Here is a 57671-nt window from a genome sequence, read left to right on the forward strand (position 1 = left end):
TTAAGCCCTCCAGCGCCGATGGTACTTGGACCGCAGGGTCCTGGAAGAGTAGGACGTCGCCAGGCATACATAATAAAAGAAGCATTCAGTTAAAAACTGGGTGCTTCTTTTATTATGCGAAATTATACTTGTGAAGAATCGAAGATTTATGATGGCGTTACGAGAAGTTTGTATAGAGTCCCGTCAAAGAGCTATTTGTGCATAAATATCTAAATAATTAGATTTAATCAGACTTTCTCATATATTAAACCGAACGCTTCAAATCAATATTTGATAAATGTTCGTTTTTTATTGACTAACTTTTAACTCCTTGTTACACTGATAACGAATCAAGCTTATGAACCAAATAAATATCTCAAAACGAATATAGAATAAAGTACTTTTCTTCATATAAGTCTGGGAATAGGCCTGGATGTCTCTACAAGGAAACCGTAAATTTCCTTTCTATGGGGAAAGTCTACTTTTAGGCGGGACATAAGACCGAAAATGTAGATTTTTCACATGAAAATATCTGTATTTCGGTCTTTTTGACATTTAAATTAGAGGGAGAGATGAATAGATGAATCGCCCGAAAGTTGGAGTAATCATGGGGAGTACGTCAGATTGGTCCACGATGCAAAAAGCTTGTCAGATTTTGGACGAGTTAGAAGTGTCTTATGAGAGGCAAGTCGTTTCTGCTCACCGTACCCCGGATGAGATGTTTCAATATGCGGAAGAAGCATCCAGGAAGGGGATTAGTGTCATTATTGCCGGAGCAGGTGGCGCGGCTCATCTACCAGGTATGGTTGCTTCTAAGACGACTCTTCCTGTGATTGGAGTTCCGATTAAAAGCTCCACATTAAATGGGATCGATTCTCTCCTATCTATTGTACAGATGCCAGCTGGTGTACCAGTAGCAACCGTTGCTATTGGGGATGCGGGGGCAAGTAATGCAGGCTTATTGGCAGCTCAGATATTAGCCATAACGGATGAAGACTTACAACGAAGATATCAGGAGCGCCGAGAGATGATTCGTGAGCGTGTCTTAAAGGATCGTGATCTGGCATGAGAATACAATTTACTCAGTCGGAGTCCCTACTGAATAGTCTTCCTAAAAAAGAATCCGGTTTTAATTTGAGGCAATCAAATAGTATCCCTTCTGCTCCATTGGTCGTTCCTGGACAGACGATTGGAGTGTTAGGTGGTGGTCAGTTGGGTCGCATGATCATCTTGGAGGGCCGTAGACTAGGATACCGTTTTGTTGTATTAGATCCTGATATCGACTCCCCCGCAGGACAAGTAGCGGATGAACAAATTATCGGAGAGTACGATTCCCCGATGGCAATGGAACGAATGATAGACAAGTCTGATCTGGTTATATATGAATTTGAAAATATAGATCTTGATACGGTTCGCATGGTTGAAGCGATAAAACCCTTACCACAAGGAAGTAATCTGCTTCGATGGACCAAGCATCGAGGAGAAGAGCGGAAGGTGTTACAAGATGCACAAATCCCGATTGCCCCTTATCAGATTGTGACATCGAAAGCACAGATGCTTGAGGCGATTGAGGAACTGCAACTCCCATGTGTATTGAAAACACTGACAGGTGGTTATGATGGTAAGGGCCAATGGGTGGTACGTGCTTTAGAAGATCCACTTCCCCCATTAGAAGTAATAGAAAGGGGAATATTGGTCGAGAAATTTGTTCCTTATGTAAAAGAGATCTCGGTGATTGTGGCTCGGGGTGTTTCAGAAGAGGTGGAGGTTTACCCACCTGTTATGAATATCCATCGAAATCAAATGTTACACATGACGATTTCTCCCGCCCCGATTAAAGAAGGAATCCGCGAGAGAGCGGAAAAAATTGCATATCAATTGGCTAGCCAACTTTGGTTTGTAGGGGTGCTTGCTATTGAAATGTTTGTGTTGGCGGATGGGACTATTTTGGTAAATGAATTGGCTCCTAGGCCACACAATTCAGGACATATCACAATGGATATTACGACCACTTGCCAGTTTGAGCAGTTTATACGTGCGGTAACAGGACTTCCGCTTAGTAAGCCGGCTCGAAAAAATAGTGGAATTATGGTAAATCTATTAGGGGAGCATCAAGATGCCTTTTTTGGTGAATTAACAAAGTTGCCGCCTTGTGCAAAGATACATTGGTATGGGAAAAGTGTTGCCAAAGAAGGAAGAAAGATGGGACACATTAATTTTGTTGGGGATTCGTTACAAGATTTGTTAGAGTTGGTAAATGAGATACCCATTTGGAATCCATTAAGCGGGCAAGAGTGGGGAGCTATTTTTTCCATTGCTAACCATCAGATAGAAAGTAGGAGATTGTATGATTGAACGTTATAGTCGCCCGGAGATGATGGCGATTTGGACAGAAGAGAATAAGTTTCGTGCTTGGTTAGAGGTAGAAATCCTTGCTTGTGAAGCATGGGTCGAGCTGGGTCATATTCCTAAGAAAGAGGTTGCATTGATCCGCAAAAACGCGAGGGTGAATGTCGAGAGAATTGCGGAGATTGAACTGGAAACACGCCATGATGTCGTTGCGTTTACTCGTGCTGTTGCGGAGACGCTTGGCTCGGAATCAAAGTGGGTACATTATGGGCTTACTTCTACGGATGTTGTGGATACAGCGTTATCGTATTTGCTTCTTCAAGCAAATGAAATTTTACTTGCGGATGTGGATCAGTTCATAGGGGTTTTGAAAGAGAAGGCACTCGAACATAAGTATACTGTGATGATGGGACGTACCCACGGTGTACATGCGGAACCGACGACATTTGGCCTGAAAATGGCGCTTTGGTATGCAGAGATGAAGCGGAATCGGGAACGATTGGTACAAGCGATTGAGTCAGTACGTGTAGGGAAAATGTCTGGGGCAGTCGGAACCTATGCTAATATTGATCCGTTTGTAGAGGAGTATGTATGTGAGAAGTTAGGCTTGCAGGCAGCGGAGATCTCCACACAAACATTGCAACGCGACCGACATGCTCATTATTTATCAACTCTTGCTTTGATTGCGACCTCTTTGGATAAGTTTGCGACAGAGATTCGGGGCTTGCAGAAGAGTGAGACACGTGAGGTGGAAGAAGCATTTAAGAAAGGGCAAAAGGGCTCTTCTGCGATGCCTCATAAACGGAATCCAATCGGCTGTGAAAATGTTAGTGGATTGGCACGTGTGATTCGTGGGCATATGGTTTCGGCGTATGAAAATGTTCCTCTCTGGCATGAGCGGGATATTTCCCACTCTTCGGTAGAACGTGTTATTTTACCAGATGCAACGATTTTGCTTGACTATCTGCTAAACCGCTTTGCTCGTATTGTAAAAGAATTAACCGTATTCCCTGAAAATATGAAGCGAAATATGGACCGTACTTTTGGATTGATTTACTCTCAACGTGTTCTGCTTACCTTGATTAATAAGGGTTTGAAACGAGAAGAGGCATACGATCGTGTGCAGAAATTGGCGATGCAGGCATGGGAAGAACAAACACCATTTCGCTCTCTTGTGGAAAAGGATGAACTGATTCGTGAAACGCTTAGTGAGGAAGAGACAGTAGATTGCTTTGATTATCAGTTCCATCTGGCGCAAGTGGATACGATTTTTAAGCGAGTAGGTTTGGAATTGTAAGATAGCCATTCAATAGGTAATTGAGCAGACTCTCTATCCCTCTTAACCTACATTCTAGTTAATCAACAGGGCTATTTAGGTGGATAAAGAGACATGCCCAAGTGTCTGGTTAATCATTTGCGTGACTGTAATAGAGAAATTACCTTAGGAGTGAGAGGAATGTTAACAGTGATGGCCTAGGGTTAATGAAGACAGGAGGAGCTTGCATGAGTACAGATAGCTTGCTGTATGAGGGGAAGGCGAAACAACTATTTCCCACTGATGATCTACAAGTTCTTCGGGTTGTGTATAAGGATTCTGCGACTGCTTTTAACGGGGAGAAAAAGGCAGAGTTAGAAGGGAAAGGGGTTTTAAACAACCAAATTAGTAAGCTATTTTTTGATTACCTTACCAAGCATGGTGTGGAGCATCATTTTATTGAAATGATTTCGGACTATGAACAATTGGTAAAAAGGGTGTCCATTATCCCGTTAGAGGTAGTGGTGCGAAATATAGCGGCTGGATCTTTGGTGAAACGAGTAGGGTTAGCAGAAGGGACTCAGTTAAGTCGTCCAATAGTGGAATTTTATTATAAGAATGATGGGTTAGGCGATCCGCTGATGAATCAAGACCACATCGCGATGTTGGAGCTTGCTACTTCAGATCAAGTGGGGCATATGAGGCAAATCGCTTTGCAGGTAAATGATATTTTACAGCTATATCTGGAACAAAAGGGACTTGTGTTGGTTGATTTTAAGTTAGAGTTTGGAGTCGATCCGTCTGGAACATTATTGCTAGCAGATGAGATATCCCCTGATACGTGCCGTTTTTGGGATAACGTAACGGGAAAGAAGCTAGATAAAGATCGATTTCGCCAAGATCTAGGAAATGTCTTAGAAGCATATCAAGAAATCTACCAACGACTAGGGGGAGCTTCACATGCTTAAAGCGATCATTTTTGTTACGCTAAAAGAGAGTGTACTCGATCCACAAGGTGTGGCTGTAAAGAATTCGTTGCACACGATGGGCTATCAAACGGTTGCAGATGTGAGGATTGGCAAAAGACTTGAGGTTGTGCTGGATACGATGGATCGGCAAAAGGCAGAAGAAGAGATCCGGGTCATGTGTGAAAAGCTACTTTCGAACCCTGTGATGGAGAATTTTACGTTTGAAATCGAGGAGGTAGATGAAAGTGCGATTTGCAGTTCCAATCTTTCCGGGGTCTAATTGTGACTGGGATTGTATCCATGGTGTGGAGGATGTATTAGGAGAAGAGGTACAACCAGTATGGCATCAAACTTCTCATTTAGATGGATTTGACGCGATTATTTTACCAGGTGGCTTCTCTTATGGGGATTATCTGCGCGCAGGTGCGTTGGCCCGCTATTCTCCTGTGATGGAGTCGGTTGTGAATGCTGCAAGTGAAGGAAAACTTGTAATCGGAATATGTAATGGATTCCAAATTTTGCAAGAAGCAGGACTCCTTCCAGGGGCATTGATGCAGAATCATCATCTGCAATTTTGTTGTGATTTCACTACGCTACGTGTCGAAAATAATCAAACTCCTTTTACCAATCAATATAAGCTTGGGGAAACAATTGAAATTCCGATTGCTCACGGGCAAGGTAATTTTACTTGTGATGAGGGCACTCTTATTGAATTACAAGCAAATAACCAGATACTCTTCCGATATGCAGGAACGAATCCAAATGGCTCTCTAGACCAAATCGCAGGAATTACGAACCGAAACGGGAACGTGCTTGGCATGATGCCTCATCCCGAACGAGCGATTGTAAATTGGATGGGGTCAGCTGATGGAACTAGATTATTTACATCAATGTTACAAGCATGGAAGGAGAATCAAGGTGCTGCATGAATCTACTCAAACTGTTGCGCAAGCTGTGAAGACGATGGCGAATGAGCCTACTCCAGAGAATATTCGAGATCAAGAATTGTACCGAAATATGGGTGTTTTGCCTGTTGAGTATGACCAAATCTGTGGACACCTAGGTCGTCTGCCTAGTTGGACAGAAGTAGGCATTTACTCGGTTATGTGGTCAGAACATTGTAGTTATAAGAACTCGAAACCATTGCTTCGCAAGTTTCCAACGTCTGGACCAAGGGTTTTGCAAGGTCCGGGAGAAGGAGCAGGCGTAATTGACATCGGGGATGATCAGGCTGTTGTGTTTAAGATTGAGAGCCATAACCATCCATCAGCTGTTGAGCCGTTTCAAGGGGCGGCAACGGGTGTAGGTGGGATTATCCGGGATGTGTTTTCCATGGGTGCTCGTCCAGTTGCGTTGCTTAATTCATTACGTTTTGGTGAGCTTGAGTCGCCACAGGTTAAGTATCTATTTGATCATGCAGTAGCTGGGATTGCTCATTATGGAAACTGTATTGGAATCCCGACGGTGGGTGGAGAAGTTGTATTTGATCCATCTTATGAGGGGAATCCACTAGTGAATGCGATGTGTGTCGGAGTGCTCGAGCATCAAGAGCTACAAAAAGGGATCGCAACAGGTATAGGTAATCCTATTATCTACGTTGGGGCTAGCACAGGGCGTGATGGGATTCATGGAGCTACATTTGCCTCGGAGGAGTTAAATGAGGAATCAGAGGAGAAGCGGTCTGCGGTTCAAGTGGGTGATCCATTCGTGGAGAAATTGCTTCTCGAAGCTTGTATTGAAATGGTAAAGAAAGAAATGCTTTTGGGAATTCAAGATATGGGAGCAGCAGGGCTTACCTGTTCAAGTGCGGAGATGGCCGCCAAAGGTGGAGTGGGGCTAGAGATGAATTTAGACTTAGTTCCACAACGTGAATCTGGAATGACGCCGTATGAGATTATGCTCTCTGAATCCCAGGAACGAATGCTACTGGTGGTCGAGGCAGGTAGGGAACACGAGGTAAAAGAAGTTTGTGATCGCTGGGGATTGCAGTCTGCTGTAGTGGGACGTGTGACGGAAGGAAATCGTTATCAAATTTTACACGAAGGTGCTTTGATTACCGATATTCCTGTTCATACGTTGGTGGATGATGCACCTATTTATCAAAGAGAAGCGAGGGAGCCTGCTTACTATACCGAATTCGGACAAGTAGATGCATATGACCAAGTGAAAGAAGTAGATCCACAAGCGGCTTTTTATCAGATTTTAGGTTCAAGTAATGTAGCAAGTAAACGTTATGTTTATCAACAATATGATCATATGGTACGTACAAGTACGGCGGTTCGTCCGGGATCGGATGCGGCGGTTGTCGTGATACGAGGGACCGAAAAAGCACTAGCGATGTCAACGGATGGAAATGGTCGTTATGTTTATCTAGATCCAGAGCAGGGTGGCCGGATCGCGGTGGCTGAATCAGCTCGGAATGTAGTTTGCTCTGGTGCTGAGCCACTTGGTGTAACGGATTGTTTAAATTTTGGTAGCCCAGAGAAGCCAGAGGTATACTGGCAGTTATCGAAAGCAATTGATGGCATGAGTGAGGCGTGTTATGCATTATCTACACCTGTCATCGGGGGAAATGTAAGCCTCTATAATGAGACAAATGGACAGCCTATCTTCCCGACTCCGGTTGTGGGGATGGTGGGATTGATTGAGAAGAGAGAGCATATTACAACGCAAGCATTTCAGCAAGCTGGCGACTGTGTATTGTTACTAGGTGATACTCAGATTGAATTAGGTGGGAGTGAGTTGCAATATCTGATCACAGGTAACATCAGTGGACGCCCGCCGGTACTCCATTGTGAAACCGAACAAACCCTTCAAGCGGCACTGCTAAAAGCGATCCGCCAAGGGATGATTCGATCTGCCCATGATTTGGCAGAGGGGGGATTTGCTTTAGCGGTGGCTGAATCAGCGATGAGCGGAAAATGTGGTGTTACGATTGATTTGAAAAATGAATTACCTACGATCGCCGCACTTTATAGTGAGACCCAATCACGTGTTATGGTAAGTGTGCGCTCGGCAGATCGGGCAAAGGTGATCTCCTTTTTCCAAGAAAATGGGGTTCCAGTTCAAGAGGTGGGAGTTGTTGCGGAAGAGCCAACGATCACGATTTCTCACAATGGACAAGTTGTGATATGTGACTCTCTTGCTTCGATTACGCAACTCTATGAGGAGGCGATCCCATGCAAGATGAAAGCATCTTCGACGAACTAAATGAAGAATGTGGCGTGTTTGGCATTGTAGGTCATCCGACAGCCTCCGCTTTGACATATTACGGATTACACGCTTTGCAACATCGTGGACAAGAGAGCGCTGGTATCGTCAGTACAAATGGAGATCACTTTCATATCCATCGCGGTATGGGGCTGGTAACCGAAGTGTTTTCTACCGAAGTGATTGAGCGATGCAAGGGAACGGTGGCCATTGGTCATGTTCGCTACTCTACAACAGGGGCAAGCGAGCTAGCGAATGTGCAACCTCTTGTCTTTACGTATGCTAGAGGGGAAATTGCTATTGCTACGAATGGGAACTTAGTAAACGGGGACCGATTGCGAGCAGAGCTAGAGGCAGAGGGATCGATTTTTCAGACGACTACTGATACAGAAGTGATTGCACATTTAATCGCCCGCTCTCGGGAGGAGACGATTGAAGGTGCGGTAAAAGAAGCATTAAATCGTCTAGTGGGAGCTTATGCGCTTCTCATCCTAACCAATGAACAGTTACTGGTTTGTCAAGATCCACATAGCCTGCGCCCTTTATCAATGGGGATGGTGGAAGGTGCATATGTTTTTTCTTCAGAGACATGTGCGTTTGATATTACTGGTGCGGAATACATTCGTGAAATAGAGCCTGGGGAGATGATTATTCTCGATGATCGAGGGATACGCTGCGAACGGTTCGCACCGCCTGCTCCGCGCTCACTCTGCTCGTTTGAGTATATCTACTTTGCTCGGCCAGATAGTGATATTGGTGGCATTAATGTCCATAGTGCTCGAAAGCGTATGGGAGTCCAGATGGCGCTTGAGGCTCCCGTGGAGGCGGATGTTGTAACGGGTGTGCCTGATTCCAGTATTTCAGCAGCAATCGGTTTTGCGGAAGCAACTGGTATCTCATACGAATTAGGATTGATTAAGAATCGCTATGTAGGACGGACTTTCATCCAGCCTAGTCAGATGATGCGAGAACGCGGTGTCAAGATGAAATTGAGCGCTGTTCGCAAAGTCGTAGAAGGAAAGCGAGTTGTCATGGTGGATGACTCGATTGTGCGTGGGACGACGAGCCGCCGAATTGTTCAGCTACTTCGTGATGCAGGTGCAACCGAAGTTCATGTGCGCATTAGCTCTCCGCCTGTGAAAAATCCTTGTTTCTACGGAATTGATACCGCCGACCGAGAACAATTGATCGCGGCTACTCATTCGCTGGATGAGATACGTTTAACAATCGGAGCAGATAGCTTAGCCTTTTTAAGCCCGGAAGGGATGCTGCGAGGAATCGGGCGAGATTCTCAGGAGAAGAACTGTGGACATTGTTTAGCTTGTTTTAACGGTGATTATCCAACTGTTATCGAACAGGAACTAGTAGGGGAGGGGCGACGATGAGTAAGTCCTATCGTGCGGCAGGAGTGGATATTGACGCAGGAAATGAGGCAGTAGAGAGAATGAAATCGCACGTAAGCCGAACGACTCGGCCGGAAGTGATGGGTGGCTTAGGCGGATTTGGGGGTTTGTTTGCTCTAGGTTCCTACGACGAGCCTGTATTGGTTTCTGCTACAGATGGGATTGGAACGAAGCTGAAAGTGGCTTTTATGCTAGATCGACATGATACCATCGGCATCGATTGTGTCGCTATGTGTGTGAATGATCTAGTTGTCCAAGGAGCGGAGCCATTGTTTTTCCTCGATTATCTAGCGACTGGGAAACTTCTACCTGAGCAGGCAGAGGCAGTTGTAAAAGGGATTGCGGATGGATGTGTTCAGGCAGGCTGTGCGCTTATTGGTGGAGAAACGGCTGAGATGCCGGGGATGTATGCATCTGGCGAATATGACGTAGCCGGTTTTTGTGTAGGGGTTGTGGAGAAACGGAATCTCCTACCAAGTTATGAGATTCAAGCTGGCGATCTCCTCATTGGATTAGCGAGCAATGGACTGCACAGCAATGGGTACTCTCTAGCGAGAAAGGTGTTACTAACAGATCGTGTATTTGATTGGTCAGAGCGTGTACCGGGATCGTCGCAAAACGTAGCGGAAGTGATGCTCACTCCAACTCGAATCTATGTGAAGTCGGTGCTCTCTCTAGTTGAGCATTTTACGATAAAAGGCGCAGCACATATTACAGGTGGTGGGATTGTAGAGAACGTACCACGGATGTTGCCGGAAGGTCTGCAGGCTGTGATTGATCGTAACTCGTGGCAGGTTCCGCCTATTTTTCAATGGATTCAGCAGGTCGGAAGTATTAGTCAATCAGACATGGATCGTACGTTTAACAATGGGATTGGGATGGTGCTCTGTGTCCCGATTAAGGAAGCAGACTCGGTTATGAAAAAAGCCGTCGAACTAGGAGAGACTCCTTTTCTAATCGGTAGGGTAGAAGAGGGAATGGATCTTCTTCGCTTTGACGATGGAGGCTGCCGATGAGTATTGCCATCTTTGCTTCAGGGAATGGCAGCAATTTCGAAGCTGTCGTCCGATATTCGAGGGAGCATCATTGGACAACTCCCGTTTCCTTGTTAGTCGTGGATCGTGAGGACGCGGGCGCGATTGAACGGGCTAAGAGATTAGAAGTACCTTGTTATGTTGTATCTCCGAAGCGGTTTTCTACTAGAGCAGAATATGAAGTGGCGCTATTGGAATTGTTAACGAAGCATGGTGTGCAGTGGATTGTATTAGCTGGTTATTTAAGGATTGTAGGGAGTACATTGCTTGAACCTTTTGAAGGCAGGATGGTTAACATTCATCCATCGTTGCTTCCTTCTTTTCCTGGACTTTATGCGATCGAGCAGGCGTGGGCTTATGGTGTGAGGGTGACGGGTGTGACGGTTCATTTTGTGGATGCTGGATTGGATTCGGGTCCGATTATTGTTCAGCGAGCTGTGGAAGTGGATCCAACTGATACGCTTGATAGGTTGAGAAATAAGATTCATGAGGTTGAGCATCGGATTTATCCAGAAACGGTATGGAAAGTAATTACAGGGGAAGTGTCTTATATTCCGAGGATTAGTGTGGTTGGTAGTTAAGTGCCAATCCATTAAAGATCAGCCCGTCAGATTGAGAATTTAGGTTGTGGGTAAGACACATTAGGCCAAACATGAATATAAAAATACAGCCACTCAAAAGGAGGATCACCACCATGAATCGTATCAAACGTGCTCTTGTTAGTGTCTCTGATAAAACGGGAATTATAGAGTTTGCTCAGCAATTAGTAGCTAAGGAGATCGAGGTGATCTCTACTGGTGGAACGCATCAACTCCTAAAAGCAGCCGGAATTCCTGTAATTGGGATGTCCGAGGTTACAGGCTTTCCCGAAATCATGGATGGTCGTGTGAAGACTCTCCATCCAAAGGTACACGGGGGTTTGCTTGCGGTTCGAGATCTTCCTACTCATAGACAGCAGATGGAGGCAAACGGGATCGAAGAAATTGATTTAGTGGTAGTTAATTTATATCCGTTTGCGCAAACCATTGCGAAACCAAATGTTTCATATGAAGAAGCAATTGAAAATATTGATATTGGTGGCCCGTCGATGGTCCGCTCAGCTGCTAAAAATCATCGATTTGTTACGGTAGTGGTCGATCCTGCAGATTATCAAAACATTGCTGGTGAGATTACGACTCGTGGGGAGACGACTCTGCAAACGAGAGAATATCTGGCAGCAAAGGCATTTTCCCATACTGCGTCTTATGATTCTCTCATTGCCCAGTACCTGAATAATCGCATGGATAATTCATTTCCAGAGCAACTGACTGTCACGTATCAGAAGAAGTCTTCTTTGCGGTATGGGGAAAATCCGCATCAGCAGGCAGCGTTTTACCAAGAGACTCTCGTTACGGACGGACTGATCGCTTCTGCTAAACAACTTCATGGTAAAGAGCTTAGTTATAACAATATCAACGATGCAAATGCTGCTCTCGCTATAGTAAATGAATTTCAAGAGCCGGTTGTAGTTGCCGTGAAGCATATGAACCCATGTGGTGTAGGAATGGGAGAAACGATTGAAGAAGCTTACCAAAAAGCATACGAAGCGGATCCGGTCTCCATTTTTGGTGGAATTGTCGCAACGAATCAGGTTGTAACGAAGGAAGTAGCGCTTCAAATGAAGAAGCTGTTTCTTGAGATTATATTAGCTCCTCATTTTGAAGCGGATGCACTGGAAATACTTCGAGAAAAAAAGAATCTTCGTCTTATGGAATTAGGAAAAGCCACTCAAAGTAAAGGGAATTCGATTATTACCGTAGGTGGAGGTGTTCTTGTTCAGGAAGCAGACCTACACCAAGTAAGCCGAGATGATTGTCAAGTGGTAACGGATCACAAGCCTACTCAGGAGGAGTGGGAGCAACTCTTGTTTGGATTTAAAGTGGTGAAACATGTAAAATCCAATGCCATCGTACTAGTGAAGGAGAATCGTACAGTGGGAGTAGGAGCTGGACAAATGAACCGAATCGGTGCCGCTCGAATCGCGATCGGGCAAGCAGGAGAACTTGTCACTGGGGCCGTATTAGCTTCAGATGCTTTTTTCCCAATGCCAGATACGGTGGAAGAAGCGGCAAAAGCGGGAGTAACAGCTATTATCCAGCCAGGTGGTTCTATTCGAGATCAAGAATCGATTGAAGCAGCTAATCGATTGGGGTTGGCAATGGTGTTTACTGGAGTTCGCCATTTCAAACATTAGACAGATCCAATTTTCTTTTGAGAACAAAGATTTATGAAGTATCGACTTGTATTTTCCTTGCGTATACTAATAAAAAAACGTTAAGGAGGATTCTCTTTTATGTCGTTATTAAAATGGGCTTTGTTCTGGACGATCACGGCTGTCTTATTGATCGGCGTCCTTTCGTATATAGGGTTTGATTCAGGTTTAGCAGTTTGGGGAAGTAATTTGAAATTTGGAGCAGGCTTATTCTTTGCGGTTGCGTTGGTCGTAGGGGGAGTACTCACAACCGATAAAAATTACAAAGCGAAAACGAAAAGCTTTTATCGTGAAGAATGGTCCTTTATTTGTCTTCTTGTTACAATTTCACTTTTCGGTATTAGTCTGGTCTTTTCCTAAATCCTTGGGTGGACGGTAAGGTCGGATGATATGCCGATTTACCTTCTAAAGGGGGATAAATGGATGCGCGTACTAATCATTGGTAGTGGTGGTAGGGAACATGCTTTACTTTGGAAGATCGCACAGAGCCCGAAAGTGAAGGAAATCTTTGTAGCACCTGGAAACGCCGGGATGATGAATGTGGCAAAGCTTGTACCGATCCCTGTAGATGATTTAGGTGGTTTGCGCCAGTTTGCTTTGGAACAACAGATTGATTTAACGATTGTGGGACCGGAAGTCCCTCTGCTACAGGGGATTGTGGACCAGTTTCAAGAAGTCGGCTTATCCGTCTTTGGTCCAAATGGACAAGCTGCACAGATTGAAGGAAGTAAACGTTTTGCGAAGGACTTGATGAAAAAATACGATATCCCAACGGCTGCTTATCAGGTTTTTACTGATGCGGACGAGGCGAAGCAATATGTGCGTCAAGCGGGAGTACCTATTGTGATTAAAGCAGATGGTCTGGCAGCGGGTAAAGGAGTCGTTGTGGCGGCTACTTTACAAGAAGCCGAGCAAGCGATTTCGGAGGCTATGGAACAGAAGGTGTTTGGGTCAGCAGGAGATGTTGTGGTAGTAGAAGAGTTTCTTGTCGGACAAGAGTTATCCTTGATGGCATTTATAGATGGGACAACCGTTGTGCCGATGGTTCCAGCCCAAGATCATAAACCAGTCTTTGATGGGGATCTGGGGCCTAATACAGGTGGAATGGGTACATACTCGCCTGTGCCACAGTTCTCGAATGAAGTCTTGTCTCTCTCTGTTCAAACTATTTTAGAACCGATGGTACAAGCCTTCCAAAAAGAAGGAATCAATTATCGAGGCGTCTTATATGCAGGTTTGATGATAACGAAGGAAGGGCCGAAGGTAATTGAGTTTAACGCTCGCTTTGGAGATCCTGAAACACAGGTGGTGCTTCCGAGACTAACCAGTGATTTAGTTGAAATTCTGATAGCCGTAGTAGAAGGGCGCCTTCATGCAGATCTGGTTACATGGTCAGATGAAGCGGCTGTCTGTGTTATCTTATCAGCAGGTGGATATCCGGGCCCCTACCAGAACGGAGTGCCGATCACTGGCAGGATAGATCAGTTAGACGATAGGGAATCTGTATACCATGCAGGAACAAGGTATGAAGGTAGCCAGTTGGTATCAGCAGGGGGTAGAGTGCTTGGGGTGACTGCACTAGGAGAAAACTTGCAAATTGCTCGCGAAAAAGCATATCGCCTTGTGGAACAGATCCATTTTCCAAACGCACACTATCGAAAAGATATTGCGGAAAAAGCAATTCAATATCTGGCACAAATCCATATATAAAATGTCTTACTAAGGCCGTCTACTGATCGCTCAGCAGACGGCCTTTCTATGTAAATAAAAAAGAGGCAGGTCTGTACTTGCCCCTTCTGCATCTGACTCAATCAGATGTTATTAGCACATGGTTGTTGTTTCTTTATCTCCCTGGATGCACATGGCGTGAACAGGGATTTGAAACCACCAAGCCCCATCTGTCCTTCGAATAGGCTGATAGCCGGCTTTTTTCAAAGTGCGAGCGACAGTCCAACTTGCGGTATAGACGGTGGCTAGGTTGGTGGATTCATCAAATTGGATCACGGTTTCTTTTTCCATTTCACTTAGAGACATGTTACTATTCACTCCCCAACCGGATCAGATTCCTGATCACATATTTTTTGATTTCATGTCTTTGTTCTCAAGTCCACGTTGCCACCTTCAAGTACGAGAAACTGTTTGTACACTATTTTTCGACGTAAACTGACAGATGCCTTCTTTTTTCTGAAAAATTTTTTCTTATCACTTCGAGAAATAATCTTTTTCAGAAGGTAATCAGTATCTTTAATCCCGGGCTAGTGTTCTTCATCGATACAAAGTTGTTTCATTCTGACTTTCGTAAAAAGAATCGTAATAGAAGTGATCTCCAAATGGTGATCGTAGTATATGTGAAAACGCCTCCAAAACCGACGGGATAAATGGGTAATTGACTTAGAGTGTATAGATCTATCTACGACCAGAGAGAAACAGCTAATCTCATCCAATGGATCTGTTCGCTCACTCTATACCTCCTTTTTAGTTCTTGAAAACTATTATACGAAAAAGTCAGAATATAGGCAATAGATAAGACTTGGATTTGAAGTAAATTTCCTATGTTGAGTTAATCAGAACAAATGTTCTGTTTCTAATTTAGATTGTAACATAGTTTGTTAGGTTTGCAAGTAGCAGATCATAAAAAAAAGATCTGGCCGAATAGTGGCCAGATCGACAAATCTGAGGACGAAAGTAAAGTCATTCGTGTGAACTAGATGTGGAGAAGCTTAGGACCATATCTTTGCTAAAAGAGGAACGGATTTTGTTGTAGAGAGCTCTGCAAGGGCAGAATCGAGCAATCCCCTCTGCGATTTTCATAACGGACATCATTGCGATAAAAAGGTAGCGTAGTCGATTTACACGACGACGATTTAAATAGTTCATACTCCAGACTAACCCAAGCAATCCACAAGTGATTCGTACGATGGCATTTGCTGTACTAATATTTTTTTGCATATTTGATCCCCCTAGGTTTGTTGCTATTAGGTTGTTCTAACTTGCCTGCTCTATACTTAAGAGAGCAGAAAAATATGTTGAAGTTGAAATGAAATCGGGTAATTAGAAGCGAGGTGTTATCCACAGTTATCGACTTGGTAGCGTTTGGATTTTTGTATGGTATAATAAGGAATATTTGATTAGGTTCTCTAAATTTCGGCTGTTCAACGACTAATGGTTTGTGGTAATCTTATATTTTCGCGTGGTAAGTGTAACAATGGATGTGATTTGAATCATTCCATACAACTATTTTGGTTTGTTTATTGTAATTTCTTCATATTATTCGGCTTGATATCTTTAAAATAAAGGGAGTTAACATCTTGAATATGGAACGGAACCAGCATGTGATTCATAACCTCACTGCATTTTTGTACCTTTCCATTCTACTCTCCCCATTTTTACCCCCAGTCGCTTTAGGACTACTTAGCTGTGCTACTATTTATTACGTTAGGGGAAATTGGGAGTTTAGAAGCTGGCCAGAGGTTGTTTTTCTCGGCTTTATGCTAGTGACTATCATTAGCTGGTGCTACAATCCAACTTGGTATCACCTAAAAGACCAAGGTATTACGTTCCCGATTGGGATCGTACCACTTGCAACATTCGGTGCTTACTACATGTTATCTATGTGGACGCGGAAGGTATTAAACTATAGTTGGCAAGATTTGCAAAAGGTATATCTCTGCTTTTGGCTTAGTGGACTTTATGTGGCTGTGATCGTATTTCTACAGCAACTAGATTGGTATGGATTACATGCTACGTGGGTAGGAGATTTATTAGACTTTTATCGTACAAACCGGTATCAATCAGAGAGATCGATTCGAAGCATCGGTACAACAGGTAACTCTAATTTAACAGCTGCACTTTTAATTTGTTTTGCATTATTAAGTATCTATGCCTCATCCGTTTTAAAAGGAAAATGGAAGAAAACGCTGGCCTTCTCGATGTTTTTTTTATTTTGTACTGCGATAGCGTATACAGGTTCTAGAGGAGCTTGGATTGGGTTGGTAATTGGCCTGATCGTTCAAGTATGGATGACCGGCCAAAGAAAATGGACTGTGGGTTTGTTTGCCACTTTTGTCGGTATCGTGGCATTTTTTCCATCTATTATTCCTCGAAAAGATACACTTGCTACTACCATTGACGACCGCTTTCAGGTATGGAGCACTTCTTGGGAAATCTTTCAGGATAACTGGCTATTAGGAACATTACCGATTCATTTTGGACAGTTATATAAGCAGATAACCGGCAAAATTATCTACCATGCGCATAATGTGGTACTGGGTATTGCTTCGGAGTATGGAGTGATTGGACTCCTTTTATTTAGTGCTCTCATTTTCATGACGATTCGTCGAGCAAGGGCATGGAGGAAGGCGGCGAATCAGAAGGGAGAAAAACGATTGGCTGGTATGTTGATCTCACAGACAGTCGCTTTACTCGGTCACGGTATGTATGATTACCCGATTATTTCGCCTCAAGTGGGTTTACTGTTTATGTTAAGTGTCGTGATGATTCATACACAATATGAACGAAGGTGTGTAGTACGGCCTAATTGGAGTGAAGAAGAGGAATCAGCAGATAAGTTAAAAGCCGCATCGTATCAGGCAACTCACGTATCAGCAGCCCTTTCTATTCGGAAAACTAATAAAAACGATTCGTAGTGAAATAAAAACTTTGTACTCTAGATGGATGGTGTACAAAGTTTTTTTGTTGTGTCCTTTTATGTTTAACTTTTCAAAATTCTGTCCATGATGTTATTAGAATTGATAAGAAGAAGGTGAACATGAATGAAAAAGTATTTATTAGTCACTCTAGTGATTGTTCTTCTTGCCATAGGTGCTCATATCAAGAATGATGGCTCTCTTCGATTAGATCCAGTACCCGTCGCAGCCAAAGAAATGGAATCATCATCAGCTAATACTTCTTCCTATGTAAAGATAACCATTCAAAAAGGAGACACTCTTTACCGCTTGGCAAAGACGCACGGCACTTCTGTGCAGAAAATCGTGGAATTAAATCAGATTGCGGATCCATCTAAAGTTCGAGTAGGGCAATCGATTCGAATTATGAGGAATGGAAAACAAGTAGTACAAAATTCCGTACCAAGTGAGTCCAAGACGGAGAGTTCGATACAAACATCTTGGCATCGCGGAAAAGTGTTAGGCGAATTTTCTGTTGTCGCGATGACCCCGCCGATACAAAGTAAGAGTAGCCTTAGTGGAGTTACCATTGGCGTGGATCCAAAAGTGATCCCTATAGGATCTAGAGTATATCTTCCCACCATCGGCTACCGCACTGCCCGGGATGCAGAAGGAAGAGTACACAGTAATCAGATTGAATTGTACGTCGAAAGCACTGCAAAAGCAAGACAGATGGGTACAAAGGAAAAAATGTTGCTGGAAGTCGTGAATTAACATGTATAGAAGCTACTAGGCTAATCGAATTCCTAGTAGCTTTCCCTGTATTTCTATGACCATAAAGAAAAAAAGCTATCTCTTCAGATTTTATACTGAAAAAGATAGCGTTTTTGATGTTCGGTTTTATGGAGAATAGGCCGTTATGATCGCCTTGTATAGATGCGTTTAAACCCCCATCAATTGCATGTGTCTATTCCAATACTGCTTATAATAGAGCTCGGTGTTGTATCTAGAATCGCAGCGATTATCGTATTTGTATTACCATCGATAACAGAGACTTGATGATTATTTGGGCCAAGATTATTTTGGCCAACATAAATCGCGTTTGTGGAAGAGTCTACTCCAATTGAGGTTGGGAGTACACCTGCTTCAATTGTAGCAATCACTTCATTCGAGACACCGTCGATGACAGTGACGAAATCGCCAATAGAATAGATCCGATTTGTCGATGGGTTTACTTTTACTTTCAATTGAGGTTCGCTCATTGTGATAGTTGAAATGACTGTATTAGTAGATCCATCGATGACAGAAACCCCAGAGTCACCGCTTACATAGATTCGATTGGTGACATAGTTTGCGGATACTCCACTAGTTGAAGCAACTACTGGAACGATAGAGACAATCCCATAAGTGTTTGTATCGATGACAGAAACGATTGAAGTACCGGGAACATAAAGACGATTCGTGCTAGGGTTTACGTCGATCGATGGACCAGCTGATCCTCCTGCTGATGAAACATCTACAGAGATTGTTGTGATGAGGGTATTGCTATTTCCACTGATTACGGATACATCAGCATCATCAGCTACATAGATCCGATTCGTCAAACAATCTACTGCCATCTGTTTTGGGCCTATACCCACTGGAATAGTGGCAATTATATTATAGGTAGTATTATCGATTGCGATGACAGTATCATTTGCTATATCGGTTGCATAGATCGTCTTTTTGGCAGAGAAGACCCCTACTCCCAATAGTTGACCCTGAGACACTTCAAGAACAGTGTCAGCTAAAGTATTGGTAACGGCATCGATAACAGTGAGCTTTCCGGTGGTATGGACTGCATAGATCGGATTTTCTACGACAATCGGACCTGATGGCGGTTCTGGACAACAACAGCATTCGCATGTGTCTACCCCAATGCCTGATATAAAACCTGCTGCTATATCTGGAATCGTAGTGAGGACCGTATTCGTATTCCCATCGATCACAGAGACTGTATTATTATCTTGCCCCACATAAATGGCGTTAGTGGCACAGTCTACTCCAATCGCAGTCGAGTTTCCGGCTACCCCAATCGTGGTGATTATTGCATGATTGGCGCCATCGATCACAGTGACAAAGCTGCCGATAGAATAGATTCGATTCGTCATTGGATTTACTTTTATTTTCAATTGCGGATCATTTATTGTGATCGTAGCGATGACTAGATTAGTAGAGCCATCGATGACCGAAACGCCAGAGCTACCACTTACATAGACTTGATTGGTGACACAGTTAGCAGATACTCCACTAGTGGCAGCAACTACTGGAACAGTAAGGATAATTGCATATGTGAGGGTGTCGACAACATACACGAAAGAATCGCCGGGAATATAAAGTCGATTCGTACTAGGGTTTATCCCGATTGACGGTCCGGCTGCTCCTCCTGCTGCAGGTGGAATGGTGACGGCTATCGTGTCTATGACCGTATTGCTATTTCCACTAATTACGGATACAGCACTGTCAACTACATAGATGCGATTCGTCAAACAATCTACTGCCATCTGGCGTGGGTCAGCTCCCACTGGAATAGTGGCAATGATATTGTGGGTAGTATCATCAATTGCTAGGACAGAATCATTTTCGATGTCGGTTGCGTAGATCGCGTTTTTCGCAGAAAGAACCTCCGCTCCGACTAGAGTGCCCGCTTCCAGCACTGTACCAACTAAGGTGTTGGTATCACCATCGATCACAGCGATGTCTCCAGAGAAATTGACTACATAGATTGGATTTTCTACGACCATCGGTTCTGGTGGCGGCTCTGATTGTTCCTCTGGGCAACAACAGCAATCGCATGTGTCTACTCCAATACCTGCTATAATACCTGCTACCGTATTTGGAATCGCAGTGACGACTGTATTTGTATTTCCATCGATGACAGAGACTGAACTATTAACCTGACCGACATAAATGGCGTTGGTGGCACAGTCTACACTGATTGATTCCGGCTGTCCATTTAGTCCGATCGTGGTGACAATCGTATGATCGACTCCATCGATGACAGTGACAAAAGTGCCTATTGAGTAGACCTGGTTCGTCATCGGATTTACTTTTACTTTCGATTGCGGATCACTTGTTGTGACAGTAGCAATAACCGTATTAGTATTTCCATCAATGATGGAAACGCCAGAGTCACCACTTACATAGATTTGATTAGTGACACAGTTTGCGGATACTCCAGTAGTTGAAGGAATCACAGGAACGGTAGCGACAATCTCATACGTGAGGGTATCGACGACAAAAACGACCGAATCGCCCGGGACATAGAGTCGATTTGTAGTAGAGTTTATACCCAGTGAAGCCCCGGCTGCGCCTCCTGATGATGAAATATCTATGTTGATTGTGTCTATGACCGTATTACTATTTCCACTGATTACCGAAATATCATCGAGATTGGCTACATAGATCCGATTTGTCAAACAATCTACTACCATCTGGCGTGGGACTGCTCCCACTATAATGGTGGCAAGGATATTATAGGTAGTACCATCGATAGCATAGACAAGATTATTTCCGAGACCGGATTCGGATACATAGATTGTATTTTTAGCAGATACGATCTCTACTCCCGATATATTTTGTGTTTTGAACACAGGACCAACTAAAGTGTTCCTATCCCCATCGATAAGAGTAAGATCTCCAGCCAAATTGCCTACATAAATAGGATTGTTTAGCGGTGTTGGCCCTGTGGGTCCCGTAGGCCCCGTCGGTCCTGTTTCGCCAGTTGGACCTGTGACTCCCGTAGCCCCGGTATCCCCAGTCGGCCCAGGAGGTCCACCTGAAGGTCCGGTAACACCAGTAGCGCCAGTTGGCCCAGGAGGCCCACCTGAAGGTCCTCCAGGTCCTTGAGGCCCAGTATCCCCCTGAGGTCCAGTGAGACCTTCACCAGTAGGTCCTTGAGGCCCAGTAGCGCCCTGAGGTCCTGTGGCTCCCTCACCGGAACCGGCAGGTCCAGTAGGTCCTTGAGGCCCAGTAGCGCCCTGAGGTCCTGTGGCGCCATCGCCAGAACCGGCAGGTCCAGTGGGACCTTGAGGTCCAGTAGCGCCCTGAGGTCCCGTGGCGCCATCGCCAGAACCGGCAGGTCCAGTGGGCCCTTGAGGCCCAGTAGCGCCCTGAGGTCCCGTGGCGCCATCGCCAGAACCGGCAGGTCCAGTGGGCCCTTGAGGCCCAGTAGCGCCCTGAGGTCCCGTGGCGCCATCGCCAGAACCGGCAGGTCCAGTGGGTCCTTGAGGCCCAGTAGCGCCCTGAGGTCCCGTGGCGCCATCGCCAGAACCGGCAGGTCCAGTGGGTCCTTGAGGCCCAGTAGCGCCCTGAGGTCCCGTGGCGCCATCGCCAGAACCGGCAGGTCCAGTGGGTCCTTGAGGCCCAGTAGCGCCCTGAGGTCCTGTGGCGCCATCGCCAGAACCGGCAGGTCCAGTGGGTCCTTGAGGTCCAGTATTGCCCTGAGGTCCCGTGGCGCCATCGCCAGAACCGGCAGGTCCAGTGGGTCCTTGAGGTCCAGTATTGCCCTGAGGTCCCGTGGCGCCATCACCAGAACCGGCAGGTCCAGTAGGTCCTTGAGGCCCAGTAGCGCCCTGAGGTCCCGTGGCGCCATCGCCAGAACCGGCAGGTCCAGTAGGTCCTTGAGGCCCAGTATTGCCCTGAGGTCCCGTGGCGCCATCGCCAGAACCGGCAGGTCCAGTAGGTCCTTGAGGCCCAGTATTGCCCTGAGGTCCCGTGGCGCCATCGCCAGAACCGGCAGGTCCAGTAGGTCCTTGAGGCCCAGTATTGCCCTGAGGTCCCGTGGCGCCATCGCCAGAACCGGCAGGTCCAGTAGGTCCTTGAGGCCCAGTATTGCCCTGAGGTCCCGTGGCGCCATCGCCAGAACCGGCAGGTCCAGTAGGTCCTTGAGGTCCAGTATTGCCCTGAGGTCCCGTGGCGCCATCGCCAGAACCGGCAGGTCCAGTAGGTCCTTGAGGCCCAGTATTGCCCTGAGGTCCTGTGGCGCCATCACCAGAACCGGCAGGTCCAGTGGGTCCTTGAGGCCCTGTATCTCCGGTAGCCCCCGTGGCCCCGTTAGCACCTGTGGGAACTTCTAGTTTTACGATGGCAGAACCCGGAGTTACCGAAATTTCTAACGTATCGGAAATAAAGTTTAGTATATCTCCGAGACCGAGTGGAACCGTTCCGGATGCTCCTGAATTACCTTGAACCAAAAATAAGAAATCACCTGTGGCTAAAGCTCCTGTTGGCCCTTGAGGTCCAGTAGGTCCTTGAGGCCCTGTGTCCCCTGAGGCTCCAATGGCCCCCGTAGGTCCTGCAGGTCCTTGAGGTCCTGTAGCACCAGCAGGTCCAGGAGGTCCTCCTGCAGGTCCTGTAGATCCTGCTGGTCCCTGGGGTCCAGTGGGTCCCCTCGTAACGTCTGTTCCTAATACATTTTCCAATTTCTCATTCAGAATCCATTCTTTCTTCCCTATTACATTAATGGTGTCACGAACACTTTCATTGATTGTAAGTAAGTCGGTAATCGTGGGTTGAAAGGAGGTTGACACTCCGGGAAGAGTGCCAAGAACATATTGAAGCTTTTCTCCTTCCGCATTAATAATATGGCTAAGGCCTAGCTCTTCTAAGGCAATGGATGATAGCAATAGATTTACTGCGTCTTCTCGAGTAATATTTATATTCGGTGAGATATTAGGGATATTTGCTTGGGACATTTTTTCCCTCCTAACTAATCGGAATCAATTCAATACTATTCCCCCCACTCAGGGTATATGTTAAATTGGAATTGTACTATTTAGAATAAGGTTCTGTTCGCTTGGAATTGAAAAGATAAATGAGATCGTAAAAAGGTTATAATGTACGGTAGATAATGAAAAAAAGGGGGTTTATAAAGTGGCCAAAAAGCGTAAAAAAGAACTTCGTGTAGCCACGGTTGATGAAGTTGGCATCTTGATGCGAGATATCAAAGGAATGGGTCTCTGGCTAGCCTTCGTTGTGGTTGTAGGAGTCGCATTGGGGATGTTGTCCAAAAGTATTCTATAAGATGGAATGAAATAAAAAATCGCCCCTTTAGGAAGCTGAGGTTATCCTACAGGGGCGATTTCGCTATCTATTCTTTTTTGAGCTTCCTTTTAATTGATCGGTAGATACAACCACACTACGTGGGGTGGCAATGGTGATTCCACGTTTATGTAAGCTTAACACAGCTTCTTTTCGCATGGCTCGTTCGACGATGAAGTATTCCTCTGGGGTTGCGATGGTGGTAATGGTAAACTGCACTCCATTTACATCCATGTTGGTAATGCCCACCACTTCAGGATCAGAAATGATCTGATCTTTATATTCTTCTTTGACGGTCATACAAGCTTCTTTTAGTGCTTCATCTACGATATCTAAATCAGAATCAGGTGGCACTGTGACCGGGACAATGGCACGCATTTTTTCCCGGTTATAGTTGGTCACTTGTGTAATGGTACCGTTTGGAAGATAGTGAAGCCTTTGATTATATTCACGTATTTTCGTGATACGTAGCCCCACTTCCTCGACGGTCCCATTGATCTGTCCGTTAATTTGAACGACATCCCCCACTTCTAATTGACGTTCAAAGATCATAAAGAAGCCGGTTATAATGTCCCGAACTAAGTTTTGAGCCCCGAAGCCGATTGCAAGACCTAAAATCCCCGCTCCAGCCAATACGGGGCCGAGATTGATGCCGATCTTCGCTAGTACGGTTAAGGCAGCAATAAAATAAATTACGTAGTGGGAGATGGATTTAATTAATTTGACCAATGTTTTGGCAGTACGATTTTCCACTTTTCCTAGTGAAAAGGCTTGATCAATAACCTTGTCTAGAACCCGAACAACTAACCATGCGAGAAACATGACGAGCACAATATTAAAAAACGGAAATACGATGCTATTCATGGGATTCGATGGAATTCGATCCCAAAAGGATTGGAATCCATCTAGGATGTCTCCAGTAGCTGCGGTAGTCGTTGCTTCTTTCGGTGTTGTTGGAGGAAACATAGGATCACCTCTAAGTGTTTTTTATCGTTGTCTTTGTAGCAGACATCATCTCATAAATTTTCTTATCTAATTGCCCTTCGCTGATCCAGCCTACAAATGAATGAAGGATATGATAACGGTTATCGAGGATAGCCACCGCTACAAACGGAAAATGTTTCTTATGATGATAGCGGACATCAAGCCACCGTACTTCATAGCCAAATGGGTGCTCGATGACTTGTGGATAGCCATAACTGGTAAAGGATAAAAAAGCATCGATTGCTTCTGCCTGTTTCGAGTGATGGGTGGCTGGATGATGGTCGAATTCGGTGGTAAGTTGTCCGGTCCAGAGCAATTTACCACCTCGGATTTCACCCATTCGCACTTCCGCCTGAGTCTCGTATACACAATTCCATTGACCCCATCGAGCAGTTGGGATTACGGTATAGGAGCCTGGTGCGTTTACTTGTCTTCTTACCCATCTAAGCCAACGATGATGCACACAGGTTCGCCATATTAAATATAGACCGATGACGATATAAATAGAGAAAAAGATATAGCCTGCATAAGCAGGAAAAAACCACCATATGACAAATCCTGCAATATGCAATATAAACAAGAAAGGATCAAAAATATTGATAATGTCCCATGCCACCCATTTATTCGAAAAGGGACGTAGTGCTTGTGTCCCGTACGAATTAAATAAGTCAATAAAGACATGAATGAGAACAGCAATAAAACTCCACAACCATACATGTGTTGTATTGGATGCTGGAAATACAAAATGGAGAACGAGGGTTAAGAGAGTAGGCCAGACCAACCACATGGGTAGAGAATGGGTCCAACCTCTATGATTTCGAATATAGGCAGGATTGCCCTTTAGACGATACAATGTATCTATGTCAGGTGTTTGGGAGCCAACTACTGTACCTAATAATACAGCATGAGCTGTGGCTAGATCGTTTGCCACTACTGGATCGATTTGTGCTAATCCAAAAAGACCTAATCCCATGACAAGGTGGGTGCCTGTATCCATAGTGTCCTCCTATTCATAAAAAGGTATTTGAAAGCAGAAAGGAACGGTGAGGGTGAGTCAATTTACAGTGTTTGTTGAATATCGGATTCAAGAAGATTCCATTTCTATGTTTCAAGATCAGTACTTTACCCAAATTCGCGAACAGATAAAAAATCAGTTGGAACATATCGTACATCATGAGTTCCTACTATCCGAAGCTCAAGTGGGACAAGTTGTAGAAGTAATTCAGGTGGAAGACCATGATGTGATCGCCTCATTAAAAGAGCTTCGTATTGGATTTACGCCATCGTGGTTCCATTCACTAGATTCTCATATTGTGGGCGGTAGGTCAAAAATAAAATTGTGGACGTTTCGTAGGTGTGATTGAAATTATAACGATTTGATTACATTATTATACTTTTGATGAAAAAAAGTCTGTTTCTTATATAATTAGTTGTAGGAGGCAAGTATGCAATCAATCATGAATACAATGGTGAGACCAGAGTCTACTATTGTTTCGACGATTCAAACCGAGCTTTTACATTGGTATGCTTGTTATAAGCGAGATTTACCATGGCGAAAAGATCAAGATCCATATAAGATTTGGGTTTCAGAAATTATGCTTCAGCAAACTCGGGTGAGTACCGTTATCCCTTATTTTAACCGTTTTATTGAACGTTTTCCCACTATTACAGACTTAGCGAAGGCAAGTGATGACGATGTAATAAAGATGTGGGAAGGATTGGGCTACTATTCTCGTGTGAGAAACCTTCATTCTGCGGTAAAAGAGGTAGCAGACCAGTATGGTGGTAGAGTACCTGATCAAGTAGAAGAGATTTCTCGTTTAAAAGGGATTGGTCCCTATACTGCGGGTGCTATTTTAAGTATTGCCTACCAAAAGAAAGTACCAGCAGTAGATGGCAATGTGATGCGGGTATACTCACGGATTTTTGCTTTGTATGATGATATAGCATTGCCAGCAACTCGCAAGAAAATGGAAGCGATAGGGGAAGATGTGATTCCAGAACATGCCCCTGGTGATTTTAATCAAGCGTTGATGGAGCTAGGAGCTACGATTTGTACACCGACCTCTCCGCAGTGCCTATTTTGCCCGGTGTCATCCGTTTGTGAGGCAAAGGAACAAGGGTTGCAAGATGAATTGCCACAGAAAAAGAAAACAAAGGCACCTACCCCTGTTTCGGTACGATTTGCTTGGATTGAATCGGATCATTCTGTTTTTGTTGTAAAACGTCCAGATAAAGGATTGTTAGCAGGGATGTGGTCGCTTCCCACTTTTGATCGGGAAGACCCATCCGCTGAGTTAGAGCAATATCTCCTTGCTCATAGATGGTCTGTGCGAAGTAGAGAAGTGAAAGCGAAGATAGATCATGTTTTTAGCCATCGTCATTGGTTTATCGAGATCGAGCGAATCAAGTTAGATCAGGTTCCCTTTGAATGTGGTGAGAACGAGGAATGGATAGATTTGAATAGTATCCATCAAAAAGCGTTTCCTAATGTTTATCGAAAAGCAATTTCAGTTATGAAAAAACAATAAAAAACGCGATCATTTTGTATTTTTATACAGATGACAAATAAGTGATGATTACATTCTTAGATAAATGTAAGGGGAGAGCCTGAGTGCAAGAAAAAGATAAAGATAAAGAGAAGAGAGAGCCAGACAGGCTTGATCAGGAGGATACGGGGAATTCAGAGGCTACCGAAAAGGAATCCGATTCGTTTCTGGTGCTAGAGGAAAATAGTGAAGTTCCCCTATCTGATACGTCTAAGTGGAACTTTACGGAGTTAGAAAAAGTATTGGAAGAGCAGGGAGAGCTTGCGCAAGATGAATCAGAAGCTCATGCCGAGATAGAACCATCTGCTACTTCAGAAGAAATGAAACAGGATACAGAGTTACAAGACATCAAGCAAACAAAGCATGATGCTAGTAGATTAGCTTCTGATTCGGAAGAATCGCAAGAGTCCGAGGTAGATGAAGATTCCTTTTTACAAAACCTACATCAAGAAACTCGTAGTACCCTTTTGACGAATGAGGAAGAGCTAGTTGATTCGAAAAAAGAAGAAGATTTATCTACTAAAAACCTTGATTCAGAAAAGAGGAGCGCTAAAAAGACGAAAAAGTGGTTTGTGAGTGCCTTAGCGTTTCTATTTGTATTAGGGGCTGTCTATCTCTGGGTTACGCAAGACGCAAGTAATAATCCTCGTGCCAGTGAAGAGAAAGTGAAAGTACCACCTCAGAAAATCACCTTAACAGCAAAAGGGAAAAATTTTGAGCTTGATTTGCGTACGATTGGCTATGATGGAAAAGATGCTACTAAGATTGATCAGAAGAAACTCGCAGCATGGCTAGATGATGTAAAAAAGCAAGTCGATATACCGATGAAAAATGCCTCTCAGAAAAAAGTAGGGACTCCTATTACACCTGAGCAAGCAGGTTCAGTGGTGGACGTACAAACCGTTCAAGAGTGGTTGACTGATATTAAGTCTATGGTAAACCAAACGAAAGAACTTCCATTCATTACGGTTGAACCACAAGTTACTACGAAGGATATTGAAAAAGCCAGTAGCAAATTAGTGGGAAGCTTTAAGACCACCTTTGATCCAGGGAACGAAAATCGAACGATTAATATCAAAAAATCATCCGAAACGATTGATGGTCTTGTCTTACTTCCTGGTGAAGAGTTTTCATTTAATAAGGTAGTTGGAGAGCGTACGGTGGCGCGTGGCTATAAAAAAGCAGGTGTCATCGTGAAAGGAGAGCTCGCCGAGGATATAGGCGGTGGGATCTGTCAGGTTTCCAGTACGTTGTTTAATAGTGTAGATAGGGCAAAGGTGCAAATTACCCGCCGAATTTCCCACAGTAAAGAAGTTCCATATGTGCCACCAGGCAGAGATGCCACTGTCTCATGGGGAGGACCTGATTTTCGCTTTAAAAATAGTTACAACAAGCCGATGGTGATTCGTATTACCGTCAGCGGTGGGACGATTCAAATTAATACGTATACGGCCCCAGGAGCAGAAAGAGGAAAGACTCAACCGCTACCTCCAGAAAAGTTTAGTAAAAGTACAGATAGCGGGGCAAAGTCGGAAAAAGATCGTTCAGAAAAGGAAACCAAAACTCCATAGTATAATGGAAGATAAATATCTTGGGATGTGCGTGGGCTAGATAGTGCTCACATACATCCTTTTTTCGTTATGGGTATAGATCTCTCTCCTAGAAGAAAGGATGAAGAATAAATAGAGAATTTAGGGAGAGAGACCAAATGAAATGTAATGGGTCCACCATTTGGATTTTCCGAGTTTCGGGGATCCTGTCTGTAGTCGGTGCTATCTTGATGTGGTTGCTTCTTCAACAAACAAAAAATGATTATGCTACGACTGCTCAGTTTATTGTCGAGAGAAGCTCGTCTTTTTTCTTCTGGTATATAAGTAGTGGGGTACTAGTAGTCATCGGTTTATTGATTTCATGTACATGGAATGTGAGATTCGTATCTCCTGAGTGGAAGTGGATGGGACAGATTGCTTGGTTTATTCATTTATCAGGCATTTGCCTTGTGATCTTATATTTATTTGCTCAAGGGATTATTGTGCCACTTGCTCACGCTACAGGGGAATTTCAAGGAAACATCGGTCTTTTTTATGCACTTAGTCAATTAGAAAAAAGTTTAGTTCATCTATTAACGTATGTGATTCCGTCTGTTCTTTCGATTGGTGGACTCCTATATTGTTTTGTTTTATTTACCGCTTCACAGGTTCAAGGATCGGTTTGTGTTCTACACTTTGTTTTATGGACGGGAATCTTACTAAGTAGCTTGCTATGTCATGTTGGAGTTCCGAACCTCTCGATCTGGATTTGGTCGGTTCTCTTTCCCGTCGTCACTTGGCATACCGGGGGCCTAACGAAATATCAAAATGCATAAAGTCACTTACTCCTTTTTGCAGGTAATCATTAGATGAAGATCTAATTAAATGCAGATAGGAAAGTGAGGAGACTGGGATGCGGTTGAGAAATAGAGAGTGGTATGAAAAATACGCGCATCGACTTGATCCTGATTTGCGTGTGCAACTAAGCCGTAAGAAGCAATTAGATAAGGAGTCCATATCGGTCTCGTATCCAACCATTATACAGTTTGATAAAGACGAATCGGTTGATACGTATGCGCTAGCAAATTGGTGTACCGAGCGAGGGGGGAGTGTTCTAGGAGAAATTCCTTTGATCGATGCAATCTATGGTGAGTTTTCAGCGGAGTTATTAGAAGAACTAGTGGTTCATCATCAAGTAGAGCATTTATATCTAGATCGACGTGTATATGTCTCATTAGACCTATCTACAAAATCGACCGGTGTGAGACAACTCCAGTTTGAGCGGCATTTATCTGGTGTGGGGATCACCATTGCCATTTTAGATACCGGACTGTTTCCACATCCAGATCTCGTGACTCCTGTTTCACGGATCGCAGGGTTTGTAGACTTGGTTCAAGGGAAGACGGATTATTACGATGATCATGGCCACGGAACTCACTGTGCAGGAAGTGCCGCTGGAAATGGGTTTAGTTCACAAGGGTTATACGTGGGTGCCGCTCCAGAGGCCAAGATAGTAGGAGTGAAGGTACTGGACAAACATGGTGGAGGGAAGCTTTCGACCGTTGTTCGCGGGATCGAGTGGTGTGTGATGCATCAGAAGGAGTATCAATTAGATATATTGTCCCTCTCACTAGGTGCTCCTGCTATCCAATCTTATCGAAAAGATCCCCTCGCACAGGCTTCGCGTATTGCTTGGCATAATGGGATTATGGTTTGTACAGCGGCAGGTAATGATGGTCCGAAGCCAGGGACGATCAGTAGCCCAGGACATGATCCACTTATTTTAACAGTTGGTGCTGCCTATCATGAGATAGCTACCTTTTCGAGTCGTGGCCCTACCAAGGATGGATGGATGAAGCCAGATCTCTACGCGCCAGGGAGCGACATTATCTCATTAAATGCACCAGGCTCCGAGTTAGAGTTACAATTTGCAGATAAATGTGTGGATGAACATTATTTACGACTGTCAGGCACTTCGATGGCAACCCCGTATGTGGCGGGCATATGTGCGTTACTCTTAGAGGAAAACCCCAATCTCACACCCAATGATCTAAAAGCGATTTTAACGAGTACGGCGAAGGAGATTTCAGGAGAGTTAGCAGGTAATGTATGTGCAGTAGCGGCAGTGGAGTTAGCGAAACACTATCGTCAATTTCAAAGGAATCAATTGTCATCTCCGTAAGTGTTGACTTTCGAACCTAATTTACATAATATAGGAATACCCTACACAATATAAAGAAAACGCTGTGACAAGGAATAGTAAAGTGATTGAATCTAGTATAGAGAGTGGAATCCATCGGCTGAGAGATTCTACCTAGAAACAAACTTGAACCCGCCCTTGTAGTGGCTGATGATAGACTGTTTTTGCTTTCTAGAAATCAGATCGGAGCTGACCGTTATCTCAGAGTTATGCAGATGAAATGAGTTGTATTTTTATATACTACTGATCTGCATAAATAGAGATAAATTCATGGTTCGTGAGTTTAAATAAGGTGGTATCGCGGAAGAAGCCCTTTCGTCCTTAATGGGATGATCGGGTTTTTTATGTACTTTTTATTTGTTTTTTATTTGTTTTTATTTTACTTTTTATTTGCGTTTCATTTGTTTTTATTTTGCTTTTTTTATTAGAAGCATAGGATACGGAGGAGAAAAAGTGTCAAATCATATTTATGAAAATCTTCGTGTGGGATTTATCGGCGCAGGTTCCATTACCGAGGCCATGATTGCAGGATTAACGAAGGGGAGAGTGATTCCGCCGCGTAACATATCAGTGGTAAATCGCTCTAACCATAATCGGCTGAAAGAGCTAGAAGAGCTTTATCAACTATCTCCTCATTCCCATGATGAACAAGCTATTTTAGAGTCTGATGTCATCGTACTTGCGATCAAACCAAATGTTGCTAGCCAAGTTTTACAGGTTTGGGGTCAGAAGTTTCGAGAGAACCAATTGATTCTCTCTGTGATCGCAGGCGTGAGTACTGAACAAATCGAGATGGCTTGTTCGCAAAGAGTAGCTGTTGTACGTACAATGCCAAATACCTCCGCGGCAGTAGGTCGATCTGCAACTGCAATCTGCCCTGGGCGTTATGTGAAGGAAGATCATTTCTCTATCTCTACAACCATTTTAGAGGCAATCGGTATCGTGCTAGAAGTTCAAGAGTCGCAGATGGATGCTGTAACAGGACTTGCAGGGAGTGGACCAGCTTATTTCTACTACATGGTCGAAGCCATGCAAAAAGCAGGGGTTTACGTGGGGCTTGAATCAGATATCGCTCGTCAGTTTATCATCCAGACTTGTATTGGCGCTGCAGAGATGTTACTTCATACTGAGAAAGAGCCTTCTCGTCTGCGTGAAGAAGTTACCTCTGAAGGTGGGACAACGTTTGCAGGGTTAACAACCTTGAGGGAATTTCATTTTGAGGAAGCGATCTGTGAGGCTATTACCAAAGCCACAGAACGTTCACAAGAGTTAGGAAAACCTACGGACTACTTGAGCTCTCGATGTTAGAGAGCTCTACTTTTTCTTACATGGAAAAATTTACATCATTGTAAATAGGAATGAAAGTATATATCATAATCATCACATCGTTAAGGTAAAGAATAACAGAAATGAAAGATTTTCATTTTCTCCAAAAAGCAGATCACGAAATTAAATTCTGAAACGTTTGTTTTATATCTTTCAGATTTTGGCAATAAAGGAAAATAGGAACGCTTTTCTGGAGGTGAATGGATATCTTACAGAATCGAGGCGACATGATGCGGGTAGAAAGTTACAAGCATCAAGATGTTTTGCACCGAATCTGGAAAACCTCTTTTGTCCTTCATGAAGATGATCGTCAAGTAGTGATTGCGAATGAAGATGTGGAAGTCATTCAACCGGATGGAACTGATGCAGTTTTCGCAGGCATTGCCATTACGATTTTTCCTAAGGACGAATGGTTTAATACGGTTTGCGTGTATAGGAATTCGGACAAGCTCCGGTACTATTACACCAACATCGCCTCACCTGTGAGATTGGATCGCACGAAAAATGTCATAACGTATATCGATTATGACCTTGATATTATCACCTATTCTGATTTAAGATTTCAAATTGTGGATCAGGATGAATATGAGGTAAATCAAGTTCGATATGCGTACCCCTCGCAGGTAATGTTGCAGATTGAACAAGCTGTACATAAGATCACGGATTTGATCCATACTCGATCAGCTCCATTTGCTCCAGAAATTGCCCCATATTGGTTTAGGCAGTATCGTTCCCTGATCAAAGGAGAGGGATGATGGAGTGAATGTAGTCAGTCTCGTTCAACATCGTGTGACGAAGTGGATTGTCTTGGCAATGTTTGGTGTATCAATCGCGATTGGAGTCAATCAATTTATAATTGCGATGTCAATTGTAAACGGAACATCCATGCAACCGACCCTGCACGATGGAGATCGTTTGTTAGTCAACAAATTTTCATTTTTGTTTCACACACCACAGCGAGGGGATGTTGTCACGTTTCAAGATCCCTCTAACGAAAATCGATATCTCGTAAAACGAGTGATCGGGGTACCAACTGACAGGATTGAAATTAGAGACGGGAAGCTTCTACGAAATGGACAAGTCGTAACGGAACCCTATATCGATACCAGGATTGAAGATGGAGATTACGGCCCGATCGTAGTGCAAAAAGGAACCATTTTTGTGATGGGAGATAATCGGCACCGTTTTGCTTCCCGAGATAGCAGATACGATACAGTGGGTCAGGTTTCTGTAAAGTTGATCGAGGGAAAAGTTGAATGGATTTTGTGGAGACCATCCTTAAGTGCTCATCTTTGACTAATTTTTAAAAACTATTGCAAATGTGGTTAAAAGTCAAAGATTGTTCACAAAAATGAATTTGCCTATGTGGAAAAAAAGAGCATAATAGGTAAAGTACATTTCAATCTTTCGAAAATCCAATCCTGTTGAAAAAAATCCTCATTTGTCAGAATAGATGTTTTGACAATAAGGTCCATTTAAATGATAGGTTTGCAAAAAATAGGAGGCATTTACTCATGAACTTGCTTGACAAAACACGTAGAATTTCAAAGATTTTACAAAAAAATGTAGGTCACCACTTAGTAGATTTTGATGAGGTTGCACAAGCACTTTGCGATGTTATTTCTTCTAATATCTACGTAGTAAATCCAGAAGGAAAAATGATGGGTCTTGCTATAAACCATGACTTCGAAAATGAGCGCATGCAAAAATACCAAACAAATCGAGAATTCCCAGCAGACTATGCTCGTCTTCTTATGGAAGTAGATCATACGATGCCAAACATCGGTGTTGATAGTCCGTACACTGCGTACCCATACGAAATGAAGGAAATGTTCCGTGAAGGTCTGACCACATTGGTTCCTATCATCGGTGGTGGAGACCGTCTAGGTACTCTCGTTCTTTCTCGGGTTAATGAATCCTTTGTCGATGATGATCTCATCTTGGCTGAGTACGGTGCGACTGTAGTAGGAATGGAAGTACTTCGCGAACGTGCTGGTAAAGTGGAAGATGAAGCTCGTAGTCGTGCGGTGGTTCAACTCGCGATTAGCTCTCTTTCTTTCTCAGAGCTAGAAGCGGCAGAACACATCTTCAACGAACTAGATGGCTTAGAAGGCTTACTAGTAGCAAGTAAGATTGCGGATCGTGTAGGAATTACTCGTTCTGTGATTGTAAATGCGCTTCGTAAATTAGAATCTGCTGGTGTAGTAGAGTCTCGTTCCTTAGGAATGAAAGGTACTTACATCAAAATTTTAAACGCAAAATTATTACCAGCGTTGGAAAAAGCGCGTCATTAATTTCACGCTAATAAGAAAGTAAGACCGAGAGCATGGATTGTTCTCGGTCTTTTTGTGTGTAGATACTCTGTTTTTGATATACTAGAGACACCTGATTCAATGGTATGTAGGGGATGAAAATATGGGAAGTGTTCGAAGATATCTCCAATTTGTAAAGCCATATCGGAAGCAGATTGTAGGTACAATGGGGATTGGAATGATTAAGTTCGGTATCCCGTTGTTATTGCCCCTTATGCTAAAATATGTGATTGATCATATATTGCTATCTGGAATGGTTAGGCAAGAACAGATTCAACAATTATGGTGGATTACGTTGGGGGCTGTGCTTTTATTTACAGTGGTACGAATTCCCGCGGAGTATTACAGGCAATACTTTGCGCAATGGACTGCGAGTCGTGTTTTATTTGATGTACGGAATCAGATGTATGATCATATCCAGCGATTATCACTTCGCTATTACAATAATCAAAAAGTAGGGCAAGTGATTTCACGTGTGATTAACGATGTGGAACAAACAAAAGAGTTTGTGATTACGGGAATGATGAATGTCTGGTTAGATTTTATTACCTTATTTATCGCAGTCGGAATGATGGTCTGGATTGATCCATGGATGACCTTGATTTCGCTTTCAGTCTTCCCGCTATATGGTTTTAGTGTGAAGTATTTTTATCAGAACCTACGAAAATACACACGTGAGAGATCACAAGCACTAAGTGAGCTGCAGGGGCATCTTCATGAGAGAATTCAAGGGATTCCTGTGATTCGTGCTTTTCATCTTGAAGAGCATGAGCAAGTTCAGTTTCAAAAGCGGAATCGACATTTTCTCGAAAAGGCACTAACTCATACACGATGGACTGCGAAAACATTTGCTTCTGTCAATACGATTACTGATTTAGCACCTATTATCGTGATAGTGGTTTCTGCCTACTATGTCATCCAAGGTGAGCTTACTCTGGGGGCAATGACAGCTTTTTATGGTTATCTGGGCTTGATCTATTCACCGGTACGCCGACTAGTAAATGCCTCTACTACCCTTACTCAAGCACATGCTTCTATGGACCGGGTTTTTGAGTTTTTAGATGAGTCTTACGACATAGTAGATCGCCCGGATGCATATGTAGTGAAGGAGATACAAGGAAAGATTAACTTTGATGGAGTTGCATTTTCCTATGAGAAAGACCGAGAGCCTGTACTCAAGGATATAAACTTAGAGATGGAAGCAGGTCAGATGATTGCCTTAGTTGGACCTTCTGGTGGGGGAAAATCCTCGATCGTGTCGTTAATTCCTCGTTTTTTTGATGTGACGAAAGGGAGTATTAAAGTAGATGGTATAGATGTACGTGATTACACTCAAGAGAGTTTACGAAACCAAATCGGATTGGTTCTGCAAGATAACTTCCTATTCAGTGGGACGATTGCAGAAAATATTCAGATGGGGAGAATAGAAGCTTCAGAGAGTGAGGTGATGGAAGCCGCAAAAGCCGCAAATGCACACGATTTTATTACACAACTTCCCCAAGGCTATCAAACGGAAATCGGAGAACGGGGTGTAAAATTATCGGGTGGGCAGAAGCAACGTTTAGCGATTGCTAGGGTGTTTTTGAAGGATCCTCGGATCATTATTTTAGATGAAGCTACCTCCGCTCTCGACTTGCAATCGGAAGCATTGGTTCAGGAATCACTGGAGAGACTGGCTACGAATCGAACTACGATCATAGTCGCTCACAGGCTGTCTACGATTACGCATGCGGATCAAATCATTGTCATTGATAATGGAGAAGTAGTGGAGCGAGGAACCCACGAACAACTCTTATCGCACGATGGCCTTTATAGTGAACTTTTTCACGTACAAAATGTAGATATTCTTTCTAATGAAAAAAACAAATTTTGATTCCATGAAATTTTGACATAAAATATTCACATACTATGTAACAAGGTCTGTTTAGGGATGGAATACCATGCGAATTAAGGGAACTTTGAAGTAAGTAAATGTTATTATACGAAAATGCGGGAGAAAACAAATCCTTTCTATCTTATTTGAAAATCTTTCTGCCCTTGCACGAACATCCATCATCAACTAAAATGATGTTGGTATCAAGCGTAAAACAGGGATTGTGAATAAAAGCATTTGCTTGAAAAAAGGATGTTAACAACCAGTTTCTTGGTTGGACGTAAACAGGGAGGGAGGTTTGTTATGTCAAGATCTGCTGAGAGAGCACTCGCTTCCCAATCTCTCATGGATGTAGGTAAATCAACGTGGCGTGATTACTATGAGGTTACGAAGCCAGGCATTAATAAGTCGAATTTGCTCGCAACGTTTACGGGCTTTTGGTTGGCTTCTGGTTTTCAGCATTTTGATTTATTAAACCTACTATGGACACTTCTCGGAACAGCACTGGTGATTGCAGGGGGCTGTGTGTTAAATAATTTTTATGATCGAGATATTGATCCGAAAATGAATCGCACAGAGACAAGGGCAGTCCCTGAAGGTCGAATTAAGCCGACGGTTGCGTTATGGTACGGCATATTTTTAAGTTTAGTAGGATTTATCGTGCTTGGTGTATTAGTCAATGCCACTGCAGCATTCCTAGGTTTTGTTGGTTTCTTTGTATATGTGATGATTTATACAATGTGGCTGAAGCGTACCAGTGTGTGGAATACTGTAGTAGGTGGTGTCTCTGGTGCTGTGCCGCCGATGATCGGATGGGTAGCTGTTACTGAGCGGATTGATTTAACCGCTTGGGCTCTTTTCTTGGTCTTGTTTATGTGGCAACCCCCTCACTTCTTTGCACTGGCGATGCGTCGAGTGGAAGAATATCGTGCTGCTGGGATTCCAATGTTACCCGTGATAAAAGGGTTTGCTGAGACCAAGATCCAAACGCTACTCTTTACGCTCCTGCTGTTGCCTTCCTCTCTCCTATTGTTCTTTACTGGAGCGAGTGGTTGGGTGTATTTAACGGCAGCAACTATATTAGGGGTTGTCTACATCATCCTTTCTATTAAAGGCTTTTATGCCAAGGATGATATCGCTTGGGCTAAGATGATGTTTATCTACTCACTCATCTATCTCGTGGGCATACTCTTAGTGATGGTGATTGACAAAGGAATTACATCCTTCTATTAGATGTGAACCAGTAGGGTTTATTGCCCTGCATTTATTCAATCAGTTCTTTTCAGGATTCATTGGTTATACTGAGTTTATGAGAGGAACTGTCTTCAGAAAGTGAGGTTGAATGTAGTGAGCCGAAAAGGTTTATGGCGAATACTAGCTGTACTTGCCCTAGCGATGCTTGTACTAGCAGGCTGTGATTCAAGTAAAATACTACCAAGTGATGCACTGAATGTACTTGATCCGAAGGGAACCGCGGGTGAAAAGAGCTTAGATTTAATCTATTTTAGTATTGCGATCATGCTAGTGGTGTTTGCTATTGTAATGGCAATTTTTATCTACGTTTTAGTGAAGTTTCGAAAGCGTGAGGGGATAACTCTAGATCGTTCCAAATACAAGGATCATAATACTGTGTTGGAAATTATCTGGACAGTTCTTCCGATTGCGGCTCTGGTAGCGCTCGCAATTCCGACTGTGAAGTATACCTTCGATCTTGCTGAAGTACCAAAAGGCGATGATGTGTTGGTTGTAGAAGTTGTCGGTCATCAGTATTGGTGGGAATTTAAGTATCCGAAACAAGGATTTAAAACGGCTCAAGAATTACATATACCTGTTGGAAAAAAAGTTCACTTTAAAATTACAGGTAAGGATGTACTTCATGCATTTTGGGTTCCAGCCCTCGGTGGGAAGATGGACGTAATCCCTGGACGTGTCAACGATCTTACACTAGATGCGAAAAAGGCTGGTGTCTACCACGGGAAATGTGCAGAGCTTTGCGGGGCAAGTCATGCTTTGATGGACTTTAAAGTAGTGGCAGAGGAACAAGCTGATTTTGATAAATGGATTGCGAAGATGTCTGCTCCTCCAGCTCCTGTTGTGACGGCGAAAGAAAAGCAGGGTGAAGAAATCTATAATAGCTCCTGTATCAAATGTCATGCTGGTATGGATCCAAAAAGGGAAGGCCCAGATTTGACGAAGTTTGGTAACCGTCAGTCAATTGCGGGTTTTCTTAAATACGATGAAAAGAACTTAAAAGCTTGGCTAAAAGATCCGAAATCGATTAAGCCAGGGACGAAGATGGAGAAGTTTGACTTCTTGAATGATCAAGAACTTGATGCTCTAACCGAATACTTAATGAATCGCAAATAAAACTCCTATCTTGTGAGGTAACAAAGGAGGGACTACCTTGGGTACACTGCTTATCATGATTGTGTTTGGGCTATTTTTTGCCGCGATTTTCACAGGGGGATATAACAATACTCTTATCCAACGTGCGCGTAAAACAGTAGCTTGGGATTGGCTTACCTCGGTGGACCATAAAAAAATTGGTGTCATGTACTTTATGGCGGGGATCTTTTACTTTGTAGTAGGAGGTTTGGAGGCGCTCTTCATGCGCTACCAATTGTTGGTTCCTGGAAATGATGCGTTTGTTGGACGTACTTTTAACGAATTACTTACGATGCATGGTACAACCATGATCTTCTTTGCGGCTATGCCACTAATTTTTGGTTTGATAAACGTGGTTATGCCTCTGCAAATCGGAGCGCGTGACGTTGCGTTTCCATTCCTAAACTCTTTAGGTTTCTGGCTATTCTTCTTCGGGGCGCTTTTAACCAATATGGGTTGGATATTCGGTGGGGCTCCTGATGCTGGTTGGACTTCTTATGTACAATTAGCCTTAAACGAATATAGTCCGGGACCCGGGGTCGACTATTATGTACTCGGCCTGCAGATAGCGGGTGCAGGAACGACGATAAGTGGGATTAACTTTCTCGTCACCATCTTAAACATGCGAACAAAGGGCATGAGTTTCCTTCGTATGCCAATGTTTACATGGACATCCCTCATTACTTCTGTGTTGATTATCTTTGCGATGCCCCCACTTACGATTGCTCTACTCTTATTGATGATGGATCGCCTTTTCGGCGCAAACTTCTTCGATCATGTAATGGGTGGTAGTGCGGTACTTTGGGAGCATTTATTCTGGATCTTCGGTCATCCAGAGGTATATATCGTGGTTCTTCCTGCGTTTGGGATTATGTCTGAGATTTTCTCGACATTCTCTAAAAAGAAATTGTTTGGTTATAACTCGATGGTATTCGCGACATCCTTAATTGGATTCTTAGGCTTTATGGTATGGGTTCACCATATGTTTACAGTAGGGCTAGGACCTGTATCGAACTCCATTTTTGCAGTCGCTACGATGCTCATCGCGATTCCAACGGGTATTAAAGTGTTTAACTGGTTGTTTACCATGTGGGGCGGGGAGTTAACCTTCCCAGTAGCCATGAAGTGGGCAATCGGCTTTATTCCGACATTCGTTATCGGTGGTATGACGGGGATTATGCTTGCTGCTCCTCCAGCGGACTTCCAATACCAAGATAGCTATTTCGTAGTAGCTCACTTCCACTATGTGTTAATTGGTGGTACGGTATTTGCTCTTCTCGCTGGTGCATACTATTGGTGGCCGAAAATGTTTGGTAAGATGTTAAGTGAAAGACTAGGAAACTGGCATTTCTGGACCTTCTTTATCGGATTCCATCTAACATTCTTCCCACAACATTTCTTGGGACTCTTCGGTATGCCACGTCGAGTGTTTACCTATGAACCGAATGTAGGGTTAGAATATATTAACCAAGTTAGTACACTGGGTGCAGTTCTCATGGGAATCGGAACCATTATCTTTGCTTGGAATATGATTCAATCATTCCGTTCGAAAAAGATTGCTGCTGCAGATCCTTGGGATGGCCGTTCATTGGAGTGGGCTACGCAAACCCCAGTTCCTTTCTATAACTTTGCACAGCTACCAGAAGTTCGCGGTGTAGATGCATTCTGGCTGGAAAAACAAGCTGGTAATAAGAAGATGACTCCTGCAGAACCGCTTGGTAAGATTCATATGCCGTCTGGTTCTCATATCCCATTCTTGATGTCTTTGGCCCTCTTTGTAGGTGGCTGGGGCTTAATTGCTCGTAGTTGGGAAATTGGCGTTATGGGGCTGCTGGCATTTGCTGTAACGATGTTTATGCGTTCCTTCGACCGTGATCATGGATTCTATGTAAAACCGAAAGAACTCCTAGACAAGGAGGCGAAAAGTTAATGGCTCATCATCCAGTTGAAATCAAACCGGGGATGCATCTAGAAACAGCTACTTTTGAAGGTAAGAACAAAGTAATGGGCTTCTGGATGTTCCTTGGTGCTGAAACCGTATTGTTTGCTTGTTTGTTTGGTACGTATCTAGCTCTTCGTAATCAAACCGTAAATGGTCCAAGTGGTGCTGAACTATTTGATCCGGTCCTTGTAGCGGTGGCAACAGCGATCTTGTTATTTAGTAGCTTAACCAGTGTTTTCGCCATGATGGCAATGAATAAGCTAGATAAAAAGGGAATGCTTTTCTGGTTAGGAGTAACCGTATTGCTCGGTCTCTCCTTCCTAATCCTTGAGATTTATGAATTTGTTCACTATATCCATGAGGGTCATACCTTTATGAGTAGCGCTTTTGGCTCTTCCTTCTATGCGTTAGTTGGAACACACGGTGCCCACGTAACCTTTGGAATCATTTGGATTTCGACGATTATGTACCAAGCTTGGAAATGGGGCATTAATACGGAAACAGCTCCGAAACTCTTTGTAAGTAGCTTATATTGGCACTTTATCGACGTTGTATGGGTGTTTATCTTTACGTTGGTATATCTTCTCGGAATGGTGGGATAATGATGGCGGATCAAAATACTTCTAATACCCAACCAACTGAGCACAAACCCGAGAGTAAAATGAAGCATATTGTCTCATTTGGTGCGATGATTTTGCTTACCATCGCAGCTTTCGTTCTTGTACTAAGAGATGTTGTACCAGTGGCTTGGGTACTGCCCTTGATGCTCGGCTTTGCGGTGATTCAGGTTCTTCTGCAATTGTTTACCTTTATGCATTTGGATCAAAAAGGGTCCCTTTACTATATCCTGTTTATTGCTTTTGGAGTGATTGTAGCAGTTGTCTCTGCAGCAGGAATCATCCTTATGCCGTAGATTTTCATAATGAAAAAGTGTTTCTCTTAAAGTAAAAAAACGCTATTCTTTCTGAAGAGTTATCAGGAAGAATAGCGTTTTTTCATGAGTCTGACAGTGGAGATGATTTTAGTATCTAATTTAGGAATTCACCATGTGATAAGCGGACATGGCAAGTCGTGACCACATTTGTTCACGTATGGGGCCGTGGATGCCTACTTCGTCTAAGGTTTCATGCATACAAGTAAGCCATGCTTCTGCGCGCTCGGGAGTGATTTCAAATGGCATATGACGTGCGCGTAGCATAGGGTGTCCTTTTTTCTCCGTATATAGGCCGGGGCCGCCGAAAAATTGAGTAAGAAACATGTATTGATTTTCAATCGTTTCGGTTAAGTCTTCTGGAAAGATCGGATCCAGTAGCGGGTGAGCTTTGACCCGTGGATAAAAGGCTTCTACAATCTGGCGGATAGTAGGTGCCCCTCCTATTGCTTCATAGATTGACGCCTGGTTACTCATTTGTGTGTCTCCATTTTTGAAAATGCGATGTCGACGGCTTTCAAGGTTTCTACAATATCTTGGTCCGTATGAGCTGTGGTTAGAAACCAAGCTTCATATTTGGAAGCAGCTAGATAAATCCCTTGTTCGAGCATGAGACGGAAGAATTCGCCGAACTTCTCACTATCTGAAGTCTGAGCTGTATCGTAATCGAATACTTCTTGATCAGTAAAGTATACGGTAAGTGCTCCGCCAAATCGGTTTAACGTGATTTGCACGCCATACTTACTAGCAGAAGAACGAATCCCCTCTTCTAACCGAGCGCCCAATTCATCGAGTCGCTGATAGGTGCCTTCCTTACTTAATTCACGAATGCAAGCAATGCCCGCGGAGATGGAGAGTGGGTTTCCTGCCATGGTCCCTGCTTGATACATCGGACCCATAGGTGCTACTTTATCCATGATTTCTCTACGACCACCGTAGGCTCCGATCGGAAGTCCACCCCCGATAATTTTTCCAAGTGCCGTTAGATCAGGCTCCACCCCGTATAAGTTTTGAATTCCTCCGTAGTGGAAGCGGAAAGCGGTAATCACTTCATCATAGATGACTAAACCACCGGCCTCATGGACAAGTTCATTTACCTGTTCTAAGAACTGAGGAGCAGGTGGGACAATCCCGAAATTCCCCACGAGAGGCTCCACTAATACGCCCGCAATCTGATCTCCCCATTTCGTAAGGGCCTCTTGCAAAGCGGGAATATCGTTGTAAGGTACGGTAATTACTTCTTGCGCGATACTTGTTGGAATTCCGGCGCTATCGGGGATTCCCAGTGTAGACGGGCCAGAGCCAGCGGCCACAAGGACTAGATCAGAGTGCCCGTGGTAACATCCTGCAAATTTTAGGATTTTATTGCGCCCGGTATAAGCTCGTGCTAGGCGTATGGTGGTCATCACGGCTTCTGTTCCGCTATTTACAAAGCGAATTTGTTCCATTGAAGGGATCGCGTCCCGTAGCATAGTAGCAAATTCAACTTCCTTCGAAGTGGGCGCACCGTATAAAACCCCATCGACAGCCGTTTCCTGAATCGCTTGTGTGACGGCTGGATGGGCATGTCCTAAGATAACAGGGCCAAAAGCCGCTAGATAATCAATGTATCGATTGCCATCTTCATCATAAAAATAAGCACCTTCTGCTCGTTTCATGAAAACAGGAGCACTGCCACCTACCGCCTTAAATGAGCGAGAGGGACTATTCACGCCTCCTACGATCACATTGAGTGCTTGTTCGTATAATGCAGTAGACTTTATTCTTTTATTCATTTTATTCTCTCCTTCTCCTTGTCATTGTAACGAGAAACAGGAGAAAACGGAAGTCGTCGGCTGTGTTATAATTTCATTGATAAATGAATTGTTTTTTGATGATAAAGGAGAGAGTCGAGATGATTCGTAAGTGGATCACCAGCGCAGGATTTGGCTCTGCTAGTGTGGATACCATTTTAACAGATAACCACTTTTTTCCTGGAGATGTATTAAAGGGAGAAGTGGTCATACGAGGTGGGAATACAGATCAAGATATCTCGAAAATTGAACTCGCTTTAGTTGTCCAATATAACAAAGGTGGGAAAAAAGTATCGCATATATTTAAAAAGTTTCCACTTTCGGATGCTGTGATGATTGAAGCAGAACAGACGAAACGGGTTCCATTCCAATTTCGAATTCCAGCGGAGATTCCGATGTCGGAGGGACGTTTCCCCATTTTCTTAAAGACAGTGTTAGATATTAAATTAGGGGTAGCGCCAACAGATTCAGATCGCATTCATATCTATCCTTCCCCGATCATTCAAAAAATCTTACGCGAAATTGAAGAGGCTGGATTTTTACTTTATAAAATTAGCAATGAATACGATTCAGAAGTAAAGCCACATCCTTTTTATCAAATGTTTCAATTTAAACCGATTGGGTCATTTCATGGATACGTGGACGACTTCCTTGTCATCTTTACTTACGACGAAATTGGCTTACATATGGAAATTGAGATGATTCGTACAGCGAAAGTGCTCACAAGCCAGTTATACTGGGAGCATAGCAATCCAGAGTCTACCTTGCAACTAAATGGACAATCCGTACCAGAAGACCCACTACATAAGATACGCAAAATGCTACGAAGCAGAAATAGGAGTGAAAAATAGATTATGTCGATTTTCGGTAAAACATTAGCCAGCATGGGTATCGGAGCCACTCAGGTAGATACACGCTTAGAAAAATCAAGCTACCGCCAAGGAGACTTCATTAGGGGAGCCGTTTATGTGCAAGGAGGACAAGTGGAGCAGAGAGTCGACGATATCTATCTTTTCTTAGTTGTCCAGTATCATCATGAAGGAAATCATGCAGAGTATGTACTCGACGAGTTCCGGATTACAGAGCCATTTTTCATTGGTCCGAGTGAGTCAAAAGAGATTCCATTCGAGTTTCAACTCCCTTATGATGTACCTGTCACCACAGGCGGTTGCCCTGTTTATCTGAAAACGGGCCTCGACATCCGGATGGCAAAAGATCCAAGCGACGTAGACGGCATTGAGATCACACCTCACCCACTCGTGCACCAAATGATTCAATTAATCGAAGAAGTTGGATTTGAATTAAGAGGTGTCACAGCCGACTTCGAGCATTATTTCACACAACAACCGTTTGTACAGGAGTATCGCTTTGCTCCGTTATTACGATTTCAAGATGTAGTTGACCAAGTGGTTGTCGTATTTACCCCACACGATCATGAGATAGACATTATTTTAAAAGTGGATCGCAAGGCTGTGGATTTGATGACATCGATGGAAGAGGCGCTTGATTTGGATCAAAGAATGACTCGCTTCGTTGTGACTCAGGCTGAGTATGAGTCAGGGCAGTTGGCGAGGAAAGTGGAGGGTTTGATTGTGAAGCAGGTTTATTGATATAGTAGATATATTTGGGATGTAATTGAGGGATAAGATGGAAGGATCATTTCTCGTGATTCTCACAAGCTAGTTGTGAAAAATAGAAAGCACTGTATCCGGGCGTGGATGCAGTGCTTTTCTCTAAGGTCATACGCGATTGTGTAGAGAGTGATCAAGCAGAATTCCTATTGTAAATACTTTAATAAACGATCTACTAATGATTCTGTAACCACTAGATTTCCACCTTGGATAAACAACTGATCGACCTTCTTATCCTTGCTTCGTTGCTCATCTAAGTATTGCGCTACACTGGTTGAAAAAGAGTCTCTTGGAGTCAGAAGTAAGGTGCCTTTATGTTTGGCAGCAAGTGGTGCCCCTAAGACTGCATCGGTATGAATGGTGCCAAGTGGCTGAGCAGGGTTGTTTTCCCCATTTGCTAAAACGATCGTTCTAGGGTCAGTTTGGAACTTTTTCGCTAATTCAACTCCAGACTCATAGCGAGAGAGAGTTTTACCATCTCCAATTCTCTCTACCGTATTGCCAGAAGCGAGATCGCGTAGTTGCTTCTCGATGTCTGTCGGAACAACCGTAGGATCATCTACAATCACAAACTTTTTATACTGTGGATATCTCTTGAGGAAATCTTTCACATCAGCATGAATCACAGTATCTCCTACGTAAAGAAGCGGTATCCCTTTTTGAATCGATATATTCATTGCTTGTGTACCTACAGGACCGAAACTGCTACTGGTGATAAGAGCAGTTTCTGGTTTTTTCCCTAATTCATTCATTTTGTTAGTGAAATACTCAGCAATTTTCGCATTGGTTTGGGCTGGATAAGCACCAGCTATGCGAACTGGCTTAATTCCTAAATCTTGGATCGTTTTTTCCACATGGGTAGACATTCTATCCGAACCTCCTAGAATATAGGCTGTTTCGGGCTTTAATCGTACAATCTCTTGCTTTACTCGATCAGGGAGTACACCATTTTTTCCAGTAGGGGTTAGCAAGATGGGAGCATGGTCGAAGTGGGATAGGACCGCTCCGCCTTTTATATCGTAATAGTCATCTTGTCCGGTAATGATAACGGACTTGGCTCCATCTGGATGTAGTGCTTGGCTGGTTTTAATTGCTGTGTCATATTGATCAGAGCCATTGGTTCTGAGGAGACTTGGACGAACGACTTCAATCACGCGAATGATCGAATTTCCGCTTTGGCTCGTTGCTTGGAACTCATAATTGCTATAAGCTGGTGTGTTTTTCTGAATGATATAGCTTTCTTGAAAAGCATTGCCAACAGGGAGATGACGGACGGAACCGCTTTTTCCTTGTTCTTGTAAGGTTAGTAAAGTGGCATTCGTCGATGTTCCTTCAAACGAAAACCGAATATCTTGCAAAGCAAGTCGATAAGACTCACGAATCGGACTTTCGAGTGCTGGCTTGGTAAGTTTGATTTCAGGAAGATTTGTATCCGGTTTTTCGATAAAGGATAGCTGGGAGAGTGTAATCGAGTAAAGCATTTCTCCCTTTTCCACGACTAATGCATACTTTCCAGCAGGTAGTGAACTGCCTGTTTGATAAGTCTTTTTACCATCCAGAGAAGAAATAAAAGCATTCGGTGCTTTTCGTTCTCCAGAAGAGGTTAGGTTAATCGTTCCTTCATCCGTTGTTTCAAACGAATAGTAATGGATTTCACCTGTATGTAAGTATGCATTGTACGAAATCGGACCGGTGTAAGGTTTTTGAGTCGTAACAGTAGGATCAGCAGAACGTTTCTTTCTTGCATTTTGCTTTTTATCCACGTTCTTGAGTCCTTCCTTCCAGTTAGACACAATCGGTTGTGGTAAAGAAGGCGTATAGGATTCTTTATCTGTTGGGCGGACGAGAGAAAGTTTTCCTTCCGCAAGTGCTCCTACTGGCAAACAAAATGCCACAAATAGGGTAGCGAGTAACATGATGCGCAACCCTCTTGAAAAGCGAACAAACATTTTTCCATCTCCTCTATATCTTGTAATTCCTTTCTTAATTTACATGATTATATCTCGATTCACAATGAAAAATATAAAAAATAATTTAAAAACGGATAATAATCATATATAATTTGGAATGGATTTCATGACGGAGGGAGAAAAAGCAACAGATGAGTAAGAAAGTTCGAATAATAGTAAGCATGATTGTCACCATTTTCTTATGGACAAGCATGCAACCTCTACCTGCCTATGCGGTAGATTTCATCAACAATGAGTATTACCAATGGCAAATCAAACAGCCATATGCAATGGATAAAGATTCCAATGCCCTTTTATCGTTTTATAAGGAGACCGCAGCAGAAAAGAAGGCAGGATCTAAAACACCAGCCGCCCCTGCGAAAGCGTCTATCGTCAAAGATCAAATTATTGACTGGGGAGAACCGGTCATCACCTTAAACGAACCCACTAAGGTTCACGGTGATGGAGCTGAGCTCAGTTGGAGCAAGTACACCGGTTCCGGTTTCATAGAGTATCAGGTCCACCGGAGTACCCAGCCTAAATTTACTCCGAGTGAAAGCACCCTCGTCGCTCCGATCGACGGAGTGAATCAGACACAATACCGAGATACGACTGCCCAGCCAACTCCGGCAATCCTTCCTGTTGAGATGGGGCGTACGTATTACTACATGGTTACCGTCAAAACCACGGATAGTAAGATTTTCCCTTCCAAGGAAAAGCAAGTGCAATTACCAAAGGCTGGCCTTACCCTACAAGTAATCAGGCAAGCAGAGGATACCACCCTTTCCAGCGCAAAGCCGACTACGAATTTAGATAAAATAGATGGAAAGTCGTTTCTATCCGTAGGGAATATGGGGCCCTACGGAACCACACGTAGTGTAATCAAATTTGACTTATCTTCCCTTCCTACCGGAGTAAAAGTATCGAGCTCCTATCTCGCACTCATGAATTCCGAGTATGAGGAATCGGATGATAAAACACCTACGAAATACGATATCTATTCACTCGCCAAAGGATTTACCGAAGAGGCTACCTGGAACACCCCATGGAGTCAACCAGGTGGAGATATTGAAATCGGCTCACTCAATGCCATCAGTACAAGCTATACAGCCGAGTGGCATCTGTGGAAGACAACGCCTGCCGTTCAAGCATGGTTAAACGGTACGAAAACGAATAACGGATTTTTGCTAAAGTTTCAGAGTGAAGAAGGAAGTGTGAAAGAGCGGACAGCCTTTCATAGTAGCGAATCACCCGATACATCTGTACGTCCGAAATTAATGGTTATCTATAGTACGAAGTCTGCTGCTAATAACTACCATGCCCCGAGTACTCCTTCTTACATGACCTCCGGAGCAGAGTATGTGGTGGACGTCACCTTAACGAATACGACTGAAGAGAAATGGAGTGGATCAACCGATAAACTTTCCTATCACTGGATTGGACCGGATGGGAAAGAAGTAACCAATGCACGTCTTGATAGCCCACTTCGTCCCGTAGATGAAAAAGGCATCGAAGCCCCAACCCCGATTGATGTCAATCCCGGGCAGACGATTAAAGTTCGAGCCAAGGTAAAAGCACCTGAAATGACAGGGAACCAACAGCGCGAATCCTATAGCCTGCGTTGGGACCTATCGAAAAATGGAAAATGGCTCTCACAAGATACGAACCCAGTAGCCGTACTAGAGCAAAAAGTAGCCGTAGAGAAGAAAGGAGAAGAAAAAGGCTTCGGACATAATGCGGCTCATATCAGCGCTTTTGCCAGTCCAGACAGCAAAGTCGGAATCAACGTTTATCAAGGGAATGTCACCTTTTTCTACAAACCCTACTCAAACCCATCGCGAGGATTTGAGACCTATGCACAGCTTAACTATAACAGTCTAAGTACCACTGATTCCGGTCTCGGAAAAGGATGGTCACTCGGTACCGGATCGGTTGTAAGTATCGGTGCTCCTGCCACCAATGGCGCGATGGTGAATAGCAAAGATGAAATCATCTCGGGTGCCGTAGTAGTTGTGGATGAAGAAGGCGAAAGCCACGAATTTACTTGGAATAAGAGCAAAAATAAGTTTGATCCACCACCAGGGCTGAATCTATCCGTTGAATACATAAGTGGGACAGATAAGCGAAAAAAATGGGTCTTCACGGAACAAGACCGAGTGCAATACTTTTTAGATGACAGAGGCTATACCAGTGAGATCGTGGATAAAAACGGGAACAAACTCATCTACGAATACGAAGAACGAAAGATCGATAACAAACCGAAACAATTTCTACGCCGAATCAAGGACTCGATGAATCGGGAGACTTTGAAAATCTCGTATAACGACCGAAATAAAGTGGACTATATCGATGACATCGCAGGCAGACGGATGCAATTTGTCTATGATGATCAAGATCGATTAGTCAAGCTAATGGATGGCATTGACGTAGGGAAAGTCACAAATGTGACGGACTTAAAAACCTACCGATTTGAATACCATCCGACACTTAAGTCACATATCACGAAAGTGACCGATTCTCGTGGGAATCCTACCACGTTTGAGTATCATACAAGTGGAGATCTAGCCAATAAAGTCACCAAAATGACGAACCGGGCAAAAGAAAACCTTTTCATTGACTACAATGCAAACCAGCGTATTGTAACCGATGCGAATAAAGATCGTCACACGGAATACTCCTTTGATGGCAAAGGCCGCCAAACGCAAGTAAGTGTAAACACCAAATCCAAAACACGTACCACCAAATACGAATACGACGACGATGACAACATGATTCGTCTCGAAGAGCCAAATGGTGCGGTTACCACTTGGAAGTACAATGAACACGGGCAACCGCTCATGAAGACTGACCAAGAAAACAACGCCTTGTCCGACCCTTCTGCCCGAAAATCCACTCGTTACGAATATCAAACTGGAATGGATGGAAGAGTTTCAGAGCTCGTCAAAGAAACCTCCCCAGAAGGCAGAGAAGTTCGTTATACCTATGATGCCAACGGGAATATGCTCACGAAGCAAAACTCGATGAGCCTCGGAACGACCTATACCTATTGGCCTGGCGGATTGTTAAAGAGCGCTTCCGATGTAAATGGACACGCTACCATTTCAGACGAGTACGATGCAAACGGACTAGCACAAAAGGTAACCGATGCCAAAGGAAATGTCACATGGTCTACCTACGGATCGCGTGGTGAAACATTAACCACCACCAATCCCAAAGGCAAGCGAATCACCATGACCTATGACATCTATAAACGACTAGAAAAAACCGAAATACCAAAAGATCTGAAGAAAAATGAATACATTACCCAAATTGCCCCCGTATACGACCAAAATGGCAATGTCGTCAAAGAAACATCCGCAACCGGAGCGGAAACCTTTTATGAATATGACGCTATGGATCGGGTGATTGAAACCAAACTCCCTTCTGACACCGATACCAAAGTACCCCGTGTGAAGAAGAGTGAGTATAACAACGTTGGGAAACTGATCAAAGAGACCGAGCCAAACGGTAGTTTGACCAAGGATGATGATCAGGACTATATTACGACGTATGAATACGATGATTTTGATCAACTCATTGCCACGACAAACTCATTAGGTCATAAAATAACCTACGAATATGATGACGTCGGAAACCAGATCAAAACCACTATGCCAGAGGGAATCGCCTCTACCGCAGATGATAAAGATCATACCATCCGGAAAGAGTACGATAAAAATCACCGCGTAGTTCGCGAAATCGATGCGAAAGATCAATACACCCATACCACCTACGATGCGGATGGATTAGTCACACGCATCAAGGATAAAGATGGGAATCACGTCTATAAATACTACGACCGACGGGGACTACTCGCAGAAGAGCGCGTCCCACATAACGGTAAAGAACTCATCACCAAATATGACTACGACGGTGCCGGAAACCTCCTAAAAGTAGAAACCCCTCGTGGCGTAGCTACTCCGACCAAAGGAGACTTCGTCCAAGAGAAAGTATACGACGAACTAAACCGTGTAACCGAGATCATCTATCCACATGACGGCAAACAATTAGAACGTCCGAAGATGACCTATCAATACGATGAACTAGGCAACGTAACCGAAGTAACAACCCCAGCTTCCTACGGACAGGTCGATCGCATTAAGACCAAGATGACCTATTATGATACGGGCTGGCTCCGAAGCATCGAAGATCCATTCGGAGTGAAAACCGAGTATCAATACGACGATCTAGGAAAGCAAACCGAAAGAGATATAACAAGTGCCGATGGCAAACTCAAGCGCGAGATGGGCTGGGCTTATCAGCCAGATGGGAAAGTCAAACAACTCTATGACTCAGGGCTGAAAGGCACGCCTGCAACCTTTAATAAGAAGTTGCTTCAATATACGTACGATGCTAACGGGAACCTAGTCGAAACCAGGGACCTAAGTACCAAGGCAAACGTAGACAAGTATAAGATGAAGTACAACCATGTGAACCAAGTCATCTCCGTTGAAGAATGGAAAAAAGACAAGGTCACGAAAAAATTCGACTACACCTACGACCGAAACGGAAACCTATTTAATCTCGTCTATCCGGGGCAGACCTCGTACTACTATTACGACACCGTGAACCAAGTCTCGTCCATGATGAGCCAGACCGGAAAAGACGAAGCCCAGTGGACCGAGTACCAACGAACTCCTTCCGGGAAAATCAAGCAGGTAACGTTGCCAAACGGCAACCAGACCACTTACAGCTATTACGAAGACCAGAAAACCAAAGAAATGCAAACCAAGAAGCAGGATGGAACGCTTCTACAAAGACATTTCCTCGAGTACAACGAAAACGGTCACCGTACGAAAGACATCACCACCCTCCGTGGTGCCGATAACCAGCAGATGGATAACACCTACCGCTACGAGTACGATGCTCGTGATCGCCTCATCAAAGCGGAGAAAGATGGGAAACAGAAGTCTTTTGAGACGTATATTCTAGATGCGAATAGTAACATCGTGGAAAAGAATAAAGACAATAAATTTACCAGCTTCCAGTACGACCGCAACCGTCTCATCTCTGAGAAGAAAGAAGGCGTCAAATCCGACTATCAATACGACTCAATGGGACGTGTCGAGGAGATCAAAGAAGGCGAACAGATCAGAGAACAATATACCTATGACCCATTTGATAACATTACCGAGCATATCAAGACTGATAAAGAAACCAAGAACCAAATCAAGACCCAATTTGCCTACGACTCCTTAGATCGCACTATCGCGAAAGTAGAGCAGGCAGGAACGGACCAGTCTAAGAAGACGAACTTCGATTACCTTGGCACCACCGAGCAAGTGATCTCGGAAGAAGTCGCTGATCAGATCACCAGATCCTACGTTTACTCTGCATGGGGCGAACGGATGGCGATGATCAAAGCAGGAGAAAAGCCAGAAACATCGTATTATGGTACTAACACCGATGTCGATGTCGAACTCCTAACCGACGAGAAAGGAAATGTTCGTAGCACATATGGCTATTCTCCATATGGAGAGAACGACGAAACCCTCTTCACCGGAGTAGACAAGCCAGATCCGAATAACCCAACTAAAGAGATGTACAACTCGTTCCGTTACAGCGGAAAACGTTGGGATCCGAATACGAAGTCCTATGACCTCGGCTTCCGGAACTACTCTCCCGAACAAGGACGATTCCTGACGCAGGACTCGTATACCGATGCAGGGAAGTTTAAAGAACTCGTCATGGACCCAAGAAATGCGAATCAGTATGGATTTGCCGCTGGGAATCCAGTGAGTAGTGCCGATTTAGATGGACATGGATATATGCCTGTTGATGATAACTCAGAGGGAATCGTGGGTATATTCATGGCTCCTAATGGGAATGCCGTTATCCATCATCAGGATGGGGACACAGACACTTATAATCACAAAAAGAAGACATGGACATATAAACAGGCTGACTATAAAAAAAATAAAGCTACTGATAATTCCAAGAAAAAGAAATCACAGCCAACTCCATCGAAACCGAAAGCACCACCAAAGCCGAAACCGCCATCGAGTTGGAAAGCAATCGCCCATACGATATTAGATGTGGCAGGTACCTTTGATCCAACGGGAGCAATCGACGCTGCGCATGCGGGATGGTATCTGTTCGAAGGCGACTATGAAAATGCATTCTATACTGGCATGGGCATATTCCCCGGAGGCGACGCATTTAAAGCCGGCAAGTATAGCAAAAACGTAAGCAGTACCACCAAAAGGGCCATAGACGCAGCCTGTAGATGCTTCGTAGCCGGAACCCGAATTGAGACAGAAGACGGTGGTAAGCCGATCGAAGAAATCGACATAGGTGACAAAGTCCTTGCCAAGAACGAAGAAACCGGTGAAATCGCCTACAAAGAAGTCGAATGGCTCTTCAAGCGAGAGATAGACGAAATCTACGAAGTCCACATCGGCGGCGAAGTCATCCAGACCACCGACGAGCACCCCTTCTGGGTAATCGGCGAAGGCTGGGTAAGGGCTAAGGATCTCCGCAAAGGCGACATCTTTGAGACCGATAAAGGGAAGAAGTTACCGGTTGATAAAATCGTTAAGAAGAAACAGAAAGCAACCGTCTATAACTTCAAGGTGAAGGATTTCCATACGTACTATGTTTCAGATTTGAAGGTATTGACGCATAATCAGTGTGATTTTTTGAAGGGGTCAAACAAAAAAGGAGATATTACAAACCGAGGATCGTGGAGGAAAGGTACTGTCCGGGATGCTTGGAACAGGGCAGAAGATGGTCCGAATGGTGGGAAATTGTGTCCTAGCTGTGGCAAGGAAGTTATAGTTGCACCATTCTCTGGTAAGCCGCGTGACTGGGATATTAGTCATATGCCGTCATGGACAAACAGAAGGTTCCCATTGGATGCAAAACGAAAAGATTTCCTGGATAATTATCAAAAAGATACTTTTCTTGAATGTCCTAGTTGTAATAGACCTAGATCAAATCGAGATTAATAGTATAAAATGGCACTATTAATTCACCCTAGTTATGAAGCATGATTCCGTGAATTGTACTTGAGAATACTAATACAATCATGGAATCATGTCTATATTTAAGTTGGAGGAATAAAATGAGTAATTATATAGATTTTCTTGAAAGCCACCTAGGCAAAATTGAGTCTGGTACTTCGGAGATAGAGGGTTTTCAAGTTGCACGGTTTACAAAGGGACCTTTTCAAGGAACAGTTGTCTATTCTACCTTGGGGTTGAGTCATCATTATTTTAAATGTCCAATTTCCAATAAAGAAATAAGGCAGGAGTTGTTTTTTGTTTCTTATTCCGAGTCTGAATATGACAATATTCCAGGGATCTTGGAACAAGTTGGACGAGAAGCATTAGAGAAGCACCGTGCCTACTTAGCTGGGGAGGTTATTGGACCAAGAGGGAATTTATTTGAGGGGACCCAGTTGGAGGCGTTGTATGTTGCAGTGCCGGTTTACTTCCCAGATTCATTCCATGTTTTCTATCCCGAAAATGATATCCCCATTGTTCAGGCATGGTTAGTGCCCATTACTTCTGCTGAAGCAGACTTTGTTAGAAAGAATGGTTGGAGCAAATTTGAAGATATTTTAGAAAAGGTAGATCCTGATGTAATCGATTTTAACCGATCCAGTATTATTTAATAGATTAGTTTTGGGACATTGGAAAAGGTGATGATTGTATGGGAATTAGAACAGCTCATAGACAGTGAATTAAGTAGGTGTTGATATTGAAAAAATGGAAAGATATTCTATTAGACATATCGTATTCTCAAGTAAACGTTTTTAATACGGACTTACAAGATCCGTTTAATGATTGGACAGATACACATGTAAAGCAAAGGTTTTCTTGGAGAGAAGGTAGTGTGTCATTCGGTGCGTTGTCTGACTGGGAAAGTGAGGTTAGTGTGGGGCTGGGAGAAGAAATATACGCGAATGAGCAAGCTATTCGATCCATAGTTGTACCATTCTATGTAGAGGGTAATGGTGTCACAATAACAAGTATTCTATCAGAAGAGTTTATTTTTGACATTCCACAAGGAAGTTATGAATTATTTTTTCATGCCATTCCTTTAGAATCCGGAGAGGACGGTCTGTATCGTGTAAGGTATGAGTTAACATTTGTTAGATGTGCTACACCAAAACCTCATATTTTAAAGTATGATGATGAATTATCTCCACCTCAAGAGTTCTGTATGGAGGCTGAACCAGCCTAGTTGAATCAAATGAAAATGGAAAAGACTTAATCGCTTTTGGGCTTCGGTCTAGAGGCGATTTTTACTAGCTATACAGGTGACAAAGTCCTCGCCAAGAACGAAGAAACCGGCGAAATCGCCTACAAAGAAGTCGAATGGCTCTTCAAGCGAGAGATAGACGAAATCTACGAAGTCCACATCGGCGGCGAAGTCATCCAGACCACCGACGAACACCCCTTCTGGGTAATCGGCGAAGGCTGGGTCCCAGCGAAGGACCTCCGCAAAGGCGACCTCTTCGAGACCGATAAAGGGAAGAAGCTATCGGTTGATAAAATCGTCAAGAAGAAACAGAAAGCAACCGTCTACAACTTCAAGGTGAAGGATTTCCATACGTATTATGTTTCGGATTTGAAGGTGCTGACTCATAATAGGTGTAACCTAGATGATCTAGGAAATATTTCTGGTAGCTTGGACAAGATCAGCAAGTTTAAAGATCCCGATGAGTTTGTTAGACATGCACATGGAGTTTTGGAGAAAAACGGATTTAATGTAAGTGATTTAACAAGATCTAATTCAGACAGAGGATGGAAATTTAATGTCACTGGCTCAGGAAGTCCGGTCTCCTCAATGAGGGGGAGCATGGGTGGAGGACGACACGGTGATGTTCCATATGCAGTGATAAGTACAACTGACAAAGGAAAATCGAAAGTTGTCTGGGGTTCTGAATCGAACTATCGAACTTCCGGTAATGAGAAATCAAGCATATATTTCCTAAAATAATGGGGGATGGGAAAGTGATACCTGATATAGTAGATTTAAATGCCCCAGTCATTCCAGGAGAAAGCATCGGCGGTTTCTTGCTGGGTGAGCATATTCAAACTTACAAAGGAATCATTAGGAAGTTTGGTATTATTAGTTCAGAAATCACAAATCAAAGCTTCACAAAATATTGGGAGCTATTTGTTCCGTTTCAAGTTGAATATGAGATTCAAAATACATTAAAGCTTATTTTTGATATTTCTGATGGAAGTCTATGTAAAGTATTTGCTCTTCCAAATTATAAAGGAACATTACTTGGAGGAATACATTTAGGGATGAAAATCTCCGAAGCGATGCAATTTGATCCCCGTATTAAGTTTGATGATGATGAAGAGTTGTACTACATTCCTGAATTAAAAGGATTGTCCATTGACACAACATTGGATAAGGACAAGAATGAAATCATTGACTGTATAGCTGTGTATACAGAAGAGAGTTAACAGGCTACACTCCACCCCAATAAATTCAATAATTGGGGTGCTTTTTCTATGGTTAATTAGTGTCATCATTATTTGTTGCGGAACCTCATGAAGTTGTAGAGAACAGCGGCTTTAATATAAGTGGTCGAATTAAATCTAAATCGCAAAGAGGCGAGAAATTTAGTGTGACTGGCTCAGGAAGTCCGATTTCCGCCATGAGAAGTAGCATGGGTGGAGGACGACACGGCGATGTGCCATATGCAGTGATAAGTACAACTGATCGAGGGAAAACGAAAGTTGTCTGGGGGTCCGAATCGAATTACCGAACTTCTGGAAATGAAAAATCAAATATATATTTTTTGAAGTAGATTGCACAAAACGACTGTATAGGAGGGAGCATTATGGGCTTTAATATAGTGGATCTACAGGCTCCGATTATACCGGGAAAAAGCATAGGGGGCTTTCAGCTAAGGGAGAATATTCAGGTATATGAAGAAATAATCTTGAACTTCCCTAGTCTTAAACCAAGTATATCAGAGTATACCCCACTCCTTGTAGAATATGAGATTAAAGACACACTTGTCCTCATATTCAATATTAAATGGGAGCTTCGTCATATCATTGCATACCCCAATTATAAAGGGACTCTGTTCGGCAAAATACGCATGGGGATGGAAATCTCTGAAGTAATGCAAATCGATAACCGATTTACATTTGATGATTTCGATGAAGTATACTATATTCCTGAATTACAAGGATTAGTAATTGATACAACGCTTGATGAAGATGATGTTGAAGTTGTTGATCGAATTGCAGTGTTTACAGAGGAAGTCTTGTAGAACTGTATATGTAAGAGAGAGCAGTAGAGTCGCTTCTAGATTTCATATCTGGAGGCGATTTTTACTAGCATAAGTGACAAGGTTCTCGCTAAGAATGAAGAAACCGGCGAAATCGCCTACTAAGAAGTCGAATGGCTCTTCAAGAGAGAGATAGACGAAATCTACGAAGTCCACATCGGCGGCGAAGTCATCCAGACCACCGACGAACATCCCTTCTGGGTAATCGGCGAAGGCTGGGTCCCAGCGAAGGACCTCCGCAAAGGCGACCTCTTCGAAACCGATAAAGGGAAGAAGTTAGCGGTTGATAAGATTGTTAAGAAGAAGCAAAAAGCAACCGTTTACAACTTTAAGGTGAAGGACTTCCACACGTACTATGTGTCGAATTTGAAGGTGTTGACGCATAATACTTGCGGCCCTAAATTTGGTCCAGGTGCCGGTCCTGATTTTATTGTTACTCCTGGAGGGACTGCTGTTCCTATTCCGAAAAATGGAGTTAATACAGGTCTCTCTAAAAATGGAAAAGGTACTAAGTACGAACATGGATCCGGTGGACATGATTTCGATTCTAGAACAACGGGAGTGCGAATCATGGATTCGACATCAAGGTACCCTAACGGTTATGGTGTTTATATGAATAAATCTGGTCAAACCATTAATCCTTATACTGGTTAGACTACCAAAGGAAAAACTGATCCATGGGGGCATTTGCCTTTTAAGTAGGTCAACAACCATCGATATAGTGGACATTTGGCAATATTAAGTCAACTATATGAGCACTTGTCATAGAGTTGATTTTTAAAATAAGGGATAGTTCTACTCCTTAAATTAAA

At 43.5% G+C, this 57671-nt stretch carries 48 protein-coding genes, 1 riboswitch and 1 other annotated feature; of the genes, 40 read left to right on the forward strand and 8 right to left on the reverse strand.

What is annotated here, in order from left to right; translation table 11 throughout:
* The first annotated feature begins 366 nt into the window (after positions 1-366).
* A riboswitch (purine riboswitch) is annotated at positions 367-467 on the forward strand.
* 92 nt (positions 468-559) lie between these two features.
* The 13 genes from purE to purD all read left to right on the forward strand — a co-directional run bounded on the left by purE (position 560) and on the right by purD (position 14159).
* Entirely contained in the window at positions 560-1048 is a 489-nt protein-coding gene (gene purE, locus BLU58_RS13675; protein WP_093293007.1) for a 5-(carboxyamino)imidazole ribonucleotide mutase, read from the forward strand.
* Positions 1045-2334: a 5-(carboxyamino)imidazole ribonucleotide synthase gene (gene purK / locus BLU58_RS13680; RefSeq protein WP_093293009.1), complete on the forward strand. Its 1290-nt coding sequence runs from the start codon at positions 1045-1047 to the stop codon at positions 2332-2334. The genes purE and purK overlap by 4 nt, the downstream gene beginning before the upstream one ends.
* A complete protein-coding gene (purB, locus tag BLU58_RS13685; RefSeq protein ID WP_093293011.1) occupies positions 2327-3625 on the forward strand; it encodes an adenylosuccinate lyase in 1299 nt (432 codons plus the stop codon). The genes purK and purB overlap by 8 nt, the downstream gene beginning before the upstream one ends.
* Positions 3626-3831: 206 nt before the next feature.
* Entirely contained in the window at positions 3832-4551 is a 720-nt protein-coding gene (gene purC / locus BLU58_RS13690; RefSeq protein WP_093293013.1) for a phosphoribosylaminoimidazolesuccinocarboxamide synthase, read from the forward strand.
* Entirely contained in the window at positions 4544-4831 is a 288-nt protein-coding gene (purS, locus tag BLU58_RS13695; protein ID WP_093293015.1) for a phosphoribosylformylglycinamidine synthase subunit PurS, read from the forward strand. The genes purC and purS overlap by 8 nt, the downstream gene beginning before the upstream one ends.
* Positions 4797-5480 carry a phosphoribosylformylglycinamidine synthase subunit PurQ gene (purQ, locus tag BLU58_RS13700; RefSeq protein ID WP_093293017.1) on the forward strand — a complete coding sequence of 228 codons (684 nt, stop codon included), beginning with the start codon at positions 4797-4799 and terminating at the stop codon, positions 5478-5480. The genes purS and purQ overlap by 35 nt, the downstream gene beginning before the upstream one ends.
* Before the next feature lie 34 nt (positions 5481-5514).
* Entirely contained in the window at positions 5515-7761 is a 2247-nt protein-coding gene (gene purL / locus BLU58_RS13705) for a phosphoribosylformylglycinamidine synthase subunit PurL (RefSeq protein ID WP_093293133.1), read from the forward strand.
* On the forward strand, positions 7731-9146 hold the full coding sequence (gene purF, locus BLU58_RS13710; RefSeq protein WP_093293019.1) for an amidophosphoribosyltransferase: 1416 nt from the start codon (positions 7731-7733) through the stop codon (positions 9144-9146). Before purL ends, purF begins: the two co-directional genes overlap by 31 nt.
* Positions 9143-10180, forward strand: a complete 1038-nt coding sequence (gene purM, locus BLU58_RS13715) for a phosphoribosylformylglycinamidine cyclo-ligase (protein ID WP_093293021.1) — start codon at positions 9143-9145, stop codon at positions 10178-10180. Before purF ends, purM begins: the two co-directional genes overlap by 4 nt.
* Positions 10177-10779, forward strand: coding sequence for a phosphoribosylglycinamide formyltransferase (gene purN, locus BLU58_RS13720; protein ID WP_093293023.1), 603 nt, complete (start codon positions 10177-10179; stop codon positions 10777-10779). Before purM ends, purN begins: the two co-directional genes overlap by 4 nt.
* A 113-nt stretch (positions 10780-10892) precedes the next feature.
* Positions 10893-12431: a bifunctional phosphoribosylaminoimidazolecarboxamide formyltransferase/IMP cyclohydrolase gene (purH, locus tag BLU58_RS13725; protein ID WP_093293025.1), complete on the forward strand. Its 1539-nt coding sequence runs from the start codon at positions 10893-10895 to the stop codon at positions 12429-12431.
* Positions 12432-12530: 99 nt separating this feature from the next.
* Complete coding sequence (locus BLU58_RS13730; RefSeq protein WP_093293027.1) at positions 12531-12809, forward strand: hypothetical protein; 279 nt, start codon at positions 12531-12533, stop codon at positions 12807-12809.
* Between the two features lie 63 nt (positions 12810-12872).
* The gene (gene purD / locus BLU58_RS13735; RefSeq protein ID WP_093293029.1) at positions 12873-14159 is read left to right on the forward strand and encodes a phosphoribosylamine--glycine ligase; all 1287 of its coding nucleotides are present in this window, start codon (positions 12873-12875) and stop codon (positions 14157-14159) included.
* A gap of 111 nt (positions 14160-14270) precedes the next feature.
* Here the strand turns inward: purD and BLU58_RS13740 are convergent, their stop codons facing one another.
* Both BLU58_RS13740 and BLU58_RS13745 read right to left on the reverse strand, forming a co-directional pair.
* Positions 14271-14483, reverse strand: coding sequence for a hypothetical protein (locus BLU58_RS13740; protein ID WP_072335702.1), 213 nt, complete (start codon positions 14481-14483; stop codon positions 14271-14273).
* Between the two features lie 657 nt (positions 14484-15140).
* Positions 15141-15398, reverse strand: coding sequence for a YgaP family membrane protein (locus BLU58_RS13745; RefSeq protein WP_093293031.1), 258 nt, complete (start codon positions 15396-15398; stop codon positions 15141-15143).
* 365 nt (positions 15399-15763) lie between these two features.
* Here BLU58_RS13745 and BLU58_RS13750 point away from each other — a divergent pair, with 365 nt between their 5' ends.
* Both BLU58_RS13750 and BLU58_RS13755 read left to right on the forward strand, forming a co-directional pair.
* Positions 15764-17095, forward strand: coding sequence for an O-antigen ligase family protein (locus BLU58_RS13750; protein ID WP_255404726.1), 1332 nt, complete (start codon positions 15764-15766; stop codon positions 17093-17095).
* A 126-nt stretch (positions 17096-17221) separates the two neighbouring features.
* Positions 17222-17848, forward strand: coding sequence for a LysM peptidoglycan-binding domain-containing protein (locus tag BLU58_RS13755; protein WP_093293035.1), 627 nt, complete (start codon positions 17222-17224; stop codon positions 17846-17848).
* Between the two features lie 179 nt (positions 17849-18027).
* Here BLU58_RS13755 and BLU58_RS17195 read toward each other — a convergent pair whose 3' ends face one another.
* Complete coding sequence (locus BLU58_RS17195) at positions 18028-22809, reverse strand: alpha-helical endospore appendage domain-containing protein (protein WP_176786692.1); 4782 nt, start codon at positions 22807-22809, stop codon at positions 18028-18030.
* A gap of 178 nt (positions 22810-22987) precedes the next feature.
* On the opposite strand from BLU58_RS17195, the gene BLU58_RS16555 reads away from it, so the two are divergent.
* Complete coding sequence (locus BLU58_RS16555; RefSeq protein ID WP_176786693.1) at positions 22988-23137, forward strand: hypothetical protein; 150 nt, start codon at positions 22988-22990, stop codon at positions 23135-23137.
* A 63-nt stretch (positions 23138-23200) separates the two neighbouring features.
* On the opposite strand, the gene BLU58_RS13775 is transcribed toward BLU58_RS16555, so the two are convergent.
* Positions 23201-24121, reverse strand: a complete 921-nt coding sequence (locus tag BLU58_RS13775; RefSeq protein WP_093293039.1) for a mechanosensitive ion channel family protein — start codon at positions 24119-24121, stop codon at positions 23201-23203.
* A 10-nt stretch (positions 24122-24131) separates the two neighbouring features.
* A complete protein-coding gene (locus BLU58_RS13780; protein WP_093293041.1) occupies positions 24132-25136 on the reverse strand; it encodes a metal-dependent hydrolase in 1005 nt (334 codons plus the stop codon).
* A gap of 52 nt (positions 25137-25188) precedes the next feature.
* Here BLU58_RS13780 and BLU58_RS13785 point away from each other — a divergent pair, with 52 nt between their 5' ends.
* From BLU58_RS13785 to BLU58_RS13855, 15 genes are all read left to right on the forward strand, one after another.
* A complete protein-coding gene (locus BLU58_RS13785; RefSeq protein ID WP_093293043.1) occupies positions 25189-25503 on the forward strand; it encodes a hypothetical protein in 315 nt (104 codons plus the stop codon).
* Positions 25504-25584: 81 nt separating this feature from the next.
* Complete coding sequence (gene mutY / locus BLU58_RS13790; protein ID WP_093293045.1) at positions 25585-26670, forward strand: A/G-specific adenine glycosylase; 1086 nt, start codon at positions 25585-25587, stop codon at positions 26668-26670.
* 83 nt (positions 26671-26753) lie between these two features.
* The gene (locus BLU58_RS13795) at positions 26754-28259 is read left to right on the forward strand and encodes a VanW family protein (protein ID WP_093293047.1); all 1506 of its coding nucleotides are present in this window, start codon (positions 26754-26756) and stop codon (positions 28257-28259) included.
* Positions 28260-28396: 137 nt separating this feature from the next.
* The gene (locus BLU58_RS13800) at positions 28397-29053 is read left to right on the forward strand and encodes a hypothetical protein (protein WP_093293049.1); all 657 of its coding nucleotides are present in this window, start codon (positions 28397-28399) and stop codon (positions 29051-29053) included.
* 77 nt (positions 29054-29130) lie between these two features.
* Positions 29131-30399, forward strand: coding sequence for a S8 family peptidase (locus tag BLU58_RS13805; RefSeq protein WP_093293051.1), 1269 nt, complete (start codon positions 29131-29133; stop codon positions 30397-30399).
* 55 nt (positions 30400-30454) lie between these two features.
* Positions 30455-30743, forward strand: a binding site (T-box leader).
* Between the two features lie 127 nt (positions 30744-30870).
* Positions 30871-31725 carry a pyrroline-5-carboxylate reductase gene (proC, locus tag BLU58_RS13810; RefSeq protein ID WP_255404721.1) on the forward strand — a complete coding sequence of 285 codons (855 nt, stop codon included), beginning with the start codon at positions 30871-30873 and terminating at the stop codon, positions 31723-31725.
* A gap of 218 nt (positions 31726-31943) precedes the next feature.
* On the forward strand, positions 31944-32498 hold the full coding sequence (locus BLU58_RS13815; protein ID WP_093293053.1) for a DUF402 domain-containing protein: 555 nt from the start codon (positions 31944-31946) through the stop codon (positions 32496-32498).
* Between the two features lie 4 nt (positions 32499-32502).
* Positions 32503-33039, forward strand: a complete 537-nt coding sequence (lepB, locus tag BLU58_RS13820; protein ID WP_093293055.1) for a signal peptidase I — start codon at positions 32503-32505, stop codon at positions 33037-33039.
* A 218-nt stretch (positions 33040-33257) separates the two neighbouring features.
* Positions 33258-34037, forward strand: coding sequence for a GTP-sensing pleiotropic transcriptional regulator CodY (gene codY, locus BLU58_RS13825; RefSeq protein ID WP_093293057.1), 780 nt, complete (start codon positions 33258-33260; stop codon positions 34035-34037).
* Positions 34038-34158: 121 nt separating this feature from the next.
* Entirely contained in the window at positions 34159-35928 is a 1770-nt protein-coding gene (locus BLU58_RS13830; RefSeq protein WP_093293059.1) for an ABC transporter ATP-binding protein, read from the forward strand.
* Positions 35929-36231: 303 nt separating this feature from the next.
* Positions 36232-37161 carry a heme o synthase gene (gene cyoE / locus BLU58_RS13835; protein ID WP_255404722.1) on the forward strand — a complete coding sequence of 310 codons (930 nt, stop codon included), beginning with the start codon at positions 36232-36234 and terminating at the stop codon, positions 37159-37161.
* Between the two features lie 114 nt (positions 37162-37275).
* The gene (gene coxB / locus BLU58_RS13840; RefSeq protein ID WP_255404723.1) at positions 37276-38295 is read left to right on the forward strand and encodes a cytochrome c oxidase subunit II; all 1020 of its coding nucleotides are present in this window, start codon (positions 37276-37278) and stop codon (positions 38293-38295) included.
* Positions 38296-38350: 55 nt separating this feature from the next.
* A complete protein-coding gene (gene ctaD, locus BLU58_RS13845; protein ID WP_093293141.1) occupies positions 38351-40243 on the forward strand; it encodes a cytochrome c oxidase subunit I in 1893 nt (630 codons plus the stop codon).
* Positions 40243-40857, forward strand: coding sequence for a cytochrome (ubi)quinol oxidase subunit III (locus BLU58_RS13850; RefSeq protein WP_093293061.1), 615 nt, complete (start codon positions 40243-40245; stop codon positions 40855-40857). The genes ctaD and BLU58_RS13850 overlap by 1 nt, the downstream gene beginning before the upstream one ends.
* Positions 40858-40859: 2 nt before the next feature.
* Positions 40860-41168, forward strand: coding sequence for a cytochrome C oxidase subunit IV family protein (locus BLU58_RS13855; RefSeq protein WP_176786694.1), 309 nt, complete (start codon positions 40860-40862; stop codon positions 41166-41168).
* Positions 41169-41288: 120 nt separating this feature from the next.
* Here the strand turns inward: BLU58_RS13855 and BLU58_RS13860 are convergent, their stop codons facing one another.
* Positions 41289-41663 carry a globin domain-containing protein gene (locus BLU58_RS13860; protein WP_093293063.1) on the reverse strand — a complete coding sequence of 125 codons (375 nt, stop codon included), beginning with the start codon at positions 41661-41663 and terminating at the stop codon, positions 41289-41291.
* Positions 41660-42961, reverse strand: a complete 1302-nt coding sequence (locus BLU58_RS13865; RefSeq protein WP_093293064.1) for a glutamate-1-semialdehyde 2,1-aminomutase — start codon at positions 42959-42961, stop codon at positions 41660-41662. Before BLU58_RS13865 ends, BLU58_RS13860 begins: the two co-directional genes overlap by 4 nt.
* A 119-nt stretch (positions 42962-43080) precedes the next feature.
* On the opposite strand from BLU58_RS13865, the gene BLU58_RS13870 reads away from it, so the two are divergent.
* Both BLU58_RS13870 and BLU58_RS13875 read left to right on the forward strand, forming a co-directional pair.
* Positions 43081-43830 (forward strand): sporulation protein, encoded by a 750-nt coding sequence (locus tag BLU58_RS13870; RefSeq protein WP_176786695.1) that lies wholly within the window; start codon positions 43081-43083, stop codon positions 43828-43830.
* 3 nt (positions 43831-43833) lie between these two features.
* A complete protein-coding gene (locus BLU58_RS13875) occupies positions 43834-44589 on the forward strand; it encodes a sporulation protein (protein ID WP_093293066.1) in 756 nt (251 codons plus the stop codon).
* A 167-nt stretch (positions 44590-44756) separates the two neighbouring features.
* On the opposite strand, the gene BLU58_RS13880 is transcribed toward BLU58_RS13875, so the two are convergent.
* Positions 44757-46559, reverse strand: coding sequence for a cell wall-binding repeat-containing protein (locus BLU58_RS13880; protein ID WP_093293067.1), 1803 nt, complete (start codon positions 46557-46559; stop codon positions 44757-44759).
* A 152-nt stretch (positions 46560-46711) separates the two neighbouring features.
* Between BLU58_RS13880 and BLU58_RS13885 the strand changes: the two genes are divergently transcribed.
* The 7 genes from BLU58_RS13885 to BLU58_RS13920 all read left to right on the forward strand — a co-directional run bounded on the left by BLU58_RS13885 (position 46712) and on the right by BLU58_RS13920 (position 57513).
* A complete protein-coding gene (locus BLU58_RS13885) occupies positions 46712-53545 on the forward strand; it encodes a DNRLRE domain-containing protein (protein WP_093293068.1) in 6834 nt (2277 codons plus the stop codon).
* Positions 53546-53661: 116 nt separating this feature from the next.
* Entirely contained in the window at positions 53662-54213 is a 552-nt protein-coding gene (locus BLU58_RS13890; RefSeq protein WP_176786696.1) for a suppressor of fused domain protein, read from the forward strand.
* Between the two features lie 86 nt (positions 54214-54299).
* Complete coding sequence (gene comJ, locus BLU58_RS13895) at positions 54300-54785, forward strand: competence protein ComJ (RefSeq protein ID WP_176786697.1); 486 nt, start codon at positions 54300-54302, stop codon at positions 54783-54785.
* A 36-nt stretch (positions 54786-54821) separates the two neighbouring features.
* Positions 54822-55544 (forward strand): polymorphic toxin-type HINT domain-containing protein, encoded by a 723-nt coding sequence (locus BLU58_RS13900; RefSeq protein WP_093293071.1) that lies wholly within the window; start codon positions 54822-54824, stop codon positions 55542-55544.
* A 14-nt stretch (positions 55545-55558) separates the two neighbouring features.
* Positions 55559-56023 carry a hypothetical protein gene (locus BLU58_RS13905; protein ID WP_143123798.1) on the forward strand — a complete coding sequence of 155 codons (465 nt, stop codon included), beginning with the start codon at positions 55559-55561 and terminating at the stop codon, positions 56021-56023.
* A 380-nt stretch (positions 56024-56403) separates the two neighbouring features.
* On the forward strand, positions 56404-56841 hold the full coding sequence (locus BLU58_RS13915) for a hypothetical protein (protein WP_093293074.1): 438 nt from the start codon (positions 56404-56406) through the stop codon (positions 56839-56841).
* A gap of 150 nt (positions 56842-56991) precedes the next feature.
* Entirely contained in the window at positions 56992-57513 is a 522-nt protein-coding gene (locus tag BLU58_RS13920) for a polymorphic toxin-type HINT domain-containing protein (RefSeq protein WP_093293075.1), read from the forward strand.
* Positions 57514-57671: the final 158 nt, after the last annotated feature.

Source organism: Thermoactinomyces sp. DSM 45892, assembly GCF_900107305.1.
GTDB lineage: Bacteria > Bacillota > Bacilli > Thermoactinomycetales > Thermoactinomycetaceae > Baia.

Bases quoted from the DNA above. Each gene is read 5' to 3' on its own strand.
- BLU58_RS13875 (WP_093293066.1), top strand. From the start codon at position 43,834: ATGTCGATTTTCGGTAAAACATTAGCCAGCATGGGTATCGGAGCCACT.
- BLU58_RS13865 (WP_093293064.1), bottom strand. From the start codon at position 42,961: ATGAATAAAAGAATAAAGTCTACTGCATTATACGAACAAGCACTCAAT.
- purE (WP_093293007.1), top strand. From the start codon at position 560: ATGAATCGCCCGAAAGTTGGAGTAATCATGGGGAGTACGTCAGATTGG.
- BLU58_RS13815 (WP_093293053.1), top strand. From the start codon at position 31,944: ATGGATATCTTACAGAATCGAGGCGACATGATGCGGGTAGAAAGTTAC.
- ctaD (WP_093293141.1), top strand. From the start codon at position 38,351: ATGATTGTGTTTGGGCTATTTTTTGCCGCGATTTTCACAGGGGGATAT.
- purN (WP_093293023.1), top strand. From the start codon at position 10,177: ATGAGTATTGCCATCTTTGCTTCAGGGAATGGCAGCAATTTCGAAGCT.
- BLU58_RS13775 (WP_093293039.1), bottom strand. From the start codon at position 24,121: ATGTTTCCTCCAACAACACCGAAAGAAGCAACGACTACCGCAGCTACT.
- BLU58_RS13750 (WP_255404726.1), top strand. From the start codon at position 15,764: ATGGAACGGAACCAGCATGTGATTCATAACCTCACTGCATTTTTGTAC.
- purC (WP_093293013.1), top strand. From the start codon at position 3,832: ATGAGTACAGATAGCTTGCTGTATGAGGGGAAGGCGAAACAACTATTT.
- purK (WP_093293009.1), top strand. From the start codon at position 1,045: ATGAGAATACAATTTACTCAGTCGGAGTCCCTACTGAATAGTCTTCCT.
- BLU58_RS13915 (WP_093293074.1), top strand. From the start codon at position 56,404: ATGGGCTTTAATATAGTGGATCTACAGGCTCCGATTATACCGGGAAAA.
- BLU58_RS13860 (WP_093293063.1), bottom strand. From the start codon at position 41,663: ATGAGTAACCAGGCGTCAATCTATGAAGCAATAGGAGGGGCACCTACT.
- BLU58_RS13885 (WP_093293068.1), top strand. From the start codon at position 46,712: ATGAGTAAGAAAGTTCGAATAATAGTAAGCATGATTGTCACCATTTTC.
- mutY (WP_093293045.1), top strand. From the start codon at position 25,585: ATGCAATCAATCATGAATACAATGGTGAGACCAGAGTCTACTATTGTT.
- BLU58_RS13755 (WP_093293035.1), top strand. From the start codon at position 17,222: ATGAAAAAGTATTTATTAGTCACTCTAGTGATTGTTCTTCTTGCCATA.
- purB (WP_093293011.1), top strand. From the start codon at position 2,327: ATGATTGAACGTTATAGTCGCCCGGAGATGATGGCGATTTGGACAGAA.
- BLU58_RS13890 (WP_176786696.1), top strand. From the start codon at position 53,662: ATGAGTAATTATATAGATTTTCTTGAAAGCCACCTAGGCAAAATTGAG.
- purM (WP_093293021.1), top strand. From the start codon at position 9,143: ATGAGTAAGTCCTATCGTGCGGCAGGAGTGGATATTGACGCAGGAAAT.
- BLU58_RS13855 (WP_176786694.1), top strand. From the start codon at position 40,860: ATGGCGGATCAAAATACTTCTAATACCCAACCAACTGAGCACAAACCC.
- BLU58_RS13880 (WP_093293067.1), bottom strand. From the start codon at position 46,559: ATGTTTGTTCGCTTTTCAAGAGGGTTGCGCATCATGTTACTCGCTACC.
- BLU58_RS13850 (WP_093293061.1), top strand. From the start codon at position 40,243: ATGGCTCATCATCCAGTTGAAATCAAACCGGGGATGCATCTAGAAACA.
- BLU58_RS13780 (WP_093293041.1), bottom strand. From the start codon at position 25,136: ATGGATACAGGCACCCACCTTGTCATGGGATTAGGTCTTTTTGGATTA.
- BLU58_RS13870 (WP_176786695.1), top strand. From the start codon at position 43,081: ATGATTCGTAAGTGGATCACCAGCGCAGGATTTGGCTCTGCTAGTGTG.
- BLU58_RS17195 (WP_176786692.1), bottom strand. From the start codon at position 22,809: ATGTCCCAAGCAAATATCCCTAATATCTCACCGAATATAAATATTACT.
- BLU58_RS13830 (WP_093293059.1), top strand. From the start codon at position 34,159: ATGGGAAGTGTTCGAAGATATCTCCAATTTGTAAAGCCATATCGGAAG.
- BLU58_RS13730 (WP_093293027.1), top strand. From the start codon at position 12,531: ATGTCGTTATTAAAATGGGCTTTGTTCTGGACGATCACGGCTGTCTTA.
- purD (WP_093293029.1), top strand. From the start codon at position 12,873: ATGCGCGTACTAATCATTGGTAGTGGTGGTAGGGAACATGCTTTACTT.
- BLU58_RS13800 (WP_093293049.1), top strand. From the start codon at position 28,397: ATGAAATGTAATGGGTCCACCATTTGGATTTTCCGAGTTTCGGGGATC.
- BLU58_RS13805 (WP_093293051.1), top strand. From the start codon at position 29,131: ATGCGGTTGAGAAATAGAGAGTGGTATGAAAAATACGCGCATCGACTT.
- purS (WP_093293015.1), top strand. From the start codon at position 4,544: ATGCTTAAAGCGATCATTTTTGTTACGCTAAAAGAGAGTGTACTCGAT.
- purL (WP_093293133.1), top strand. From the start codon at position 5,515: ATGGCGAATGAGCCTACTCCAGAGAATATTCGAGATCAAGAATTGTAC.
- codY (WP_093293057.1), top strand. From the start codon at position 33,258: ATGAACTTGCTTGACAAAACACGTAGAATTTCAAAGATTTTACAAAAA.
- cyoE (WP_255404722.1), top strand. From the start codon at position 36,232: ATGTCAAGATCTGCTGAGAGAGCACTCGCTTCCCAATCTCTCATGGAT.
- purF (WP_093293019.1), top strand. From the start codon at position 7,731: ATGCAAGATGAAAGCATCTTCGACGAACTAAATGAAGAATGTGGCGTG.
- BLU58_RS13745 (WP_093293031.1), bottom strand. From the start codon at position 15,398: ATGCAAAAAAATATTAGTACAGCAAATGCCATCGTACGAATCACTTGT.
- purH (WP_093293025.1), top strand. From the start codon at position 10,893: ATGAATCGTATCAAACGTGCTCTTGTTAGTGTCTCTGATAAAACGGGA.
- BLU58_RS13740 (WP_072335702.1), bottom strand. From the start codon at position 14,483: ATGTCTCTAAGTGAAATGGAAAAAGAAACCGTGATCCAATTTGATGAA.